Below are 56,975 nucleotides of genomic sequence, written 5' to 3'. Positions count from 1 at the left end.
TCGCGGCGGTCCTCGCGCTGGGCGGCCCCGCGATCACCTGGGCGGTCGTCGATGCCGGCCAAGTGGCCTCCGCCGCGCAGCAGTTCAGTGCCACCGACCCGGCCACCGGGGTGTCCGCCACGGTCGGCGTCGACCCCGCGCCCTGGGGCAGCCGGATCACCCTCGACCTGGGGCACGTCCCCGGCCCGCAGACCTGCGAACTGGTGGCCGTGGGCGCCGACGGCACCCGGCAGACCGTCACCACCTGGACCGTCCCGCCGACCGGCTACGGCGCCACCACCGGGCTGCGCACCGCGGGCGGCAGCGGGCTGGCCCCGGCCGCGATCGCCCGCTTCGAGGTCCGCGCCGGGACGTCGGTGCTGGTCACCGTCCCGGTCCACCCAGCCGACCGGGCCGGTGCGGCGCACTTCGCGGCACACTGGGAGTGAGGAGGCCACGCGGGCCCGGGAACTGCCCGCCGCGGGGCGCGTGGACAGCGGCCATGAACCAGATCCCCCTGCTCTGCCCGCGCTGCGGCCGACCGCAGCGGATCGTCCACCAGGAAGACCCGCACCACCCGGTGCGGGTGGTGCACACCGAGACCGGCCGCGAACCCTGCGACGGGCCCGCCGACGGACCTGCCGACCACCTCGTCGACGAGGACGACGGCGAGGTGGTCGGCGAACCGCCGACCGACCCCGAGCGGACCGGCCTCAGCCGCTGCTGACCCCGCCCCCGCCTGGCCGCCCCGGCCCGCCCGTCGCACCCTGGAAGGGGCCGGACCGGCCCCGACGACCCGAACACCCCGTACCCACCCGGGAGGTGGCGGCCATGATGAGGACCCTGGTCGGATGGCACATCGAGATGGAGTTCGAGGAGGACGGCGACCGCACCAAGGCGGCCGCGCTGGTCCGCCTCGCCGACGGCAGCGAACTGCGCGGCCACGGCTACTCCACCCGGCACCACGACGACAGCCCGCAGTTGCGGGTCGGCGAGGAGGTCGCCGGGGCCCGCGCGCTCAACGACCTCGCCATGCAACTGCTCACCAAGGCCCACGAGGAGGTCGCGCAGCCCACCGCCGACCCGACCGCCCCGCTGATGTGGCGCGACGTGACCTGACCGGGCCCGACCCGGCCCGGCCGGACCGCGCCCCCGGTCAGAGCTCGTCGAGCGGCACCGCCGGGTCGGCCAGCCGCTCCGGGTCCACGGCCCGCCCGGAGCGCACCAGTTCGCGGATCGGGTCGGTGACGTCCCAGACGTTGACGTTCATCCCGGCCAGCACCTTCCCGCCGGACAGCCAGAACGCGATGAACTCCCGCCCGGCGACGTCGCCCCGGAACACCACCCGGTCGTAGCCGCCCGGCTCCGCGTAGCCGGTGTACTCCATGCCCAGGTCGTACTGGTCGGTGAAGAAGTACGGGACGCGGTCGTACACGGCCGCCTTGCCGAGCATCGAAGCGGCCGCCACCGCGGGCTGGTTGAGCGCGTTCGCCCAGTGCTCGACCCGGATCGGCCTGCCGAACAGCGGGTGGAAGGCGTTCGCCACGTCGCCCGCCGCGAACACGTCGGGGTGCGAGGTGGCCAGGTGCTGGTCGGTGCGCACCCCGTTGTCGACGGTCAGGCCCGCGTTCTCGGCCAGCGCCGTGTTCGGGGAGATGCCGACGCCGACCAGCAGCACGTCCGCCGGGACGGTGCTGCCGTCGCCCAGCCGCACCCCGTCCGCCCGCAACTCCTCGACCTTCACGCCGAACCGCAGGTCGACGCCGTGCGCCCGGTGCAGGTCGGCGAAGACCTGCGCGGCCTCCCGGCCCAGCACCCGCAGCAGCGGCAGCTCGGCCGCCTCCAGCACCGTCACCTCCGCCCCGGCGGTGCGGGCCGCGGCGGCCGCCTCCAGCCCGATCCAGCCCGCGCCGACGACCACCACCCGGGCGCCGGGCCGGAACGCGGCCCGCAACTGCTCGCTGTCGCCGACCCGGCGCAGCGTCCGCACGAAGTCCCCGTCCCCGCCCGGCACCGGCAGCCGGCGCGGCGCCGAACCGGTGGCCAGCAGCAGCTTCGAGAACGGCAGCCGCTCCCCGCCCTCCAGCGTCACGGTGTGCCCGGCCGGGTCGATCGCGGTGGCCGCGGTGCCCAGCCGCAGCACCACCTCGTGCTGCTCGTACCAGTCGGCGGGGTGGACGTAGATCTTCTCCTTCTCGTCCTTGCCGAGCAGGTACCCCTTGGACAGCGGCGGCCGCTCGTACGGCCGCTCCGCCTCGTCGCCGACCAGGGTGACCGGCCCCCGGTAGCCCTCCGCGCGCAGTGCCTCGGCGGCCTTCGCCCCGGCCAGGCTCGCCCCGACGATCACGATCCCGGTGTCCATGTCCCACGTCCTTCCCACAGCGGCGTTCCCTCGTAGCCGTCCTGCCCGACCTTGGCACCGCCACACGCCCGACCGGGGGACCCGCGCCGGTCGTCGCCCCGTCGGCACCGGGATTCGCCCGCGAGGCGGACCACGTTCCGGCGGGGGCACGGACCTAGGCTGGGGCGGGTCCGGCCGACCGGCCGGCGGAGCGGCGAAGGGAGCCCGCGGGATGGTGGAGCGAACGGCCACGGTGCGCTGCGTGCCCGCGGTGCCGTGCTGGGTCGGCCTGACGGCACGTGACCTGTCGACCGCCCAGGATTTCTACGGGCCGCTGCTGGGCTGGGAGTTCGCCCCCGGACCGGACCGCTGGGGCCCGTACCTGCGCGCGGTGGTCGACGGCGTCGAGGTGGCCGGGCTGAGCGAACTCGGCACCGACTGGGAGCGCCCGGTCGCCTGGACCACCTACTTCGGCATCGAGAGCGCCGACCGGGCCGCCGACGGCGTCCGCGAGCGCGGCGGCACCCTCGCCGTCGGCCCGCTCGCCTTCGACGCCGGCCGGGTCGCGCTGGCCGCCGACCCGTTCGGCGCGACCTTCGGCATCTGGGAGGGCGAACCCGCCGACGCCGGCCCCGGCCCCGTCCCGTGGACCGCCGAGCCCGGCGCCCCCGCCTGGATCGAACTGCGCACCGCCGACCCGTTCGCCGCCGCGCTCTTCTACGGCGAGGTGTTCCGCTGGGACGACCGCGACCCGGCGCGGTTCGAGGTCCGCTACGAGCACGAACGGGTGGTGCTGCGCTCCGAGGACCGCAGCGTCGCCGCGCTGCGCGCCGCCAAGGACCTCGCCCCGCACTGGGAGGTCTTCTTCTCCGTCCCCGACACCGACGCCGCCGCCCGCCGCGCCACCGCCCTCGGCGGCCGCGTCCTGGACGGCCCGGCCGACTCCCCGTACGGCCGGGTGGCCCGGCTGGCGGACGCGGAGGGCGGCCACTTCTCGGTGCTCGGGCCGTGATCCGCGGCTAGAAGCCGGTCCGGGCGGGCAGGAAGAGCCGGTGCATGGCCTCCGGCAGGTCGTCGGGGCGGGTGACCGGGCGGTGGAAGTCGAAGCGGGCGTCCAGGGTGCCGGCGTCGCCGAGCAGGCGGATCCGCAGGCCGTGGCGGTCCAGGGCGACGGGGCGCACTTCGCGCAGGCGGCCCGGCGGGCCGTCGGGGCGTCCGGCCAGGGCGCCGGCGCCGAGCAGCAGGAGCTGGTCGGCGTGGGCGGCGGCCAGGTGCTGGAGGAGTCCGGCCTCCTCGGCGGCCACCGGGTCGGGGGCCGCGGTGGTGAGCGCGTCCGGGTCGAGGCAGCACTCGGAGCCCCAGAGGTCGTCCAGGGCCAGGTGGTCGGGGGTCAGCCGGAGCAGCACGCCGTCGCGGTGCGGGAACAGCGCGGTGGCGCTCTCGCCGGGGGAGCGGGTGAGCAGGCCCTGGACCCCGAGGCGGCCGCGGATCCGGTGCGGGACGGCGACGGGGGCGACGTCCACGCAGTCGAGTTCGGCGGTGAGCGGGCCGCGGGCCGGCGCGGTGATCCGGTGCAGGGCGGACTCGCGGCCGACCAGGACCGCCACCGAGCCGTCCGGCCGCAGCGCGCAGGCGACCTGCGGGGGCAGGCCGGGGCGGGCGGTGAGGTCGGCGCCGCGGACGTCCAGCACCGCCGAGGAGGCGAACTCCAGCAGGGTGCGGGCGCGTTCGGCGGGGGAGGGGCGGCGGGCGGGCTGGGGCAGCACGAGGAAGCCTCCTTGTGATTTAGGTAAGGCTAACCTAATCAACAAGGGGGTCGGCAGTCCAGCGCCGGGGCGCCGTCAGTCCCCGGTCCGCCCGGCCGGCGCGCCCAGCATCCGCAGCACCAGCTGCCCGTACCGGCGCCCCAGTTCCTCCGGGGACTCGCTGCTGCGCTCGGTGTACCAGCGCGAGACGTCGATGCCGAGCGAGGTGACCGCGCGGGCCGCGGTGCGCTGGTCCGGGACGTGGAACAGGCCCTGCGCCACCCCGTCCGCGATGATCCGCAGCACCGTCTCCTCGATCCGGATCCGCAGCTCGGCGACGGCCGCGAAGTCCTCCTCGGGCAGCGCGTGCAGCTCGTGGTTGACGATCCGGCCGACGGTGTGGCCGCGGGCGTGCCAGACGGTGAAGGACTCGGCCAGCGCCCGCATCCGCTCCACCGGGTCGGACCCGGCGGCCTCGGCCCGCTCCACCAGCTCCAGGGTGGCCCGGTGGCCGGTGCGGGAGATCTCGGCGAGCAGCGCGGCCTTGGACGGGTAGTGGATGTACAGCGCGGCCGGGCTCATCCCGGCGGCGGTGGCGATGTCCCGGGTGGTGGTGGCGTGGTAGCCGCGGCGGGCGAAGGAGTCCACGGCGGCCAGCAGCAGCCGCCGGGCGGCCTCGGTGCGCTCCCCGGGCCAGAGCGCGGCGGTCGCTGGGTCGGTCATGGGGTCAATCCTCCCAGACGGTTCGGCGCGGCCCGGCGGGCCGGGCTGTTGACAGTGTCGCCCGCCGCAAAGATGCTAAGCAAGCGCTTAGTCACATCCGATCCGAGAGGTACGAGGTACGACGATGGCAGTGTCGTTCGAGGGCAAGGTGGCCGTGGTCACCGGCGCGAGCCGGGGCATCGGGTTCGGCATCGCCGAGGAACTGGTCCGGCGCGGGGCGAAGGTCTGCCTCACCGCCCGCACCAAGGAGACCCTGGACGAGGCCGTCCAGGCGCTCGGCGGGCCCGGCCACGCGATCGCCGTCGCCGGGAAGTCCGACGACGCCGCGCACCAGGAGGAGGCCGTCGCCACCGTCCTGGAGACCTACGGCCGCCTCGACCTGCTGGTCAACAACACCGGCATCAACCCCGTCCACGGCCCCGTCCTGGACACCGACCCGGGCGTCGCGGCCAAGATCCTCGCCGTCAACGTGCTCGCCCCGCTGGCCTGGACCCGCCGCGCCCACGCCGCCTGGATGGGCGAGCACGGCGGCGCGGTCGTCAACGTCGCCTCCATCGCGGGCCTGCGCGCCTCCACCGGCATCGGCATGTACGGCGTCTCCAAGGCCGCGCTGATCCGCCTCACCACCGAGCTCGCCGCCGAACTCGGCCCGGACGTCCGGGTCAACGCGGTCGCCCCCGCCGTGGTCAAGACCAAGTTCGCCGAGGCGCTCTACGCGGGCCGCGAGGAGAAGGTCGCCCGCGCCTACCCGCTCGGCCGGCTCGGCCTGCCCGAGGACGTGGCCGGCGCGGTCTGCTTCCTGCTCTCCGCGGACGCCGGCTGGATCACCGGCCAGACCCTGGTCATCGACGGCGGCGTCACCCTCGGCGCCGGCCTGTGACCGGGCCCGCCGGCCGGGCCGACCAGGGGCGGCCCGAACTCCCCGACGCCGAGCGGCAGTTCGCCGGGATCGGGGCCGTCGTCACCGGCGCCGGGCACGGCATCGGCGCCGCCCTCGCCCGGGCCCTGGCCGCGGCCGGCGCCCGGGTGGTGGTCAACGACCTCGACGCCGGTGCGGCCCGCGCGGTGGCCGCCGAGATCGGCGGGCACGCCGCCGCCGGCGACGCCGCGAGCGAGGAGGGCGTCGCCGCCCTGGTCGACGCCGCCCGGGCCCGGCTCGGCGCGATCGACCTGTACTGCGCCAACGCGGGCGTCGCCACCACCGGCGGCCCCGACGCCACCCCCGAGGCGTGGGAACTGGCCTGGCAGGTCAACGTGCTCGGCCACGTCCGGGCCACCCGCCTGCTGCTGCCCGACTGGCTGGAGCGCGGCACCGGCCGCTTCCTGGCCACCGTCTCCGCCGCCGGACTGCTCACCATGCTCGGCTCCGCCCCGTACAGCGTCACCAAGCACGGCGCGCTGGCCTACGCCGAGTGGCTCGCCGCGACGTACCGGCACCGCGGCCTGCGGGTGCACGCGCTGTGCCCGCAGGGCGTGCGCACCCGGATGCTGGACGGCACCGGCCCGCACGGGCGGGTGCTGCTCGCGCCCACCGCGATCGACCCCGCCGACGCCGCCGCCGCGGCCCTGCGCGGCATGGCCGCGGACGAGTTCCTGATCCTCCCGCACCCCGAGACCGCCGGGCAGTACGCGGCCCGCGCCACCACCCCCGACCGCTGGCTGCACGGCATGAACCGGCTGCAGCAGCGGATCGAGACCCTCCCCACCGCCCCGGAGGCCCGATGAGAGCCTGGCAGATCACCGAACTCGGCGCGCCGCTGGACGTGATGAAGCTGGTCGAGGACGCCGACCGCCCGGTCCCCGGACCGGGACAGCTCCTGGTCAGGGTCCGGGCCGCGGCCGTCAACTTCCCCGACGCGCTGATGGCCGCCGGGCAGTACCAGGTCCGCCCGCCGCTGCCGTTCACCCCCGGCGTGGAACTCTGCGGCGAGGTCGCCGAGGGCCCGCGCACCGGCGAACGCCTGATCGGCACCGCCGAACTGCCCGCCGGGGCGTTCGCCGAGTACGCCCTGATGGACGCGGCCGGCGCGCTGCCCGCCCCCGGCCACCTGGACGACGCCGAGGCCGCCGCGTTCCACCTCGCCTACCAGACCGCCTGGTTCGCGCTGCACCGCCGGGCCCGGCTGGCCCCCGGCGAGACCCTGCTGGTGCACGCCGGGGCCGGCGGCGTCGGCAGCGCCGCCGTCCAACTCGGCAAGGCCGCCGGGGCGTTCGTCATCGCCGTGGTCGGCGGCCCGGAGAAGGCCCGGATCGCGGCCGACCTGGGCGCCGACCTGGTCGTCGACCGGCACGCCGAGGACTTCGCCGCCGCCGTCCGGGCCGCCACCGGCGGCCGCGGCGCCGACGTGGTCTTCGACCCGGTCGGCGGCCCCGCCTTCACCGGCTCCACCAAGTGCGTGGCCTTCGAGGGCCGGATCGTGCTGGTCGGCTTCGCCTCCGGGCAGATCCCGGCCCCGCCGCTCGGCCACGCCCTGGTCAAGAACTACTCGCTGCTCGGCCTGCACTGGGGCCTGTACACCACCCGCGACCCGGCCGCCGTCCGGGCCTGCCACGCCGCGCTGACCGCCCTCGCCCCCCGCCCGCTGGTCTCCGCCCGCCTCCCGCTGGAGTCCGCGGCCACCGCCGTCCACGACCTCGCCGCCGGCACCACCACCGGCCGCCTCACCCTGCTGCCCTGACCGCCCGTCGCCCGTGGGGCCCGGCGCACGGACGCCGGGCCCCACGGGCCCGCCCGCTCAGCGGTGCTTGCGCAGTTCGCGCCGGGCCAGCGAGCGCTTGTGGACCTCGTCGGGCCCGTCGGCCAGGCGGAGGGTGCGGTTGCCGGCCCAGAGCTGGGCCAGCGGGGTGTCCTGGCTGACGCCGGCCGCGCCGTGGGCCTGGACGGCCTTGTCGAGGATCCACTCGACGGCGGACGGCACGACGATCTTGATCGCCTGGATCTCGGTGTGGGCGCCCCGGTTGCCGACGGTGTCCATCAGCCAGGCGGTCTTCAGCACCAGCAGCCGGGCCTGCTCGATCCGGACCCGCGCCTCGGCGATCCAGTCCTGGACGACGCCCTGGTCGGCGAGCGGACGGCCGAACGCCACCCGGGAGTTGACCCGGCGGCAGGTCAGTTCCAGGGCGCGTTCGGCGATGCCGAGGGCGCGCATGCAGTGGTGGATCCGGCCGGGCCCGAGCCGGGCCTGGGCGATGGCGAAGCCGCCGCCCTCCTCGCCGATCAGGTTCGCGGCCGGGACCCGGACGTCCTCGAACAGGATCTCGGCGTGGCCGCCGTGGTCCTCGTCCGGGTAGCCGAACACCCGCATGCCGCGCAGGACCTGCACACCCGGGGTGTCGCGCGGGACCAGGACCATCGACTGCTGGCGGTGGGTCTCGGCGGCCGGGTCGGTCTTGCCCATCACGATGAAGACCTTGCAGTCCGGGTTCATCGCCCCGGTGATGTACCACTTGCGGCCGTTGACCACGTACTCGTCGCCGTCGCGCTCGATCCGGGTGGTGATGTTGGTGGCGTCGGAGGAGGCCACCTCGGGCTCGGTCATGGCGAAGGCGGAGCGGATCGTGCCGTCCAGCAGCGGCCGCAGCCAGCGCTCGCGCTGCTCGGGGGAGCCGAACTGGGCGAGCAGCTCCATGTTGCCGGTGTCGGGGGCCGCGCAGTTGAGCGCGGGCGGGGCCAACAGGACGGAACGGCCGGTGAGTTCGGCCAGCGGCGCGTACTGCAGGTTGGTCAGCCCGGCCCCGAGCTCCCCCGGCAAGAAGAGGTTCCACAGGCCGCGGGCCTTCGCGGCGGCCCGCAACTCACCGACCACCGGCGGAACCGACCACGGCGCGCGGGCCGGGTCGGCGAGCTGGGCGGCCAGCACCGGTTCGGCCGGATACACGAACTCGTCCATGAAGGCGCCGAGTTCGCCGAGCAGCTCGGTCGTCCTGGCGTCGTACCCGAAGTCCATTCCTCAGCCCTCCAGCGATTCGAGTCCGAACTCCACGAACAGCGGCACCAGTTCACCGACCCGGTCGAAGCCCGCGCCGACGGTGCCGCCCCGGGTGTAGCGGTAGTGGATGCCCTCCAGGACGACCGCCAGCTTGAAGGAGGCGAAGGCGACGTACCAGCCGAGCCCGGAGACGTCCCGGCCGGAGGCGTCCGCGTAGCGGCAGACCAGCTCGGCGGTGCCGGGGAAGCCGGGGGCGAGGGCCGCACCGGGCAGCAACCCGTCGAAGCGGCGGGCCAGTTCGGTGTACATCACCAGCAGGCCCAGGTCGGTGAGCGGGTCGCCGACGGTGGACATCTCCCAGTCCAGGACGGCGGTGATCCGGTCCCGGTCGTCCACCAGGACGTTGTCGAGCCGGTAGTCGCCGTGCACCAGGGTGGCGGCGGGCGAGGCGGGCAGGGTGTCGGCGAGGCGGCGGTGGAGCTCGTCCACGCCCGGTACCTCGCGGCTCCGGGAGGCGTCCAACTGCTTTCCCCAGCGCCGCAGTTGGCGCTCCAGGAAGCCCTCGGGGCGGCCGAAGCCGGCCAGGCCCACCGCGTCCGGGTCCAGCGCGTGCAGGGCGACCAGGGTCTCCACCAGGCGCACCCCCAGCGCGTGCACCCGGTCCTCGCCGAGCGCGGCCAGCACCTCGGCGTCCCGGTGCGCGGTGCCCGGCACGTACTCCATCAGGTAGAACGGCGCGCCGATCACCGCGGTGTCCTCGACCAGCAGCACCGGCCGGGGCACCGGCACGGCCGTCCCGGCCAGCGCGCCCAGCACCCGGTACTCGCGGCCCATGTCGTGCGCGGTGGCCAGCACGTGCCCGAGCGGCGGGCGGCGCAGCACCCACCGGGAGGCGCCGTCCTCGACCAGATAGGTCAGGTTGGAGCGGCCGCCCTCGAACATCCGCGCGGTGAGCGGTCCCGCGACGGGCGCCGGCAGGGCGGTGTCCAGGTGGGCGCGCAGCCTCTCCAGGTCCAGGCCGGGCGGAGCAGCGGTGGTCATCGGGGCACCTCGCAGGGGTCGGAACGTACTGACTAAGCGCTTGCTTAGGATCGGCCCGGCGGCGGCACTTGTCAACGAGCGGCAGCGCACCGCCCGCCCGGAACGGCGTCCCGGACGGGCGGTGCGCGCGGGGTACGTCAGCGGGCCACGGCAGCGGCGACCCGGTCGCCGAGGTCCCGGTCCACGTTGCGCCAGTACTGCAGGGCCCGCTCCAGCACCGGCGCCGAGACCCCGTCCTGCAGGTGCCCGGCGATGTTCGCCACCAGCCGGTCGCGCGCCGCGTCGTCCAGCACCTCCCGCACCAGCGTCCCGGCCTGCCCCCAGTCGTCGTCCTCCCGGTGCAGCGGGTACGCCTCGCGCACCATCCGCCCCGCCACGTCCCACCCGATCTCCCCGCCCCACAGCGACGGGTCCGCGGCCGGCCCGCCGTACGAGTTCGGCGCGTACGGCCGGGCGGTGCGCGCCGAGTCGAACCGCATCGGCCCGTCCTTGCTGTACGAGTGCACCGGCACGTGCGCCCGGTTCGGCGGCAGCTGGGCGTAGTTCGGCCCGATCCGGTACCGGTGGGTGTCCGGGTAGGAGAAGATCCGCCCCAGCAGCATCTTGTCCGGCGACACCCCGATGCCCGGCACCAGGTTGGACGGCTCGAACGCGGCCTGCTCGATGTGGACGAAGTGGTCCTCCGGGTTGCGGTTCAGGGTGAACCGGCCGACCTCGATCAGCGGGTAGTCGCCGTGCGGCCACACCTTCGTCAGGTCGAACGGGTTGAACCGGTAGTCCCACGCCTCGTCGAACGGCATCACCTGCACGTGCAGCGTCCAGGACGGGTGCTCGCCGCGCTCGATCGCCTCGAACAGGTCGCGCCGGTGGTAGTCGCCGTCCGCGCCCGCCAGCCGGTCCGCCTCCGCCTGGGGGAGGAACTCGATGCCCTGGTCCGTCTTGAAGTGGTACTTCACCCAGAACCGCTCCCCGTCCGCGTTCACCCACTGGTAGGTGTGCGAGGAGAAGCCGTCCATGTGCCGCCAGGTCCGCGGGATGCCCCGGTCGCCCATCAGCCAGGTCACCTGGTGCGCCGACTCCGGGGAGAGCGTCCAGAAGTCCCACTGCATGTCGTGGTCGCGCAGCCCGTTGTCCGGGCGCCGCTTCTGCGAGCGGATGAAGTCCTGGAACTTGATCGGGTCGCGGACGAAGAACACCGGCGTGTTGTTGCCGACCAGGTCGTAGTTGCCCTGCTCGGTGTAGAACTTCAGCGCGAAGCCGCGCGGGTCGCGCCAGGTGTCCGGCGACCCCATCTCACCCGCCACGGTGGAGAACCGGGCCAGCATCTCGCACTGCTTGCCCGGCTGGAACAGGTCCGCCACGGTGAACCGGCTGACGTCCTGCGTCACCTCGAAGGAACCGTACGCGCCACTGCCCTTGGCGTGCACGACCCGTTCGGGCACCCGCTCCCGGTTGAACTGGGCCATCTTCTCGATCAGGTAGTGGTCGTGCAGCAGGACCGGGCCGACCGGGCCCGCCGTCAGCGAGTGCTCGTCGCTCTCGACCGGGACACCCGCGTTGTTCGTGGTGAAGGGAACGTGCTGCGACATCGGGGGGAATCCTCCTCTGGCACCCCCGGCCGGGGCGCCGTGACCGCGCGGCGGCGAGGGTCGTCCACCGCGACTGCCCTCCACTCGAACACCGGCCCGCCCCGCCCACAACCGCAGCGCCCCGCCCGCCGGACCCTCAGAACCACGGCGTGGAGTACCCGTTCAGGAACCACAGCGCCGCCGCCCACCACAGCACCCCCACCGCGCAGAACAGCGCCCCGCCCGCCACCGGCAGCGCCCACCCGGGCAGCCCGCCGCGCCGCACCAGCAGCACCTTCGCCGCGAACGCCCCGTACAGGAAGCACCCCGCCGCCGAGTGCACGCCCACCCGGACGTCCGTGAACTGCACCCCGTACGCCAGCAGGCAGTGCTGGGCGATCGGCAGCGACAGCGCGAACGCCAGCCAGCCGCCCACCCGGTGCGCCCGCCGGACCGGACGCGCCGCCGGGCCCCGCCGGTACATCCCCAGCGCCAGCAGCACCTGCACCAGCGCCAGCCCGAGCAGCGCCGTCCCCAGCCACGACTTCAACCGCAGCGCGTCCTCGCCGGACGCCCCGAACAGGCTCCGCCCCGGATCCGGCACGTGCGCCCGCCCGAACCACAGCAGCCCCAGCGAGACCGCCAGCGGCGCGACCAGCGCCAGCACCGGCAGCACGGCCGACCCACCCCGGTCCGGACGGTGACGACCCGCCACCTCAGCCCTCCTGCGAACCGTCGTCACCGGCCGGGGCACCGCCACCGCCACTGCCGTCCGTTCCCGCTGCCGCGCCCGCGCCGTCGGCGGGGGGCTGGGCGGGAGCCTGCGTGGGGGTTTGGACGGCCGGGGCCTGGGCGGCGGGGGTCTGCGCCGGTGCCTGGGCCTGGGCCTGGGCGCCCGGGTCGGCCGGAGCGGCCGGGGCCGCGCTCGCGCTCGCCGCCGCATCCGGCTGGGCACTGGCACTGGCACCGGCACTGGCACTGGCACTGGCACCCGCGCTCGCGCTCGCGCCCGGGCTCGGCACCGCGCCGCCCGCACCGCGCAGCGTGGCGATGTCGACGCCGACCGGGTCGCCCAGCGAGGTGACCGCGTAGAAGGTGCCGCCGGGGCCCGCCACGGTGTGCCCGGCGGTCTCGCCCGGCCCGTGGTCGCCGGTGTAGCGGTACAGCGGGTGGCCCTTGTACAGCACCTGCGCGGTCCCGTCCGGCAGCGCCGCCGCGCCCAGCAGCCCGTCGTCCACGCCCGGGCCGGCCAGCGGGAAGCCCGGGGTGGTCACCGGCGGCCAGGACTTCGCGCACTCGTCCAGGCAGCTCGCGTGCACCGTGGTGTCCGCGCCGTACAGGTACAGGGTGCGGCCCTGCGCGTCCACCAGGATCGGGCCCAGGCTGCCCGCGCTGGCCAGCGAGACGCGGGTGCCCGCCGTGCTGGCGAACGCCGACACCGGCGGGCCGGAGTCGACGACCGGGACGGCGGCGGCCGAGGACTCGGCGGCGGGCGGGGCGCTCAGGTCCGGCGACGCCGCGCAGCCCGCGGCCGAGAGCGCGGACAGCGACAGCGCCGCCAGGACGGCGGCGGTTCGGCGGGTGCGGGACGGCGGGGCGGCGGCAGCACGGCGGGTGCGGGGCATCGGGGCTCCAGGGGACGGCGCGGCACTGGAGACCATCCACCCCCGCCACCCGCCGCCCGGCCACTCCAGAGCCGGGCCGCTCCGCACCAGGGGGTACCCCGTTGCCCCGGAAGGCCCACCCGCGCGCCGCCCCCGGGTCCGGCCCGCGCCCGCTTCGCCCCCCGTCCCGGCGGGCGGACACTGGAGTGGTACCACTCGCCCGAGGGGGCGCCCCATGACCACCCAGCCGGCCGGAACCGGCAGCGCGATCCGGGTCCAGGGGCTCGGCAAGCGCTTCAAGGACCTCGTCGCCCTGGACGGCGTCGACTTCACCGTCCCGCCCGGCACCGTGTTCGGCCTGCTCGGCCCGAACGGCGCGGGCAAGACCACCGCCATCCGGATCCTCACCACGATCATCCGGCCCACCGCGGGCCGCGCCGAGGTGCTCGGCACCGACGTGGTCGCGCACCCCGCCGCCGTCCGCCGGCTGATCGGGCTCGCCGGGCAGTACGCCGCCGTCGACCCCAACCTGACCGCCCGGGAGAACCTCCGGCTGATCGGCCGGCTCACCCAACTGCCCCGCCGCCGCCGCGACCCGCGCGCCGCCGACCTGCTGGCCCGCTTCGACCTGACGGCGGCCGCCGACCGGCCCGTGCGCACCTACTCCGGCGGCATGCGCCGCCGGCTCGACGTCGCCGCCGCGCTCGTCCCCGAACCGCCCGTGCTGTTCCTCGACGAGCCCACCACCGGCCTCGACCCGCAGAGCCGCACCGCGCTGTGGGAACTGATCCGCGAACTCGTCGCCGAGGGCACCACCGTGCTGCTCACCACCCAGTACCTGGAGGAGGCCGACCGGCTCGCCCAGCGGGTCGCCGTCCTCGCCGAGGGACGGGTGGTCGCCGACGACAGCCCGCACGCCCTCAAGGCCCGGCTCGGCACCACCGTCCTCGAACTCGGCATGGGCGAGGACCCGCGCGCCACCCGCGCCGCCGCCCTGCTCGCCGACCGCCTCCGGCACGCCCCCGAACGCGACGGCGCGGTGCTGCGCCTGCCCAGTGCGGACGGCTCGCTGCTGCTGATGGACGTCCTGCACGCGCTCGAGGCGGAACGGCTCGCCCCGCGCACCATTGCCGTCCGCGAGTCCAGCCTCGACGACGTCTACCTCGCCCTCACCGGCCACCGCACCGCCCCGCCGCCCGCCGCTGCCGCGTCTCCCCCCGCCGAGCCGCCCGCCCCGCCATCGGCTCCGCCGTCCGCCGGAGGAGGCCCGCCGTCATGACCGTCGCCGTCCCCCTGCACCCGCCGCTCGCCGATCGCCTGCTCGCCCCGGTCCGGGACGGGCTGGCCGTCGCCGGGCGCAACCTGATCGCGCTGCGCCGGGTGCCGCGGCTGCTGATCTTCTCCACCGTGCAGCCGATCGTCTTCGTGCTGATGTTCCGCTACGTCTTCGGCGGGGTGGTCGGCGCGGCCCTGCACGGCGTCTCGTACGTCGACTACCTGATGCCCGGCGTGTTCGTGCAGGTCGTCACGTTCGGCGCGGTCAACACCGCGATCGGCCTGGCCGGCGACCTGCAGACCGGGCTGATGGAGCGCTTCCGCTCGCTGCCGATGGCCCGCTCCGCGGTGCTCTCCGGGCGGACCACCGCCGACCTGGCCCGGAACGTGTTCGTGGTCGCGCTGATGACCGGCGTCGGCTTCCTGGTCGGCTTCCGGATCCACAACGGCGTCTGGGCGTTCCTCGGCGGCGCGCTGCTGGTGCTGGCCTTCGGGCTCGCCATGTCCTGGGTCTTCGCCGTGGTCGGCCTGGCCGTCGGCGACCCGGAGACCGCGACCGCCGCCGCCTTCCCCGTCCTCGCGCCGCTGGTCTTCGCCTCCTCGGCGTTCGTCCCGACCGCGACCATGCCCGGCTGGCTCCAGGTCTTCGCCAACCACCAGCCCGTCACCATCACCGCCGGGGCCGTCCGCGCCCTGATGATCGGCGGCCCGGTCGGCACCCAGGTCTGGCAGGCCCTGGCCTGGGACGCCGGCATCATCGCCGCGTTCGCCCCGCTCGGCGTCTGGCTCTACCGCCGCGCCGTCTAGCCCTTCGCCTGGTCCTCAACGTGTGCCCACACCGTGCGGTCGCCGCCCCGCCACGCCACCAGGTCCGGGTCGTCCAGGTCCGGCTCGGCGACGCCCGCGTGCCGGATCAGCTCCACCACGTCCGCCGGGCCGGTCGCCCGCCCCACCGTCCGCCCGTAGATCTCCACCCGCCGGTACGGCCGCTCCCCGCGGGTCGGCGGGCGGACCACGACCGGCGGGTGGAATATGTCTCCGGACTCGCTCATGACTCCAGTGTCCCGCGCCCGGCGCGCAACGGCCCGCCGGTGTCGCCCTCCGTGCCCGCGCCACCACGTATCGTGGTCGTCCGTGCGCACCGACCGACCCGTCACCGCCCCCGGCGGGGTGCCGCTGCTGGGGCACCTGCCCGCGCTGCTCTCGCGGCCGCTGGCCTTCCTCGACACGCTGCCCGGCTGCGGCGACCCGGTCCGGGTGCGGGTCGGGCCGCGCGAGATGTACGTGGTCAGCGCGCCGGAACTGGTGCAGCAGGTGCTGGCCGACCGGGCGGGGTACGACCGGACGGGGCCGCTGTACGCGAAGATCCGGGCGTTCCTCGGCAACGGGCTGGCCTCCTGCCCGCGCGCCGACCACCGCAGGCTGCGCCGGATCGTGCAGCCCGCCTTCCAGCACGCGCTGCTGCCGCACTACGCGGCGGCGATGACGGACGAGGCCGCGGCGCTCACCGCGGGGTGGCGGGCCGGGCAGGTCGTCGACGTCACCCACGAGGCGTTCCGGCTCACCACCGCCGTGGCCGTGCGCACCCTGTTCTCGGCCGGGCTGGAGCCGCGGGCCGCGGAGGCCCTGCGCGGGGCGCTGGACGTGCTGCTGCGCGGGATCTACCGGCGGGTGGTGCTGCCCGCGGCCGACCTGCTGCCCACTCCGGCGCGGCGCACCCACCGGCGGGCGCTGGCCACCTGGCACGCCGGAGTGGCGGCGATCATCGCCGACTACCGGGCCCGCGGGATCGACCGCGGCGACGTGCTCTCGCTGCTGCTGGCCGCCCGCGACGAGGACGGCCGGCCGCTCGGGGAGCGCGAACTCGCCGACCAGGTCGCCACCCTGGTGCTGGCCGGGGCCGAGACCACCTCCTCCGCGCTGGCCTGGTCGCTCCGGCTGGTGGCCGAACACCCGGACGTGGAACGGGCGTTGCACGCCGAGGTCGACGCCGGACCGGCCGGGGCGCCGGCCCGCTGGCAGGACCTCCCGCAACTCCCGTACACCGCACGGGTGATCAGCGAGACCCTGCGGCTCTACCCGCCCGCCTGGGCGATCAGCCGCACCACGACCCGGCCCACCGAGCTCGCCGGGGTCCGGCTGCCCGCCGGGGCCCTGGTGGTCTGCTGCCTGTACCTGCTGCAGCGCCGGCCCGAGCTCTTCCCGGACCCGGGGCGGTTCGACCCGGACCGGTTCGCGGGCGAGCTGCCCCGGGGCGCGTACCTGCCGTTCGGCTCCGGGGCGACGCGGTGCCCGGGTGACCGGTTCGGACTGACCGAGGCGACGCTGGCGCTGGCCACCGTCGCTGGCCGGTGGCGGCTGCGCCCCGCGGGGGCGGGCCCGGTGCGGCCGGTGCCCCGGCTGGTGCTGTCGCCCGGGCCGCAGCCGATGCTGCTGTCCGAGCGGGTCAGCGGGCCAGCAGGTTGACGGCGGCGCCGAAGGCCGGGGGGAGGGCGGCGGCCAGCGGGACGAGCCGCGGGCCGAGCCGGGGGTGGTGGCGGGCGGCCAGCAGGGCGGCGGTGAGCAGGCGGTAGGGGCGGGTGGCGCGGTGCCAGGCCCGCTCGTAGGCGGCGGGGCGGCCGGCGGCCAGGCAGCGGACGGCGGCCTCGGCGGAGGCCAGGGCCAGCGCGACGCCCTCGCCGGTGAGGGCGTCCAGGTAGCCGGCCGCGTCGCCGACCAGCAGCACCCGGCCGTGCACCCTGGCCGCGGCCCGCTGCCGCAGCGGGCCCGCGCCCCGTACCGGGCCGGCCGGGGGAGCGTCGCCGAGCCGCGCCAACAGGGCCGGGAAGGCGGCGAGTTGGCGGTCGAACGGGAGCCGCTCGCTGCCCAGCACGGCCACCCCGACCGTCCCGTCCGCGACCGGTGTCACGTACGCCTCCGCGTGCCGCGACCAGTACACCTCGACCAGTTCGCTCCACGGCCGGACCGCGAAGTGCCGCCGCTGCCCGTAGCGGGCCGGGAGCCGTCCGGGGACGGGGCGGTGCAGGCCGAGGGCGCGGCGGACGGGGGAGTGCAGGCCGTCCGCCGCGACCAGGTGGCGGGCGGTCAACTCGCCTACGCTGACGGCACTTTGGCCGAACCGCAGGCCGTCGGCGCGGAGCGCGAGGCGGTGGACGCCGAGGTGGTCGGCGCGGGCGGCGAGCGCGGCGTGCAGGGCGGTGCGGCGCATGCCCAGGCCGGGGCCGGTGCGGAAGCGGGCCTCGGCGGTGCGCGCGCCGTCCGCGGACAGGTAGCGGATGCCCGCGAACGGGCGGCCCTCGACCTCGACGCCCAGCCGCTCCAGGGCCCGCACCGCGCCCGGCATCAGGCCCTCGCCGCACGCCTTGTCGATCGGTGTCGCCCGCGGCTCCAGCACGGTCACGGACAGGCCCGCGCGGGCGGCGTGGATCGCGGTGGCCAGCCCCGCCGGGCCGCCGCCGACCACCAGCAGATCGATCACGCGGCCACCCGGCAGCGGGTCAGCGCGGCGTCCTCGCAGCGCAGCCGGGTGGCCAGCAGCCAGGCGTCCAGCAGCGTGAAGCAGAGCGCGGTGGCCCAGGCGGTGTGCACCAGCGGCAGCGCGAAGCCCTCCACCACCACCGCCAGGTAGTTCGGGTGCCGCAGCCACCGGTACGGGCCGCCCGCCACCAGCGGCAGGCCCGGCACCACGATCACCCGGGTGTTCCAGCGCGGCCCCAGCGTCCGGATGCACCACCAGCGCAGCCCCTGCGCGCCCAGCGCCAGCGCGAGCATCGGCCAGCCCAGCGCCGGGACGAACGGCCTTGCCGCGAAGTGGACTTCGAGCAGGCAGCCGGCCAGCAGCGCGGTGTGCAGCGCCACCATCGCCGGGTAGTGTCCGCGCCCGTACTCGACGCCGCCCCGGGCCAGGCTCCAGGCGGCGTTGCGGCGGGCGACCAGCAGCTCGGCCAGCCGCTCCACGGCGACCAGCGCGATCAGGACGGTGTAGAGGAGCATGGGCAACTACCAGCGCAGGAGGACGAGTTCGGAGGCGAAACCGGGCCCGAGGGCCAGCATCAGCCCGTACGAGCCGGGCGGCGGCGGGGGGTCGGCCTGCAGCACGTCCCGCAGGATGTGCAGCACCGAGGCCGAGGAGAGGTTGCCGCAGCGCGCCAGCGAGGCCCGGCTCGGGGCCAACGCGGCCTCCGGCAGGCCGAGTTCCTGCTCCAGCGCGTCCAGCACCCGGGGGCCGCCCGGGTGGCAGACCCAGGCCGTCACGTCCCCCGGCTTGAGGTCGTGCGCGGCCAGGAAGGACGACACCTCCTCGCCCACGAACAGCCGCACCAGCTCCGGGAGTTCGGCCCCCAGCAGGATCCGGAAGCCGTCGTCGCCGACCTCCCAGCCGAGCAGCCGCTCGGTGCCCGGATACAGCCGGCTGCGGGTCGCCACCACCTCCGGGCCCGCGCAGTCGACGCCGTCCCCGACCGCGACCAGCGCGCCCGCGCCGTCCCCGAACAGCGCCGTGGCCAGCAGGTTCGCCGCCGAGACGTCGGCCCGCTGCAACGTCAACGAGCACAGCTCGGTCGCCAGCAGCAGCGCCACCCCGTCCGGCCGACCCGCCAGCAGCCCGTCCACCGCCGCCACCCCCGCCGCGCCGCCCGCGCAGCCCAGGCCGAACAGCGGCAGCCGCCGCACGTCCGCCCGCAGCCCCAACCGGGGCGCCAGCCGGGCCTCCAGGGACGGGACGGCGATGCCCGTGACCGTGGTCGAGACGACGAAGTCCACTTGGTAGGAAGGGAGTTGCGCCTCGGCCAGGGCCGCGCCGCCCGCCCGCTCGGCCAGTTCGACCGCGGCCGCCAGCCAGGCGTCATTGGCCCGGCCGAAACCCGCCAGCTCCGGATACCGCTCCAGCGGGAACGCCAAGTGCCGGAACTCCACCCCCGCCCCCGCGAAGAACCGCGCCGCGAGCGCCCGCCCCTCCCCACCGTCCGGGCGCAGCGCCGCCACCGCCCCGGCCAACTCCCGCTGCCCGTAGCGGTGAGCCGGAAGCACCCCGTGCACAGCCGCGATCCGCGTCACCGCCCCAGGATAGGGAGCACTCTGCCCGAAACCGACAATTCGTCCTTCCGGGCGCGTCCCGGGTGGTGATGGCGGGTCAGGGGGCTCTGGGCGGTGCCGCGGTCAGTGCGGGTCGGCGGGCCGCGCCGGGGCGGTCAATTGCCTTGACGTGAAAGGAGCTTGGCGATTCATTCGTGGCTTCGGGGGAGAACCGGCGTCCACCGCCTAGCCTGGCCGGTGTGAGCAGCACGACGGTGACCAGCAGGGTGGCCCGGACCGGGGTCCTGTTGCGCGCCTGCCATCCCGCCCCGGCCGCTGCCGTGACCGCGCTGGCTGGGGCGATGGCCCTCGCGGCCGGGCGCGGCGGCCTCGGTACGGCGCTGACCACCGGTGCGGTCGCCGCCGGGCAGCTCTCGATCGGCTGGAGCAACGACCTGCTCGACCGGCGGCGGGACGCGGACGCCGGGCGCGCCGACAAGCCGCTCGCCGGGCGGGAGGTGTCGCCGGGGCGGGTCGCCGGGGCCACCCGGTGGGCGGTGGCCGGCTGCGTGCTGCTCTCCGCCGCCTGCGGGCCCGCCGCGGCGACCGTGCACCTGGTGGCGGTGGCCGCCGGCTGGGCCTACAACCTGCGGCTCAAGGCCACCGCCTGGTCCTGGCTGCCCTACGCGGTGGCGTTCGCGCTGCTGCCCGCGTTCGTGACGCTCGCCCCGCCCGGCGGGCGCTGGCCCGCCCCCGCGGTGCTCGGCGCGGGCGCGCTGCTCGGGGTCTCCGCGCACTTCGCCAACGTCCTGCCCGACCTGGCCGCGGACCGCGCGGCGGGCGTCCGGGGCCTCCCGCAGCGCCTCGGCCGCCGCGTCTCGGCCACCGTCGCCGTCCTCGCCGCGACCGCCGCCGCGCTGCTCCTCGCCCCCGGCTGGCCCACCCTCGCGGTCACCGCCCCGCCCGCCCTCACCGTCCTGCTCGCCCCGCCGCGCAGCCGCGCGCCCTTCCTGGCGGTGATCGCCGCCGCGGCGGTCGCGCTGGCCGTCCTGCTGTTCGGGCGGGGGCCGGGGCTGTAGCCCGGGGCGGCGGGTCGGCGCGGGCCGGTCAGGCGGAGAAGCCGCCGTCCGCGGCGATCACCGCGCCCGTGACGTAGCCGGCTTCGGGGCCGGCCAGGTGGGCGACGACGGCGGCGATCTCGGCGGGGTCGGCGTAGCGGCCGAGTGCCGTGATCCCGCTGATCGCGGGGGCGTTCGGGCCGTCGGCGGGGTTGGCGTCGGTGTCGGTCGGGCCGGGGTGGACCAGGTTGACGGTGATGCCGCGCGGGCCCAGCTCGCGGGCCAGGCCCTTGGTGAGGCCGACCAGTGCGGTCTTGGTCATCGCGTACAGGGCGAGGCCCGGGAACGGGACGCGGTCGGCGATGTTGCTGCCGATGCCGATGATCCGCCCGCCCTCCGGCAGGTGCGCCGCGGCGGCCCGGGCCAGCACGAACGGGGCCCGGACGTTGACGGCCAGGACGCGGTCCAGCTCCGCGGTGCCGACGTCCGCCAGCGGCCCGGACGGGAAGAGCGCCGCGTTGTTGACCAGGACGTCCAGCCGGCCGAGGGTGCCGACCGTGCGCTCCACCGCGCCGGTCAGCGCCGCCTCGTCCGCGCCGTCCGCCGGGACCGCCAGCGCCCGGCGGCCCGTCCCTTCGATCTTCCGGGCCACCTGCCGGGCCTGCTCGGCGTTCTGGCGGTAGGTCAGGGCGACGTCGGCGCCCTGCTCGGCGAGCCGCAGTGCGACGGCCGCGCCGATGCCCCGGCTGCCGCCGGTCACCAGGGCCACGCGTCCTTCGATTCGGTTGCTGTTCATGGCGTCGAGCTTCGTCCGGGCGCGGGCCCGCCGCTGGCGGCTATCGGTCGGTGCGTTCCGGCCCCGGACGGGCGGTCAGCGGGGCTGGAACTGCGGGGCGCGGAGCAGGGTTTCGGCGTCCTGGTCGAGCAGCAGGGCGGCCACGGCGCGGCCGAGCTTCTCGGGTTCGGCGGAGGTGCCGGAGAGCCGGGCCTCGATCTGCCGGGTGCCGCGGGGGGTGGTGAGCTGGCCGTGCAGGGTGAGGATGCCGTCGGCGGTGGTGGCGTGGGCGCCGATCGGGACGGAGCAGCCGCCGTGGAGTTCGGCGAGCATGGCGCGTTCGGCCCGGACCTCGGCGTCGGTGACGGGGTCGCCGGTGCCGGCGAGGAGTTCGCGGGCCCTGGCGTCGTCGGCGCGGACCTGGATGCCGAGGGCGCCCTGGCCGGGGCTGGGCGGGAAGCGGTCGAGCGGGAGGTACTCGGCGATCTCCCCGGCGCGGCCGAGGCGGTGCAGGCCGGCGGCGGCGAGGACGACCGCGTCCAGGGTGCGCAGCCGGGTGAGCCGGGTGGGGACGTTGCCGCGGATCCGCTCGGGCGCCAGATCGGGCCGGACATACAGGAGTTGGGCGATCCGGCGGGCGGCGGAGGTGCCGACCCGGGCGCCGGTGGGGAGCTCGGCGAGGGCGGCCCCGCAGAGGGCGTCGCGGACGTCGGCGCGGGGCGGGGAGGGGAGCAGCAGCAGGCCGTCGGGGTCGGCGGTGGGGAGGTCCTTGAGGGAGTGGACGACCACGTCGACCTCGCCGTCGAGCAGGGCGGCGGCCTGCCGGCCGGCGAACGCGGCGCCGCCGCCGCGTTCGGAGACCTCGCGCAGGTCGGACTTCCGGTCGAGGTCGCCGTCCTCGAGGATCACCCGGTGGCGGAAGGCGACGTCCGGGAACCGGGCGCGCAGCGGGGCGAGGAACTCCTTGACCTGGGCCCGGGCCAGTTGGCTGGCGCGCGACCCCACCACCAGTTCGACCATCGTCAACTCCCCTTCGAACAGCTTGTGCTGACGGAATGTTAGCGCTGTGCGAGCGGTCCGGTTTCCGACCGAATGTCGGGAACCGCGGGGCTCGGGCGTTCGAGCCGGAGCAGGCCGGGGACGGCGGCCAGCGAGGCGGCGAGCAGGAACAGCCAGGGCCAGGACGGGCCGTGGGCGAACAGCAGGGTCAGCAGGCCGGGGCAGAGCGCCTGGCCGAGGTTCCAGGAGAGCTGGTTGACCGCCAGGTACCGGCCGCGCCGGGCCGGGTGGGCGAGCGCCACGCTCAACTCCTCGCGCCCGGGCGTGGCGACGGTCTCCGCCAGGTTGTACACCAGCATGGCTACGACCAGCCCGGGCAGCACCAGCCAGCGCGGACCGTCGCCGGGCAGCACGGCGAACAGCGCGAACGCCGCCGCGTTCAGCACCGCCCCGGCGGCGGCCGTCCGGGTCGCGCGGTGGCCCTCCAGCAGCCGGGAGACCGGGTTCTGGGTGAGCACCACCTGCACGCCGTTGAGCACCAGCAGCGCGCCGGCCAGCGGGGCGCCCAGGTGCAGGGCGGCCGTCACGTGCACGGCCAGCAGCACGCTCAGCACCATCGAGGCCAGCACGAAGGACAGGTTCACCAGCACCATCAGCAGGTAGCGGCGGTCGGCCAGCACCGCGCGGTAGCCGCCGCGCTCGTGCACCGCCGCGGGCGGTGCGGGCTGCGCGGGTGCCGTTGAGGGTGGTGCGGGCTGCGCGGGTGCCGCTGTGGTCGGTGAGGGCTGCTCGTGCACCGTCGCGGGCGCCGGGGGCTCTGTGGGCACCGCGGGGCGCCAGCGGGCCAGCAGTAGCGCCGCCACCAGGTAGGACGCCGCGTTCAGGGCGACCAGCAGCCGCAGGCCGCCCGCCCCGCCGTCGCCGACCAGCAGTGCGCCGGCCGCGCCGCCCAGGCCGAGTCCGGCGTTGCGCAGCGTCTGCACCAGGGCGAACCAGCGGGTGCGCCCGCCGTCCGGGGCGGCCAGCACGACCAGGCCGGTGCTGGCGGTCCAGTACCCGGCCTGGCCGGCCTGGGCGAGCAGGCAGACCAGCACGATCAGCCAGCTGCGGTCGGCGAGCAGGAAGGCGGCGTGGGCGAGCGCGGAGAGTGCGTTGGCCCAGGCGGCGACCTTCCGGGCGCCGTACCGGTCGATCAGCGGGCCGACGGCGGGCGCGGCGGGCAGGGCGAGCAGCCGGGCGGCGGAGACGGCCGCGCCGACGGTGGTGAGCGGGAGGTCGGTGGTGCGGGTGAAGAACACCAGGGTGAAGGCGAGCACCAGGCCGGTGCCGAGGCTGTCGATCAGGTGGGCGCCGATCAGCGGGCGGTGGCGGCCGGCCCCGGCGGGCAGCCCGAGCCGGTCCAGGAGCGGACGGTGCGGGCGCTGCTGGCGGGGCGGACGAGGCCGGTGCTGCGGGTGCTGCGGGTGCTGCGGGGTGGGGGGTGCGCTGGTCATGGTCCGAGGCTGCCTGCGATGATCGGGGCCGCCCACGGATTCGACTCTGCTCGAATCCTGCCGGCCGCGATGACGAGGGGGAGCGGTGCTGACCTGGGAGTTCTCCGCGCAGGACCTGGCCCGCACCAGGTTCGCGCGCTCGCCGCTGTGCGAGCTGACCACCAGTGTCGAGGTGCTCAAGGACCCGGGGCGGCGGGCCGTCCATCTGCCCTGGGTGCGCCGGGCCCGGCGCGAACTCGCGGGCGTGCAGTGGGAGTTGCTCTCCCAGCTGGTGCGGCTGCCGACGGTCTACGTGCCGGACTTCCTCACCCCGGTGCCCGCCGGCAGCAGCCCGGCCCTGGCCGACCAGCTGGCCGAGCTGACCGCGCTCGACCCGGCCGCCGTGCGCCGTGACCTGGACCGGATCGGCGGTGAACTCCCGCCGCTGGTCGCCGAGTTGTACGCAGACCCGGCGGCCGGGACGCGCCGGCTGGCGGCCGAGGCGCGGGCCTACTGGCAGGCCGCGATCGCCCCGCACTGGGGACGGATCGAACGGCTCGCCGAGGGCGAGATCCTGCGCCGGGCCCGGCAGTTGGCGGCCTCCGGCCCGGCCGGGCTGTTCGCGGACCTGCACCCCTCGGTCGGCTGGGAGCACGACCTGCTGCGGATCGGCCACCGGCATCTGGAGGAGCACCGGCGGCTGGACGGCGCGCGCGGACTCGTCCTGGTGCCCACCGTGTTCGCCTGGCCCGGGGTGTTCTCCCAGCTCAACCCGCCCTGGCAGCCCGGCCTGGTCTACCCGCCGCGCGGTGTCGCCACGCTCTGGGAGTCCGCCGCGCCCGCCCCCGACGGCCTGGCCCGGGTGCTCGGCCGGGCCCGGGCCCGGCTGCTCGCCGAACTCGACGCGCCCGCCAGCACCACCGAACTCGCGGCCCGCACCGGCCTGTCCGCGCCCACCGTCTCGCACCACCTGTCCGCGCTGCACGACGCGGGCCTCGCCGCCCGCCACCGCACCGGCCGCACCGTGCTCTACCTGCGCACGGAAGCGGCCGAACTGCTCTGCGGCGCGGGCGAGTCGGGCTGATCAAGGGGCGGCGGCCTCACTCACTCGGCGGCCTCACGCGTTCGGCGGCCTCAGCGGGCGAAGACGCCGTACGAGAAGCCCTCCGCGCGCAGCACCGAGTGCGTCAGCGACACGCCCCGCCCGTGCAACAGGCGCCCCGGCAGGTCCCGTTCCACCGGCAGGCAGGCGGGCGTCCGGCGCGGGTTGACCACCACCAGGTAGCGCTCGCCCCGCAGGTACGCCAACGGGTAGCCGGTGTGCAGCAGTTCGACCGGCCCGTCCGGGCCCAGGCCGGGGTGCGCGCGGCGCAGCGCGATCAACTCCCGTACCTGGTGCAGCAGCGAGGACTCGTCGGCGCGCTGGGAGGCCACGTCGGGGCGGTCGGGGGAGGGGTCCAGCGGCAGGTAGAAGCGGTCGGCGGCGGCGGAGGAGAACCCGGCGTCCGCGGTCGCGTCCCACTGCATCGGCGTGCGCGAACCGGCCCGGTTGTAGCGCGGGCCCAGCACGCTGCCCTCGGTGTCCGGCAGGCCCGGCACGAAGCGCATGCCGATCTCGTCTCCGTAGTAGATCGTCGGGACGGTCGGCCAGGTCAGCTGGAAGGCGAACGCCGCCGCCAGCTGCTCGCGGGTGCGCGGGCCGCAGGCCAGCCGGGAGAAGTCGTGGTTGGTGGTGGGCAGCGAGGCGAAGCCCCGGCCGTCCATCGCCTTCGCGGCGCGCTCCCACTCGGCGAGGAACGGCCGCATCGAGCCGCGGCCCTCCGGGTCGAAGTAGCAGGGCTGCTCGGGCCACTCCTCGTGCACGGTGCCCGTGCCGTTGTCCCACAGCGAGCGCAGCGCGGCGCCCTCGGTGGGGCCGCCGAACTGGAGGAAGAAGTCGCCGTGGAAGCCCATCGGCACCGAGCGGGCCGGGTCGCCCCACTCGGCGAGGATCACGTTGTCGGGGTGCTCGGCGTCCATCCAGGCCCGGGTTTCGCGCCACAGCCGGCCGGTCTCGACGAACCCGGGGTCGTCCTTGACCAGCGAGGACGCCATGTCCACCCGGAACCCGGAGACGCCCAGCGCGAACCAGTGCGCCATGATCTCGCGCAGCGCCGCCCGGTTGGCCCGCGGGCCCTCGGCGTCCACCGGCTGCCGCCACGGCTCGGCCGGGTCGGTGCGGGCGTGGCCGAAGTTCAGCGCGGGCTGGAAGTCGAAGAAGTTCGGCTTGTACCAGCCCGGCCGGCTGCCCGGCGAGGCCACGTACCCGGGCGCCGGGCGGTCCGCCCACACGTAGCGGTGGTCGTCCGGGTCGGCGGCCGAGCGGACGAACCACGGGTGCCGGTCCGAGGTGTGGCCCGCGACCAGGTCCAGCAGCACCCGGATGCCGCCGCGGCGGGCCTCCTCGGTGAACTTCGCCAGGTCCTCCGGCGTCCCGTAGCGGGGCGCGGTGGTCAGGAAGTCCGCCACGTCGTAGCCCGCGTCGCCGAACGGGGAGGCGAAGCACGGGTTCAGCCACACCGCGTCCACCCCCAGCCAGCGCAGGTACTCCAGCCGCTCCGTCAGCCCCGCGAAGTCGCCGACGCCGTCCCCGTTCCCGTCCGCGAAACTCTGCGGGTAGATCTGGTACAGCACCGCACCCCGCGCCCACTCCGTACCCACCACGGCCCCTCTCGTCCCGAACCGCCCCGCCCTGCACACGGGTCGTCTCCCCCCAAGCCATGCCCCGCTCCGGCCCCGTGGAACCAACCGGCCCGGACCACGGGCGTCCGGGGCGGGGTGGCATCATCGCCGGGTCACGGAGTGCGCGCAGGTGGGAGTGGTGGCGGTGGGCTGGTGGTGGTCGCGCGGGAAGCGACGCGAGCAGCAGGACACGGTGGAGGTGCGGCTGGTGGAGGGGGCGTCCTACCGGCCGCCGGACGGCGAACTGGTCGAGATGCTGGCCGCCGCCGAGGCCGGGGACGACGTCGTGATGGGCAACCTGGGGGCGGTGTTCTACTCGAACGGCGAGTCGGCTGCCGCGCTGCACTGGTGGGAACGCTCCTGGGCGGCCGGGAACACCATGGCCGGGTACAACCTGGGCATGTACCACTCGGCGGCCGGGGACGACAACCGGGCCCAGGTGATCTGGGAGCAGGTCGCCGCCCTCGGTGACGCCGACGCCATGCTGGGCCTGGTCAAGCAGGGCCTGGAACGCGGCGACAGCGCCACGGTGGACCGCTGGGCGCCCGGCATCCTCGCCCAGGACCAGGCGTTCCCGATCACCGCACTCGGTGTCGCCTTCCGCGACAACGGCGACCTCGACCGGGCCGTGCACGCCTTCCGCTGCGCCGAGGAACTGGGCGACGCCTACGCCATGGAGTACCGGGCCCGCCTGCTCACCGCCCAAGGCCGCACCGCCGAGGCCGAGGCCCTGCTGGCGAAGGCCGCGACCGCGCAGCGAATGCTCTGACCCTTCCCGGGCCGGGATGTCCGGATCGCTCGCTAGGGTGCCGCCAGGTGGCCGGCCGGTTCGTGGTCGGCCGGTCGGGGTTGGAGGGGCGAAGTGCAGCAGTGGGAGCCGGTCGGCGGCGGTTCGGCGGAGTGCCGGGAGGCCGACGTGTCCGCCCCGGTCGCCGGGTTCCCGGGCGAGGACGTGTTCGTGCTGCCCGAGGCGTGGCGCGAACACGTGCTGCCGCGCCGCCGGGGCGGGGTGCCGGTGCCGCTGCCCGAGTGGTGGCCGGTGGTGGACGCGGCGGCGGTGGCCGAGGCGGAGGACCTCCACATGACCGGGCCGCACCGGGCGATCGAGCAGGTGCTGACCGCCCCGGGGTCCGACCCCGGAGTGGTGGCCGCCGTCCGGGCGTACCGGGCCGGTGCGCCGGACCCGGTGGGGCTGGCGGTGGTCACCGCGATGGTCCGGGAGTGGGGGGTCTCCGACCAGGCGGAGCGGGAGTTCGCGGGCTGGACGGCGCGCTTCGGCCTGAGCCTCGCGGTGCGGGCCGCCCTGATGACCCTGGAGGTGGACACCTCACAGCTGCAGGTGTCCTACGGGCAGCGGGCCAGGGTGACCCTTCGCGACCTGGACTCCATACAGCATTCCGGTACGGAGTTCGACCTCCGGGTGCTGGCGGCCGCCCGCCGGGCGCTGGCCGCCGCGCCGGAGCCCGAGTACGCCGCCGTGGTGGCGGAGTTGGCGGGGATGCGGGGCACCCTGGCGAGCCGGGCGGCCACCGCGTTCCTGGTGCCGGAGCGGGCGGAGTGGGTGGACGAGTGCCTGGCCGAGATGTTCGGGCACTCGCGCGCGATGAGCGGCCTGCTGCGCGCGCTGCTGCTGCCCGCACTCGGCAGCGCCGAGCAGGCGCAGCGGTTCGGCGCGGAGGATCGCGGGGCGTGGACGTACTGGACGCCCCAGGTGGTGGCCACCCTCACCGACGGGGTGGGGCCGGCCGCGGCGCCGCTGGTGGCGGGGGCGCTGGAGCAGAATGCCTGGGACGACGACTGGGCGCGCGGGTGCGCCGAGTACGTGGCGGAGTTCCCGACCGACGAGGCGATGGTCGAGCTGGTAGACCGGATCGCCGGCAAGACCTTCCGGCTGGTGCTGCTGGCGATGGTGGAGCGCTTCCCGGTGCGCTCGGTGCGGGTGCTGTCGGCGGCGGCGCGGCGCGGTGGCGTTGAGGCGGCGGCGGTTCGGCACCTGCTCAACCGGCAGGTGGCGTTGCTGCGTTCGCGGCTGCCGGAGATCCTGCCGACCCTGGACGAGGAGAGCGCCGCGTACGTGCGGGGCCTGGAGGGGGCGCGGGAGCCGCTGCCCGAGGCGGTGCCGGAACGGCTGCCCGCGCTGCTGGTCGACCCGCCGTGGGCGCGGCGGCGCGCCGTCCGCAAGCCGCGGGTGCTGACCGGCCTGGTGGCCGACCAGGAGGTCCAACTGCTCTGGCAGGAGGGCGAGTCGGCGGCGTTCGCGGCCACCCCCTACCGCTCCTGGGAGTACACGGCGAACATCGGCTGGGCGGAGAAGGTGCGCAAATCCGAGGAGAACGGCTGGACCGGCCAGTGCTGTCGGCTGCTGGCCATCGCTCCGGCGGAGTTGATGGCGCCGTACCTGGAGTCCTGGGAACCGCGCGAACTCGCCTCCTGCGGCGAGCAGTTGGCACCGGTACTGGCCAGGTTCGGCCCGGCCGCGCTGCGGCTGGTGCTCGGTGCGGCAGTGGCCCGGCCGGCCCAGGTCGCGCCGGTGCTGCTGCCGGTGCGGGGCGCGGTCGCGGCGGAGGTGATGGCGGACGCCCTGCTGCGGCTCAAGTCCGTTCAGCCGGTGGCCCGTTCGTGGTTCGCCCGGCACGGGGTGGCCGGGGTGCTGCTGCTGGTCCCGGCGGCGGTCGGCAAGGCCGGGAAGGCCCGGCTGGCGGCGGAGAACGCGCTGCGGCTGGTGGCCGCCCAGCAGGGGGCGGAGGTGCTGACGGCGGCGGTGGCCGAGCGGTACGGCGAGCAGGCCGCCGCGGTGGTCGCGGACGCGCTGGAATCCGACCCGCTGGAGACCGCGCTGCCCACCAAGCTGCCCGAACTCCCGTCCTGGCTGCGGCCGGAGGCGCTGCCACAGGTGCAACTGGCCGACGGTGGCGGGGCGTTGCCGCTCCATGCGGTGCGCCACCTGCTGACGCTGCTGCAGTTGGGGAAGCTGCGCGACCCGTACCCGGGCCTGGCGGTGGTCGCACCGGCGCTGCGGGCCGACACGGTGCGGGCGTTCTGCTGGGCGCTGCTGGAGGAGTGGCGGCAGGCCGGGATGCCGGGGCCGGGCAGTTGGACGCTGTACGCGCTCGGCGAGTTCGGCGACGACGACACCGCCCGGCAGCTGGCGCCGCTGCTGCGCGAGTGGCCGGGACAGAACGCCCACCAGCGGGCGGTGGAGGGCCTGGACGTGCTGGCCGCGATCGGCACCGACGCCGCCCTGCTGCAACTCCAGAACATCGCGCAGCGGGTGAAGTTCAAGGCGCTCAAGGTCCGCGCCCAGGAGAAGGTCGCCGAGATCGCCGAGGTACTGGGCCTGACGGGCGAGCAGTTGGCCGACCGTCTGGTGCCGGACCTGGGCCTGTCCCCGGACGGCACCACGGTCATCGACTACGGCAGCCGGACGTTCACCGTCGGCTTCGACGAGCAACTGCGCCCGTACGTGCTGGACTCCGACGGCAAACGGCGCAAGGACCTGCCCGCCCCCGGCACCCGCGACGACCAGGAACTCGCCCCCGCCGAGCGCAAGCGCTTCGCCGCCCTGAAGAAGGAAGCCCGCACCCTGGCCGCCGACCAGACCGCCCGCCTGGAAGCCGCCATGGTCGCCGAACGGACCTGGAGCGCGGGCGAGTTCACCGACTTGCTGGTCACCCAGCCCCTACTCGGCCACCTGGTGCGCCGCCTGGTCTGGACGGCCGACCACACCGCTTTCCGGGTCGCCGAGGACCGCACCTTCACCGACGTCCACGACGAGCCCTTCGCGCTGCCCCGGGACGCCACCGTCCGGCTCGTCCACCCGCTGCACCTGGCACCCGCCGACCTCGGCGCCTGGGCGGAGCTGTTCGCGGACTACGAGATCGTCCAGCCGTTCCGCCAACTGGGCCGCCCGACAGCCGCGTTGACCGAGGAGGAGGCCGCCGGTCACCGGCTGCACCGGTTCGAGAAGCACACCGTCCCGACGAGTCGGCTGCTCGCCCTGACCAAGCGCGGCTGGCGGCGCGGCGAACCGCACGACGCGGGGCTGGAGTTCTGGTTCCACAAGCCGCTGTCGAACGGCCGCCACCTGGTGATCGAGATCCAGCCGGGCATCGTGGTCACCCTCCCCAACGAGTACGACGAGCAGACTTTCGAGGCGGTGTGGCTGGGCGCCTCACCGGAGGGCTACTGGCCGAACGGCCGCGAGTACCGTGACCGGCTCGGCGACCTGGACGCCGTTTCCGTCTCCGAACTCCTCGCCGACCTCCAGGAGTTGACCGCCGACTGACGAAGGACGGCCGATCGGCCGAGCCGGTGCGTCCGTCCGAGGAGTGAGAAAGGGGCAGCGCGGTGCGGGACGCGGCCGCTAGGGTGCCTGGCATGACCCTGTTGGTGAGCCGCCGCCATGTCGACCATGGCCGTGCCACCACGACGGGCTGTCGCCGCGTCGGCTGACGCGGCCCGCACCCCTTCCCTCCCGTCGAGGGCCGCTCACGCACTCCGCCGAGCGGCCCCGCGCTTGCCCCGTCCCCGGTGCCGGGTGCCGTTCGGCGTCCCTTCCTTCCGCTCCCGGCGGAAGGGCCACGACTTCCCGAACAGGACCCCGCCATGCGCCCACGTCTGCTGCTGCCCGCCCTCGCCCTGGCCGCCGCGCTCGCCGCCACCGCCTTCGGGCCGCTGCCCCCGCAGAACCCGGCGACCGCCCCGAACGGCAACGCCGGCATGCACGGCGACTCCGCGTCCAGCGACACCACCCCGTACGCCGGGCCCGGCACCGGGGCCGTCGACTGGAGCCGCACCGCGCTCGCCTCGGCCTGCCCCACCGTCACGGTCGGGCAGGACGGCTACCCGGTCGCGCTGTGCACCACGATCTTCGGCCGGACCCCGACCGTGCACCTGCTCGACCCGGCGAACGGCGACGACCTGGCCTCGCTGGAGCTCCCCAAGGGCGCCCTGTTCGGCGGCGTGTACGCCTACCTGGACCAGAACGACGCCCTGGTCGCCGTCGACGGCAACGACGACCTGCTCCGGATCGGGCACCACCGCACCGGCAGCGGATGGCAGTTGACGGTCGACCAGCGCACCCCGCTGGCCGCCGCGGTACCGTCCGGCGACAACATCGTCGGCCTCAGCCCCGGCTGGGACGGCAAGGTGTGGTTCGCCACCGACCACGGCGTGATCGGCACCGCCGACACCGCCACCGGCGCGGTCCGCACCCTGGCCACCGGCGAGGGCGTCGCCAACAGCATCTCCACCGTCCCCGGCCACACCGCCGTCGCCACCGACCACGCCCTGTACCTGCTCGGCCAGGCCGCCGACGGCACCCCCGTCGTGCAGTGGCGCGCCCCGTACGACCGCGGCCCCGGCCGCAAGCCCGGCCAGCTCAGCTGGGGCACCGGCGCCACGCCCAGCTTCTTCGGGCCCGGCGACGGCACCGAGTACGTCACCCTCACCGACAACGCCGCCCCGCACGAGAACCTGCTGGTCTACAAGGTCGACGCCGGGCCGGTACCGGTCTGCACCACGCCCGCGCTCACCAAGTGGGCGGCCAGCGGCACCGAGGACGCGGTGATCGCCTCCGGCCGCAGCGTGTTCGTCACCAACACCTACGGCTACCCGTACCCGGCGCTGCCCGACGGCGCGCCCGCCAGCGTCCCCGCCTCGGCCTCCTACCAGGGCGGCATGGCCCGGATCGACCTGAACGCCGACGGCACCGGCTGCGCCACCGTCTGGGAGAGCGACGTCAAGTCGGCCGCGCTGCCCCGGCTCTCGCTCGGGGACGGCCTGATCTACACCGCCACCGTCAGCGGCCCCACCGACTCGGTCGGCGCCCAGACCTTCGCCACCTACGCGCACGCGGTGATCGACCCGGCCACCGGCGCCAAGGTCGCCGGGAGCACCTTCGGCATCGGCCTGCTGTACAACCCGCTGCAGATGACCGGCACCACCGCCCCCGACGGCACCCTCTACCAGGGCACCGAGACCGGGGTGCTGCGGATCACCCGGAAGTAGCGGCCGCACGGCAGAACGGGCCCCGGGGGCGGGCCGGACCGGTTCCGGCGATCCCGGGGCCCTTCGCGTGCCCGTCCGGAATTTCCCCCACGGCCGGGAAACCCGCCCTACCCGCCGGGAATCCGGGATTCCTAGATTCCTCCTCGAACCAACCGGCCAACCGACCGACCGGTCAACCGACCGATCGACCGGTCAACCGGCCCTGGACGAAACCGAGTTCACGAGGGGGAAAGTGTGGCTGACCTAGAGGTGGGCGTACTGGCGATCGGCGCCGGCCCGGCGAACCTGGCCCTCGCCGCCGCGATCGAGGAGAGCGGCTCCGCCGAACTGGCCCGGAACACCCTGCTGTTGGAGCAGGCCCCGGACATCAAGTGGCAGCGCGACCTGCTGATGCCCTGGGCCCGCAGCCAGGTGTCCTTCCTGAAGGACCTGGTGACGCTGCGCGACCCGCGCAGCCGCTTCTCGTTCCTCAACTTCCTGCACCAGCACGACCGTTTGGACCAGTTCATCAACCTGGGCACCTTCCACCCGCACCGCTGGGAGTTCTCCGACTACCTCCAGTGGGTGGCCCGCTCGCTGGAGCAGGTGCGGATCCGCTACGACGCCAAGGCCACCGCCACCGAGCCGCGCCACGACGCCGACGGCAAGCTGATCGGCTGGCAGGTCACCCTCGCCGACGGCGACACCATCCGCTGCCGCGACCTGGTCGTCGGCGCCGGCCGCGACATGCACATCCCCGCGGTCTTCGCCGACCTGCCCGCCGAGAAGGTCATCCACAGCGCCCGCTTCCGCAGCCGGATCAACGCCGTCGACAAGGACGCCCCGCTGCGCACCGTGGTGGTCGGCGGCGCGCAGAGCGCCGCCGAGATGTTCATGGCGCTGTACGAGAACCTGCCGAACTCCACCGTCACCATGCTGGTCCGCTCGATCGGCCTGCAGAACTACCAGACCAGCAAGTTCGTCAACGAGCTGTTCTACCCGTCCTTCGTCGACGAGTTCTTCGACGCCCCGGCCGACACCCGCGCCCAACTCCTGGACGAGATGCGGTTCACCAACTACGCCGCGCTCGCCCCGCCGTTCCTGGACGAGCTGTACATGCTGCTGTACCGGGAGAAGATGATCGGCACCGGCCGGGCCGAGGTCCGGGCGATGACCGAGGTCGCCGCCGCCCGCGAGGAGGACGGCGAGGTGGTCCTCGACCTGCGCGACCGGCGCACCGGCAAGGTCACCGAGCTCCGCTGCGACCTGGTCCTGCTCGGCACCGGCTACGACAGCCGGATGCCGTCCCTGGTGCGGGAGTTGACCGGCAAGACCGGACTGTCCGAGGTCTCCGTCAGCCGCGACTACCGGGTCGACCTGGGCACCGGCACCGACGCCGCGCTCTACCTCCAGGGCGTCAACGAGGCCACCCACGGCATCGCGGACTCGCTGATCAGCGTGCTCGCCCACCGGGCCCGCGACATCACCGGCGACCTGCTGGAGCGCCACGGCCTCACCCCGGCCGGTGCCCGCTGATGGCCGCGCTGCTGGTGATCGCCCCCGGCCCCACCGCCAACGGGGACCTGCACCTGGGCCACCTGGCCGGCCCGTTCCTGTCCGCCGACGTGTGCGCCCGCTACGCCCGCGCCACCGGCCGTGACAGCCTGTTCGGCACCGGCGTCCACTTCACCCAGAACTACATCGTCACCACCGCCCGCCGGCTCGGCGAGGCCCCCGAGGAACTGCGGCTGCGCGCCGCCGAGCAGGTCGAGGCCACCCTGGCCGCGGCCGGCATCGTCCCCGACGGCTTCGTCCGGTTCGACGAGCGCTACCTCAAGACCGTCCGCACCTTCTTCGAACGGCTGCACGGCGAAGGCCACCTGCGCCTGCGCAAGGTGCGCTTCCCGTACCTGCCGGACACCGGCGAGTACCTCACCGACGCCTACGTCCGCGGCGGCTGCCCGGTCTGCCTCGCCGAGGGCTGCGCCGGGCTGTGCGAGAACTGCGGCCACTGGATCGCCTCCGGCGACCTGCTCGACCCGCGCTCCACCCGGCACCCCGAACTCCCGGTCGAACTCCGGGAGAAGGAGGTCCTGGTGCTGCCGCTGGAGGAGCACCGCACCGCGCTCGCCAGCCACTTCGCCCGGCTCGCCCCCACCATGCGGCCCCGGCTCGCCCAGCTGGTCGAGGAGCTGATGGCCCGCCGGCTGCCCGACTACCCGATCACCCTGCCGATCGACTGGGGCATCCCCGCCCCGTTCGCCGAGACCCCCGGCCAGGTGCTGTACTCCGACACCGAGACCGTCGCCTGGAGCCTGCACGCCATCGCGCTGGCCGCCGAGTCCCGCGGCGAGGTGCCCGGCGACGAGGAACGGCACTGGGCACTGGAGGCCGGGCCCGAAGTGGCCTACTTCTTCGGCTCCGACGCCAGCTTCGCCTTCGCGCTGGCCGGCACCGCCATGCTGCTCGCCCTCGGCGGCCTCGCGCTGCCCGCGCACTTCGTCACCAACGAGTTCTACGAACTCGACAGCGACAAGTTCTCCACCAGCCGCGGCCACGTCGTCACCGGCCGCCAGCTCACCGCCGAAGTCCCGCGCGACCTCGCCCGCTACTACCTGGCCGCCACCGGCCCCGACTTCCAGCGCACCAACTTCACCCGCGCCGCCATGGACCGGGTCTGCGGCCAGCGCCTGGTCGAACCGTGGAACCGGGTCGCCGCCAAGGCCGAGGCGTACCTCGACCGCGGCCCGCTGCCGGTCAGCGCCCGCTCCCGGCACGCCGCCGCCCTGATCGCCGAACGCTTCGCGGCCGCCCTGCGCCCGCGCCGCTTCAGCCTCAGCGCCGCCGCCTTCACCCTCACCGAACAGCTCGGCCGGCTCGACCGCTGGGAGGTCACCGACGCCGACGCCGGCGACTTCTGGCACGAACTCGACCTGTTCCTGCGCTGCGCCGCCCCGCTGCTGGTCGACCTCGGCGCCGAGGGTCTGCCCGACCCCGCCATCCCCGCCGAACCCACCGCCACCACCGTCCGGCCCCGCGCCCTGCCCCGGCTGGCGACCGGCCTGCGCGGCGGTGCGCGCGGCGGTCCGCGCGGCGGTGCGCGCGGCGGCGGACGGTGAGCACCGCCGCGCACGTGGTGGTGGTCGGCGCGGGCGTCACCGGCCTGCTCACCGCCGTCGCCTGCGCCCGGGCCGGGCACCGGGTCACCGTGCTGGAACGCGGCCCGCTGCCCAACCCCGACGCCACCTCGCACGACCAGCACCGCGCCCTGCGCACCCTGCTGCCCGGCGACCCCGACGGCACCGCCCGCCGGATCGCCGCGCACCGCCACTGGGAAGACCTGGAAACCCTGTTCGGCACCCCGCTGCACCGCCGGGTCGGCACGCTCACCGCCCACCCCGCGGAACGGGTCGACGAACTGCTCGCCGAGGCCGGCGAGGCCGGCGTCCCGGTCGACCTGCCGGCGCCGGACGCCCTCCCGCCGCTCGGCCTGCCGCCCGGCACCGTCGGGGTGCGCGAGCGCACCGGCGGCGTGCTGCTCGCCGACCGGGTGCTGCGGGCCGCCGCCCGCTGGCTGACCGCCCGGCCCGGGGTGGCGCTGCGCCCGCACAGCACCGTCCGCTCGGTGTTCACCGGCTCCGGCCGGATCGTGCTGGACACCGGCGAGGTGCTCCGCGGCGACCTCGCCCTGCTGGCCGGCGGCCCGTGGACCCGCCGGCTGGCCGACAGCCCGGTCACGCTGTACCGGCAGACCATGCTCTACCTGGGGCGGCCGGACGGTGCCGTGACCAGTGGCGACGAGGGCCCCGGCGGCGACCGCTGGGACGACGCCCCCGCCGCGGGCGGCCTCGGCCGGGCGGGCCGCGGCTGGGTGCTGCCGCCCGGCGCCGGCACCCTGCTCAAGCTCAGCTCCGACACCGTGTGCCGCCCCGTCGCGGACACCGACAGCCGCGGCGAGGACCAGCAGCCGTACCTGGACCGGCTCGCCGCCGAGGGCGTCCTGCCCGACCTGGAGCGCTACCCCGTGGCCGGCGTCCGGGTCTGCCACTACACCGCGGACACCGCCACCGGCGGCCCGCTGCTCACCCGGGTCTCCCCGGGCCTGTGGACCCGCGCCGCGTGCGGCGGCAGCGGGTTCTCCACCGCTCCGCTGGTCGCGGAACGCATCGCCGAGGCAGTGAAGGAGGAGGCGTGACCGACGACGACAAGCCACCGATCGGCGTCCTCGACACGCTCAGAGCCACCCCGACCACCGTCCGCTACCTGCTCGGCGGCGTCCTGGTCAACCAGCTCGGCGCGTTCGTCCAGACCTTCCTGGTGCTGTACCTGACGCACCGGGGGATGTCCGGCGGCACCGCGGGCCTGGCGCTCGCCGCGTACAGCCTGGGCACCGTGTTCGGCACCGTGCTCGGCGGGGAGATCACCCACCGGCTCGGGGCGCGCACCACCATCGTCGCGGCGATGGCCGGCTCCGCGCCGCTGGTCGCGGTGCTGCCGCTGCTGGCCCGGCCCGGGCGGGTCCCGGTGCTGCTGGCGGCGATCGCGCTGGCCGGCCTGTTCGCCCAGGCGTACCGGCCCGCCGCCTCGGTGCTGCTCAGCGACCTGATGCCGGAGCGCTACCAGGTGATGGCGTTCTCCATGATGCGGATCGCCCTGAACACCGGCGCCGCGCTCGCCCCGCTGATCGCCGCCGGGGTGATCCTGCTCGACTGGGACCTGCTGTTCTGGCTGGACGGCGCCACCACCCTGGTCTACGCGCTGCTCGCGTACCGGCTGCTGCCCCGGCACGCGGCGCCCGAACCGGCGTCCGAACCGGCGTCCGAGCAGGCGACCGAACCGGCGGCCGCCCCCCGGACGAGGGCCGAGCGCCGCTCCGGCGGCCGGGCCGCGTACGGGCTGATGCTCCGGGACCGGGCCTACCTCGCCTACCTGGCGGCGGTGGTGCTCGGGACGGTCGCCTACGTGCAGTCCTCGATCTCGCTGCCGCTGGAGATCGTCCACGACGGCTACCCGACCTGGCTGTACAGCGCGGTGCTGACCGCCTCCTCGCTGGTGCTGATCACCTGCGAGCTGAAGATCACCGCGTACATCACCCGGATCCCCACCCACCTCGCGGTCGGCGTCGGCCACCTGGTCAACTCGGTCGGGCTGGCCGCCTACGGGCTGGCCGTGCACTCCGGGGCGTTCGTGCTGTTCGGCGCGGTGCTCGCGGTCAGCGGCCTGATGATCGCCGGGCCCAGCATGTTCGCCCACCCGGCCACCTTCCCGGCCGGGTCGAAGGCCCGCTACCTGGCCACCATGCAGGCCGCGGCCGGCCTGGCCTCGGCGGTCGGACCGCTGTTCGGCGTCTGGGCCTGGACGCACCTGCACGCCGGGTTCTGGGTGCTGATGGCCCTGGTCAACGGCCTGGCCGGGGTGCTCGCCCTGCTCGGCACCAAGCACCGGGCGGACCGGACGGACCGGACGGACACCGCCCGGCCGGACACCGCCCCGGAACCCGTGGGGGAGACCGCATGAACGCGCCCGACCGGCCGCGGCCGGTGCTGATCGTCGGCTACGTGGCCTTCGCGGTGCCCGCCGTCGCCGCCTTCCAGGGCCCCGACTCGGTGGTGTACGTCGAGGAACCGGACGTCGCCCGCAAGCGGCACCTCGCCGAGGCCGTCCAACACATCGACTACGCCCGCGAGTTGATCGAATGGGAGTACCACCTGCCGGGCCGGGCGGACGCCTTCTTCGCCGCCCGCCCCGAACTCGACCCGGTCGCGGTGATCCCGGCCGTCGAGTACGCGGTGCCGTTCGCGGCCCGGCTGGCGGAGCGCTACGGGCTGCCCGGCGCGGGCCTCGGCGCGGCCCAACTGCTGCGCGACAAGCACCAGTTGAGGGTGGTCGCGGCAGCCGCCGGGATCGCCGGACCGGCCAGCGAACCGGTCGCCGACGCCGCCGCCCTGGCCGGCTTCCTGGCCCGGCACCCCGGCCCGGCGGTGCTCAAGCCCGCCAACCGGCAGGCGTCGGTCGGCACCCTGGTGGTCCACGGCCCCGAGGAGGTCGAGGCGGCCTGGGCGTTCGGACAGGCCCAGGACGAGGGCGCGTTCGTCCCGGACCGGCCGATCGCCCCCGTCATGCTGGCCGAACAGTACGTCCGCGGGCCGGAGTTCAGCGTCGAGATGCTGGTCGAGGGCGGCCGCCCGCTGTTCGCCAACACCACCGGCAAGCTGCTCTACCCCGGCCGGTACCCGATCGAGGCCGGACACACCGTCCCGGCCGAACTCCCGGTCGAAACCCACGAGTTGCTGGCTGCCGAGACCGAACGGCTGGCCGCCGCGGTCGGCTTCGGCACCGGCGTGCTGCACTGCGAGTGGATCCTGGCCGACGGCGTCCCGGTGCTGGTCGAGTGCGCCGGACGGCTGCCCGGCGACTCGATCACCGACCTGATCGAGGCCGCCTACCCCGTCGAGCTGACCCGCGCCTACTTCGCCCTGATGCGCGGCGAGGACCCCGGCCCGCTGCCCGCCAAGGCCGAACGCGCCACCGCCGCCGCCTTCCTGGCCCCCGACCGGCCCGGCACCGTCACCGCCGTGCACGGCCTGGACGCGGCCGCCGCCGCCGCGGGCGTGCAGCTCGCCGCGGTCGGCATCGCCCCCGGCCACCGCGCCGCCGGCCTGCGCAGCTCCTGGGACCGGGTCGGCATCGTCACCACCCTCGCCGACACCCCCGCCGAGGCCCGCCGGCTGGCCGACGAGGCCGCCGCACTGGTCCGGTTCGACATCGACCCCCTCGCGGAGGAGGAATCATGACGGAACATCAGCAAACGTCGCCGGACACCCTGCTGGTGATCGGCAGCGGACTCAAGGAGTACCGCGAGTACCTGGTCGGCCCGATGAGCCGCCGGGCCCGCGCCGCCGGCCTGGAACTGCTGCTGGTCAACAACCTGCGGCCGACCTGGCAGCGCGAGTACTTCGACGAGATCGTGGTCGCCGACGTCTTCGACACCGCCACCATGAACGCCACCGTCCGGGAGATCGCCGCCCGCAGGCACGTCGTCGGCCTGCTCTGCTGGGACGAGCCGCTGGTGCTGGACGCCGGCCTGCTGGCCGCCGAACTCGGCGTCCCCGGCCTGTCCGAGCGCGGCGTGCGCGGCGTGCGCGACAAGGAGCGCACCCGCACCGTGCTCACCGCCGCCGGCCTGCGCCAGCCCGGTTTCGCGCTCACCACGAGCCCGGCCGAGGCCCGGGCCGCCGCCGCCCGGATCGGCTACCCGGTGGTGCTCAAGCCGCGCGCCATGGGCGCCAGCATCGGCGTGGTGTTCGCCGCCGACGAGCAGGAACTCGACGAGGCGTTCCGCACCGCGCTGTCCGCCAGCGAGGTCGACCCCGGGCCGTACCGGGCCAGCGTGATCGTCGAGGAGTACGCGGGCGGCCCGGAGATCAGCGTCGACGGCGCCGTCCACAAGGGCGAGTACCTGCCGCTGTTCCTGGCCCGCAAGTACAGCAGCGACGAGCCGTACTTCGAGGAGGTCGGCCACATCGTCGACGCCGCCGACCCGCTGCTCGCCGACCCCGCGCTGCTGGCCCACCTGGCCGACGCGCACCGGGCGCTCGGCGTCGAGGACGGCATCACCCACACCGAGCTGCGGCTCACCCCGCGCGGCCCGCTGATCGTCGAGGTCAACGGCCGGCTCGGCGGCGACCTGATCCCGCTGCTGGGCCGGATCGCCACCGGCATCGAGCCCGGCGAGGTGCTGTTCGACGTCGCCGTGGGCCGCCGCCCGGAGACCGCGCCGAGCCGCACCGCGGTGGCCGGCATCCGCTTCGGCTGCCCCGAACAGGACTGCCGCCTCGAAGAGCTGACCCTCCCCGAGCCCGGCGACGCGCCCGGCCTGCGGCACGCCGCACCGATGGCCCCGCCCGGCACCGTGCTGCGGCTGCCCCCCGGCGGCTACCTGGCCCGGCACTCCTTCGTGATCTGCGAGGCCGACAGCCTCCCCGCCTGCGAACAGCGCCTGGCCGACGCCGCCGCCCTGGTCGAGGCGCGGGTCTCCGCGGTCGGCCCGGCCGACCCGCAGGCCCCGTTCGCCATGCCCGCCGGGCTGCTGGACGTGGACCGGTGAGCGCCGCCGCGGCCCTGGACGCCGCCGAGATCCTGCGCCGGGCCCGGGAGTTGGCGCCGGTGCTGCGGGAGAAGGCCGCGGAGATCGAGGCCAACCGCACGCTGCCCGCCGAGGTGGTCGAACTGCTGCGCGCCACCGGCGTGTTCCGGATGTGCTTCGCCCGCTCCTGGGGCGGCCCCGAACTCACCTCGCTGGAGCAGCTGGAGGTGGTGGAGGCGCTCGCGCACGGCGACGCCTCGGCCGCCTGGTGCGCCGTGATCGGCGCCAACAGCGGCCTGCTGGCCAACTTCCTGCACCAGTCCGTGGTCAGGGACGTCTACCCCGACCTGGACCTGATCACCGCGGGCGTGCTCGCCCCCGCCGGCCGGGCCGAGCGCGTCCCCGGCGGCTTCAAGCTCAGCGGCCGCTGGTCGTTCGGCTCCGGCATCGCGCACAGCGACTGGGTCACCTCCGGCGCCTTCCTGTTCCAGGACGGCGAGCCCTGGGCCGAGCCCGGCAGCCCGCACGCGCACGACTCCCGGCAGTTCCTGGTGCCCCGCTCCGCCGTCGAACTCGTCCCGAACTGGGACACCACCGGCCTGCGCGGGACCGGCAGTTGCGACTACACGATGGACGGCGTGTTCGTCCCCGAGGAGCACACCTTCACCTTCTGGGAGGTCCGCGGCGCCCCGAGCCCGCTCGCCCAGCCGGACTCCTTCATGCGCGCCCTGTGCGGCGTCCCGCTCGGGGTGGCCCGGGCCGCGCTCGACCACGTCCGCGAGGTCGCCACCGCCCGCTACGACCGGATGGCCGGCCGCGGCTGGGCCGACAGCTGGCGGGTGCAGACCGAACTCGCCCGCTGCGAGGCCGAGTTCAACGCCGCCCGGGAGGGCGCCCGGGCCGCCGCCCGGCGCCAGTGGGAGGTGCTGGCGGCCGGCGGCACCCTGGACGACCTCACCCCGGACGAGCGGGCCGCCTCCCCGCTCGCCTGGCTGCACGCCTTCCGGGCCTCCCGGGCCGTCGTCGTCCGGCTCTACGACCTGCTGCAGACCTGGTCGATCAACCGCACCTCGCCGATGGACCGCTGGCTGCGCGACACCGCCGTGATGTGCCAGAACCTCACCGCCCAGGACGCGGTGCTGGAGTCGGTCGGCGCCTACCTGCTCGGCCGGCCGCCGCTGTTCCGGATCAGCCTCGGCCTCTCCACCTGAACGACTCCAGCCGAACGACGACTGCCCACCGCAGAAGGAGAAACGACCCGATGACATCGGAAATCCTGCGCCGCGCCCAGGAGTTGGCGCCGGTGCTGCGGGAGAAGGCCCCGGCGATCGAGGCCAACCGCACGCTGCCCGCCGAGGTGGTCGAACTGCTGCGCGCCACCGGCGTGTTCGGCATGTGCTACGGCCCCGAGTGGGGCGGCCCCGGCCTCACCTCGATGCAGCAGACCGAGGTGGTGGAGGCGCTCGCGTACGGCGACGCCTCGGCCGCCTGGTGCGCCGTGATCGGCGCCAACACCGGCATCTACGCCAACTTCCTGGACCAGACCGTCGCCAAGGAGGTCTTCCCGCGCCTGGACCTGGTGGTGGCCGGCCTGCTCCAGCCCTCGGGCCGGGCCGAGCGCGTCCCCGGCGGCTTCAAGCTCAGCGGCCGCTGGTCGTTCGGCTCCGGCATCAAGCACGCCGACTGGGTCACCTCCGGCGCCTTCCTGTTCCAGGACGGCGAGCCCTGGGCCGAGCCCGGCAGCAAGCACGCGCACGACTCCCGGCAGTTCCTGGTCCGCCGCGAACAGGTCGAGGTGATCGACAACTGGGACACCACCGGCCTGTGCGGCAGCGGCAGTTGCGACTACACGATGACCGACGTGTTCGTCCCCGAGGAGCACACCTACACCTTCGCCACCCCGCAGGGCCGCCCCGGCCCGCTCGCCCAGCCGGACTCCTTCACCCGGGCGATGTGCGGCGTCCCGCTCGGCGTGGCCCGCGCCGCCCTCGACCACGCCCGCGAGGTCGCCACCACCCGCTACGACCGGATGGCCGGCCGCAGCTGGGCCGACAGCTGGCGGGTGCAGACCGAACTCGCCCGGCTGGAAGCCGAGTTCAACGCCGCCCGGGCGGGCGTGTACGGCTCGATGCACCGCCAGTGGGAGGTGCTGGCGGCGGGCGGCACCCTGGACGACCTCACCCCCACCGAGCGGGCCGCCTCCCCGCTGTCCTGGCTGCACGCCTTCCGCAGCTCCCGGGACATCGTGGCCCGGCTCTACGACCTGCTGCAGACCTGGTCGATCAACCGCACCTCGCCGATGGACCGCTGGCTGCGCGACACCGCCGTCCTCGCCCAGCACCTGGTCGCCCAGGACCGCATCCTGCAGTCCGCCGGCGCCTACCTGCTGGGCGCCGAGCCCGAGTTCGGCATCAGCCTCGGCCTGGTCTGACCCCGCGAACCCCAACCCACGAGGGAGGCAACCCCGATGAGCAGACTCGTCCTGCTGGTCAACCCGAACAAGGTGCATCCGCCGATCGCCCCCTACGCCCTCGACGTGCTCACCACCGCGCTGGAGGACGACGGCTTCGAAGTGGAGGTGCTCGACCTGACCTTCCGCCGCGACGACTGGAAGACCTGCCTGCACGAGTACTTCGCCGAACGCTCCCCGATGCTGGTCGGGGTGACCGTCCGCAACACCGACACCGTGTACGCCTTCGAGCAGCGCCCGTTCGTCGGCGAGCACCGGGAGATCATCACCGAGATCCGCCGGCTCACCGACGCGCCCGTGGTCGGCGGCGGGATCGGCTTCTCCACCATGCCGTTCGCGCTGGTCGAGTACTTCGGCATCGACTACGGGGTGAAGGGCCCCGGCGAGAAGATCCTCTGCGAACTGGCCGCCGCCGTCGCCGAGGGACGCGACACCGCCGGCATCCCCGGCCTGATCCGCAACACCGCCCGCGGCGCCGTCCGGGTCCCGCCCGCGGTGCTCACCGTCCGCCACGGCCAGACCCAACTGGCCGAGTCCACAGGCCAGTTCGAGCCCCGGGTGTGGCAGGTTGACCGGCTCTCGGTGTACCGGCGGCGCTCCGGCGTCCCGCGCCGGGTCGACAACCTGGAGTACTACCGGCGCGGTGGCCTCGGCTCCATCCTGACCAAGAACGGCTGCGCCTACCGCTGCTCGCACTGCGTCGAGCCCGACGCCAAGGGCACCCGCTACGGGCAGCGCGAACTCGCCTCCGTGGTCGACGAGATGGAGTCGCTGGCCGCGCAGGGCATCCTGGACCAGCACACCACCGACAGCGAGTTCAACCTCTCGATCGCGCACGCCAAGAACCTGCTGCGGGAGATCGTCCGCCGCCGGCACGCCGACCCGGACAACCCGCTGAACGGCCTGCGGCTCTGGGTCTACTGCCAACCCAGCCCGTTCGACGAGGAGTTCGCCGACCTGCTGGCCGAGGCCGGCTGCCGCGGCGTCAACGTCGGCAGCGACCACATCCGCCCCGAGGTGCTCAGCGGCTGGAAGGTCACCGAGAAGGGCGGCACCTACTACACCTTCGCCGACACCGAGCGGCTGGTCCGGCTGTGCCACGAGCGCGGCATCCTCACCATGGTCGAGGCGCTGTTCGGCATGCCGGGGGAGACCCCCGAGACGGTCCGCGCCTGCGTGGACGCCTTCATGGCGCTGGACGCCACCGTCACCGGCTTCTCGCTCGGCCTGCGGCTGTTCCCGTACACCCCGATGGGCATCGACATCGCCGAACGCTGCGCGGGCGTGCGCACCGTCCCCGGCCTGCAGTCCAACACCGCCGACGGCCCGATCGTGCTCAAGCCGCTGCGGATGTGCGGCTCCCCGGCCGAGTACGAGCGGCAGTTCATGTTCGACGAGCACGGCAACTTCCGGCTGGTCTGCTACTTCTCGCCCGACCTGCTGCCCGACCCGGCCCGCGCCGCCGACCCCGCCGAACGCTGGCACGGCGCGGTCGCCGACCTGTGGGCGCTGATCGACCCGGCCGACCACCACCGGGTCATGCTCCCCACCGTCGAGGGCATGAGCGAGCACGACAACAACTACGCCGACAACCCCTTCCTCACCAGCCTCGGCGGCCTCGGCTACACCGGCGCGTTCTGGTCGCACTGGCGCGGCCGCGAGGAGATCATGCGCAAGGCCCGGGAAGTCGCCGTCCAATCCTCACATCTGCCAACTCCTGCGTGACATTGTGCACTTGAGGCACCGAATTGATCAGATCATGATGATGTAACGGAATCATCACTACCGGTGATCAACTCCGGGACCGCACCGCACCACCGCCGCACCACCACACGCCGCGAGGGGACGATGAACCAGCACGGGACCACCACGCCGCTGACCGTGCTGCTCGCCGACGCCCAGCCCGCCGTCCGCCGGGGCGTCCGCTCCATGGTCGAGGCCGGCGGCGGCGCGGCCGTGGTCGACGAGGCCGGCACCACCGGCGAGGTGCTCGCCGCCACCGCCCGGCACCGCCCCGACGTCCTGGTCCTCGACCCGCAGATGGACGACGGCACCGGCATGCGGATGATCAGCCAGGTCCTGCGCCTCACCCCGGAGACCGGCGTCCTGGTGTTCAGCCCCTTCGACGACGACAAGGCCGTCGCCGCCGCCTTCCACGCCGGCGCCCGCGGCTACCTGGTCAAACGCGCCACCGCCGACCAGATCGTCCGCGGCATCCACGCCGTCGGCGCCGGCGAGGCCATCCTCGACCGGGTCATCGCCGCCCGCCTCGGCACCCTGATCGGCACCGGCCAGCGCCCGCGCAGCTACCCGTTCCCGCAGCTCAGCGACCGCGAACGGGACGTCCTCGAACACCTCGCCGCCGGCCGCTCCAACACCTTCATCGCCCGCGAACTCGCCCTCGCCTCCAAGACCGTCAGCAACCGGATCTCCGGCATCCTCGGCAAACTCGGCGTCGCCGACCGCGCCCAGGCCCTGGTCCTCGCCCGCGACGCCGGCCTCGGCCACGCCCCCGCCCGCTGACCCGGTCCGCCCACCTCCCGAACCCGAACCCGAGCCTTCGAACGGAGCCCCGCCATGCCCGAAACCGTGGTGATCCGGCGCCAGGAACCCGACCACCTCGAACGCGCCCACGGCCTCGACCTCCGCCTCCTCCACCCCTGGGGCGACCTCACCGCCCCCTTCCACGGCGCCTGGTGCGTCCTGCGCCCCGGCGACCTCACCGACACCCACCAGCACACCGAACGCGAACTCTTCGTCTGCATCAGCGGAAGCGGCGAGATCCGCACCGCCGACACCAGCCACCCCGTCACCGCCGGCGACCTCGTCCTGCTCCCCGCCGACACCGACCACGCCGTCGCCAACCCGCACGACACCGACTTCGCCTACTACGCCATCTGGTGGCAGGCATGAACCCGCCGCCCCCCGACCGCCTCGACTACGAAGGCCGCCGCTTCCACGCCCCCGACGGCGACCGCCGCACCACCGCCCTCTACCACCAGCAGGACGACCTGGTCTGGGCCGAGATCACCGGCGGCACCGTCCAACGCGGCTGGACCGCCGGCACCCGCCAACCCGACGGCACCCTCGCCATGGGCTACACCTTCGTCCTCACCGACGGCCAGGTCGTCTGCGGCCGTACCCACAACACCCCCACCCTCACCCCCGACGGCCGCATCCGCCTCCACGAGACCTGGGAACGCTACGGCCCCCACCCCACCACCGGCACCTCCACCATCGAAGAGATCGCCCCGTGACCCCCGTCGACTGGACGCTGCTCGACAAGCACACCACCGGCCCCCTGCTGCGCCCCGGGGACGCGGCCTTCCAGGAGTCCTCCGCCGCGTTCAACGAGCGCTGGGCGCACCGCGCGCCCGTCGCCGTGCTGCGGGCCGCCGACGCCGCGGACGTGCTGCGGGCGATCGACTGGGCCCGGGACCACGGGGTGCCGATCGTCCCGCGCGGGGGCGGCCACTCGTACGCCGGGCACTCGGTGAACTCCGGCCTGGTGGTGGACCTGCGGGCGCTGGACGCGATCGCCGTCGACCCCGCCACCGGCAGGGTCACCGTCGGCGGCGGCGTCCTGACCGGCGCGCTGTACGCCGCGCTGCGCCCGCACGGGCTGGCGCTGCCGCTCGGCAACGGCGCGGGCGTCGGCATCGCCGGCCTGGCGCTCGGCGGCGGCTCGGCCGCGACCTCCCGCCGGTTCGGGCTGACGGCCGACACGCTGCGCGCCACCACCCTGGCCACCGCCGCCGGCACCGTCCTGACCTGCGACGCCGAGCAGCACGAGGACCTGTACTGGGCCTGCCGGGGCGGTGGCGGCGGCAACTTCGGGATCAACCTGGACCTGACCTTCCAGGCCGTCGAGGCCCCCGCCGCCGCCACCTGCCTGCTGCTCTGGGAGGCCGCCCACGCCGCCGAAGTCCTGTTCGCCGTCCAGCAGTTGATGCTCACCGCCCCCGAGGAGACCTCGCTGCGCCTGGGCGTCGCCCGCTCCGGCGGCCGCACGGTGGTCTCCGCCGTCGGCCTGCACCTGGGCCCGGCCGCCGAGCTGCGCGAACTGCTCGCCCCGGCGTTCGCGGCCGCCCCGCCGCTGCGCGCGGAGCTCGCCGACCGGCCGTTCTGGGACGCGATGGACTACCTGAAGCACGAGACCAGCGGCGGGGCGTTCGCGGTCCGCACCCACTTCGCCGCCCGCCCGCTGCCGCCGGAGGCCCTGACGGCCGCGCTGGCCCACCTGGCGGCCGCGCCGCCGAGCGGCAACGCCGACGGCTGCGGGTTCGCCCTGTTCGGCTGGGGCGGCGCGATCAACCGGGTCGACCCGGCGGCCACCGCGTTCGTCCACCGCGACGCCCGGTACCTGGTCAGCCTGGACACCTCCTGGCTGCCCGGCGAGGACCCGGCCCCGCACCTCGCCCACCTCGCCGGACTCGATCACCTGATCGCCCCGCACGCGACCGGCGGCGCCTACCTGAACTTCACCGACCCGGACCTGCGGGACTGGCGCGCGGCCTACTACGGTGCGAACTACCCGAGGCTGGTCGCCACCAAGCGCCGCCACGACCCGGACGGGCTGTTCGCCTTCCCGCAGTCCATCGGCAGCTGAAGACCCCAAGTGCCCTCGTGCGCAATGAAACTGACTGACCGTCAGGCGCTGCGCCATGCCCGGAAGGAGACACCACCGTGTCGCCGCGTACCGCCACCCCGCGCCACTACCTGATGTGCCGGCCCGCGCACTTCACCGTCGACTACTCGATCAACCCGTGGATGGACCCGGCCAAGCCGACCGACACCGGCACCGCCCTCGCCCAGTGGGACCAGCTGCACGCGCTGTTCCAACGCCTGGGCCACACCGTGGAGTTGATCGAACCGCTGCCCGGCCTGCCGGACATGGTGTTCGCCGCCAACGGCGCCACCACCCTGGACGGCAGGGTGCTCGGCGCCCGCTTCCGCCACCCCGAGCGGGCCGCCGAGGGCCCCGCGTACGCCGACTGGTTCCGCGAGCGCGGCTGGCGGGTCAAGGACGCCGAGCGGGTCAACGAGGGCGAGGGCGACCTGCTGGTGGCGGGCGACCGGATCCTGGCCGGCACGGGCTTCCGCACCGAGGCCGCCGCGCACGCCGAGGCGGCGGAGTTCCTCGGCCGCGAGGTGGTGACCCTGCGGCTGGTCGACCCGCGCCACTACCACCTGGACACCGCGCTCGCCGTGCTCAGCGACACCGAGGTCATGTACTACCCGCCGGCCTTCGACGCCGCCTCCCGCGCCGTCCTGGAGTGCCTCTACCCGGACGCGCTGCTGGCCGGCGCCGACGACGCCCGGGTGTTCGGCCTGAACGCGGTCTCCGACGGCGCCAACGTGGTCCTCCCGGAGGCCGCCGTCGGCCTCGCCGAGCAACTGCGCGAACGCGGCTTCACCCCGATCGGCGTCGACCTGACCGAGCTGCTCCGGGCCGGCGGCGCCGTCAAGTGCTGCACCCTGGAACTGCGCCACTGACCCCGCGGAACGGCGGGGCCCGGACCGCACCAGCGGCCCGGGCCCCGCCCGCTTCACTGCCTCACGCTTACACCAGGTCGAAGCGGTCCAGCTCCATCACCTTGGTCCAGGCGGCGGCGAAGTCCTTGACGAACTTCTCCTTGGCGTCGTCCGAGGCGTACACCTCGGCCAGCGCCCGCAGCTCCGAGTTGGAGCCGAACACCAGGTCGGCCCGGGTGCCGGTCCACTTGACCGCGCCGGAGGCGTCGCGGCCCTCGTACACCGTGTTGTCCGAGGCGACCGCGGACCAGGTGACGCCCAGGTCCAGCAGGTTGGTGAAGAAGTCGTTCGACAGGGTGCCCGGCCGGTCGGTGAACACGCCGTGCTGCGAGCCGCCGGTGTTGGCGCCCAGCACCCGCAGGCCGCCGACCAGCACGGTCAGCTCGGGGGCGGACAGGTTCAGCAGGTTGGCCTTGTCCACCAGCAGGTACTCGGCCGGGAGCCGGGTGCCCTTGCCCTGGTAGTTGCGGAACCCGTCGGCCTGCGGCTCCAGCGCGGCGAACGACTCGACGTCGGTCTTCTCCTGGGTGGCGTCCACCCGGCCGGGGCGGAAGCCCACCTCGACCTCGACGCCGCCCTCCTTCGCGGCCCGCTCGACCGCCGCGGTGCCGCCGAGCACGATCAGGTCGGCCAGCGAGACCTGCTTGCCGCCCTGCGCGTTGAACTCCTGCTGCACGCCCTCCAGCACCCGCAGCACCTGCGCCAGCTGCTCCGGGTCGTTGGCCTCCCAGCCGCGCTGCGGCTCCAGCCGGATCCGGGCGCCGTTGGCGCCGCCGCGCTTGTCACTGCCGCGGAAGGACGCCGCCGCGGCCCACGCGGTGGACACCAGCTGGGCGGTGGTCAGCCCGGAGTCCAGCAGCTTCGCCTTGAGCGCCGCCACGTCCGCCGCGTCGATCGGCTCGCCCTGGGCGGCCGGCAGCGGGTCCTGCCAGAGCAGCTCCTCGGACGGCACCTCCGGGCCGAGGTAGCGGACGACCGGGCCCATGTCGCGGTGGGTCAGCTTGTACCAGGCGCGGGCGAAGGCGTCCGCGAACGCGGCCGGGTCGTTCAGGAAGCGGCGGGAGATCTGCTCGTACACCGGGTCGAAGCGCAGCGACAGGTCGGTGGTGAGCATCTGCGGGGCGTGCTTCTTCGCCGGGTCGAAGGCGTCCGGCACGGTGCCCTCGCCCGCGCCGCCCTTCGGCTTCCACTGGTGCGCCCCGGCGGGCGACTTCGTCAGCTCCCACTCGTAGCCGAACAGGATCTCGAAGAAGGAGTTGTCCCAGGTGGTCGGGGTGTTGGTCCAGGTCACCTCCAGGCCGGAGGTGATCGCGTCGGCGCCCTTGCCGGAGCCGTAGCCGCTCTTCCAGCCGAGGCCCTGCTCCTCCAGCCCCGCGCCCTCGGGGGCCTCGCCGACGTTGTCCGCCGGGCCCGCGCCGTGGGTCTTGCCGAAGGTGTGGCCGCCGGCGATCAGCGCGACGGTCTCCTCGTCGTTCATCGCCATCCGGCGGAAGGTCTCGCGGATGTCGCGGGCCGCCGCGATCGGGTCCGGGTTGCCGTTGGGGCCCTCCGGGTTGACGTAGATCAGGCCCATCTGGACGGCGCCCAGCGGCTCCTCCAGCTGGCGGTCGCCGGTGTAGCGCTCGTCGCCCAGCCAGGTGGTCTCCGGGCCCCAGTACACGTCCTCGTCGGCCTCCCAGACGTCCGCCCGGCCGCCGCCGAAGCCGAAGGTCTCGAAGCCCATCGACTCCAGCGCCACGTTGCCCGACAGGATCAGCAGGTCGGCCCAGGACAGCGCCTGGCCGTACTTCTGCTTGACCGGCCAGAGCAGGCGGCGGGCCTTGTCCAGGTTGGCGTTGTCCGGCCAGGAGTTGAGCGGGGCGAAGCGCTGCTGGCCGGCGCCCGCGCCGCCGCGGCCGTCGGAGATCCGGTAGGTGCCGGCGCTGTGCCAGGCCATCCGGATGATCAGCGGGCCGTAGTGGCCGAAGTCGGCCGGCCACCAGTCCTGCGAGGTGGTGAGCACGGTCGCGATGTCGCGCTTGACGGCCGCCAGGTCGAGCGCGGAGAAGGCCGCCGGGTAGTCGAAGTCCGCGCCCAGCGGGTTCGCCACGGCCGGGTTCTTCGCCAGGATCTTCAGGTTCAGCCGGTGCGGCCACCACTGCTGGTTGCCGCCGCCCTGGGTCGGATGGGCGGCCCGGCCGTGCGCGACCGGGCAGCCGCCCGCACCCTCGGACTTGGGGTCGGTGACGATGGCGTCGTCGTTCTCGGGCATGGGGAAGTCCCTCCGGGTCGGGCGGATCACGTTCTGCGACGGGCACCTTGGCTGTTTGCCGGAACCGATCCTAAGATAGACCCAGTCTAAGTCAAGAAGAGGGTCAATCGGGTGGTGATCCGCTCGAATCGGGTGTCCGGCGAGGCCCGCTGTACAGTTCGGGCGAATGTTGAGCTGATTGGGTGAACAAGATGAGTGACCTGCTGGAACGGCTGCGGTCCCGCGGCTGGCGGCTGACCTCGCAGCGACGGGTGGTCGCCGAGGTGCTCGACGGCGACCACGTCCATCTGACCGCGGACGAGGTGCACGCGCGCGCCGCCGACCGCCTCCCCGAGATCTCCCGCGCCACCGTCTACAACACCCTCGGTGAACTCGTCACCCTCGGTGAGGTCCTGGAGGTCGCCACCGACGGCCGCGCCAAGCGCTACGACCCCAACGCCCACCGGCCGCACCAGCACCTGGTCTGCTCCGCCTGCGGCACCATCCGGGACGTCCACCCCACCGGCGACCCGCTCGCCGCCCTCCCCGCCGCCGAGCGCTTCGGCTTCGCCGTCGCCACCGCCGAGGTCACCTACCGCGGACTCTGCCCCGACTGCGCCTGACCCGTTCCCCGCACCACCCCGGCCCGATCGGCCGCCGCCGCCCGATCGCCGGCCCCGGCCGGACCGGCCGCCACCGCCCGATCGGCCACCACCTGGTCAGCCGCCACCCGGCCGGCCGTCGGACGCCCGCCCGGCCGCACCGCGCCCAGCAGCGCGATCAGCACCCCCGCCGCCACCAGCAGCCACCACACCCCGCGCGCCGCCGAAGTGAACGCCGCGCCGCCCGCCGCCACCCCCGGCGCCAGCAGGCTGCCCGCCACCGCCACGCCCACCGCCGAGCCGGTCTGCCGGGCCGTCGAGGCCAGCGCGGCCGCCACCGAGGCCATCGACCCCGGCATCCCCGACACCGCCGTGTTGCTGATCGGCGGGTTCACCGCCCCCTGGAACACCCCCACCAGCGCGAACACCGCCAGCAGCACCGGCACCGGCGTCCCCGGGCCCACCGGCAGCAGCAACAGCCCGGCCAGCGCCAGCGACACGCCCGCCACCAGCAGCGGCCCGCGCGGCCCGGACCGGCCCACCGCCCGGCCGGTGCGCGGCGACAGCACCAGGATCAGCACCCCCACCGGCGCCAGGCACAGCCCCGCCCGCAGCGCCGGCATCCCGCGCTCCTCCTGCAGGTACAGCGTCACCGCGAACAGGAACGCCCCGAACGCGCACAGCGCCGCGAACGCCATCGCCAGCGCCGCCACCAGCGGGCCGCGGCGCAGCAGCCGCACCTCCAGCAGCGGGTCCGTCCGCCGCGCCTCGTACCACCCCAGCACCGGGACGGCCGCCGCCGCGACCGCCAGCGGCCCCCACACCGTCGGCGCGGACCAGCCGGACCGGCCCGCCGAGATCAGCCCGAACACCGTCCCGCCCAGCAGCGCCACCACCAGCAGCTGCCCCACCGGGTCGAACCGGCGGGCCCGCGCCGCCCGGGACTCCGGCACCCAGCGCAGCGCGCCCGCCACGCCCGCCGCCACCACCGGCAGGTTCACCCAGAACACCGCCCGCCAGCCCCAGCCGTCCACCAGCGCCCCGCCCAGCACCGGGCCCAGCACCAGCCCCAGCCCGGACACCGACCCGAACACCCCGATCGCCCGGGCCCGTTCGGCCGGCTCCGGGAACGCGGTGGCCACGATCGCCATCGCCACCGGGTTCAGCATCGTCCCGCCCACCGCCTGCACCGCCCGCGCCGCCACCAGCCAGCCCGTCCCCGGCGCCAGCGCGCACAGCGCCGACCCCAGCCCGAACACCAGCAGCCCCAGCACGAACACCCGCCGCCGCCCCCACCGGTCCGCCGCCGCCCCCGCCGGCAGCAGGAACGCCGCCAGCACCAGCGTGTACGCGTCCACCGTCCACTGCAGGGCCGGCACCGGCGCCCCCCACTCCCGCCGCACGGCGGGCAGCGCCACGTTCACCACGGTGATGTCCAGCACCACCAGCAGCATGCTCAGGCAGCACACCGCGAGCACCAACCACCTTCGCCGGTCGTCCGGTCCTGGCACCGGTCAGCCTCCGTCCGCCGCCGGCACGGGTGTTGACCGCACGTCAACGGGGCCCCGACCGGCCGGCGGCACCGACGCTACGATTTCGAGCGTGCTCGAGATCAAGCCCGAAACCGTGCTCCCCGCCGAGGGCGTGACGATCGCCGAGGCCGCCGAACGCACCGGCGTCAGCGTCCACACCCTGCGCTACTACGAACGCGCCGGCCTGGTCGTCACCCCGATCGACCGCACCCCCGGCGGCCGCCGCCGCTACCACCACCGCGACCTCCGCTGGATCGACATCTGCACCCGGCTGCGCGCCACCGGCATGCCGATCCGCAGCATCCGCCGCTACGCCGAACTCGTCATGGCGGGCGACGGCAACGAGGCCGAACGGCTGGCCCTGCTGGAGGCCCACCAGGCCGAGACCGCCGCCCGCCTCGCCGAACTCCGCACCCACCTCGACCGCATCGACCACAAGGTCGCCACCTACCGCGCCCGGCTCGCCGAGGGCCGCGCCGAGGGCCTCTGGACCCCGAACCCTTGACCAGGATTTGACCCCCCTGGACAAAGCTTTACCCCAGGTCGGACGCCCTCCCGCCGCCCTCCCCGGCCCGCCGCGCGCTGCGCTACAGTCTGGCCGCCCGACCCGGTGGCGCACCCGCCGGGCCCGATCGACTGCACGGGGGACGCACAGTGGCGGTTGACGACCTGCCGGCACCGGTGGTGACGTTCCTCAACGTCATCGGGGTGCCCTGGCCGTACATCAACGAGGACGAGGTCCGCGAGTTCGCCGCCATGGTGCGGAAGTTCGGCCAGGCCGTGGAGCGGACCCACGCCGAGGCGACCCGGGCGATGGACGGCTTCGCCCGGGCGTACCAGGGCGCCGCCACCCGGCGGATGCAGTCCGGCTGGTCCGAGCTCTCCGAACGGCACACCCGGGAACTGGTGCTGGGCTGCACGCTGCTCGCCGAGGCGCTGGAGGTCGGCGCCGAGGTGATCGTCGCGCAGAAGGCCGAGGCCCTGGTCGAACTGGGCGTCATGGCCGCCGCCTTCATCGCCGACCAGGCCGCCGCGGTGGCCACCCTCGGACTGGCCGAGGCCGCCGTGCCGGTGATCGTGGAGGCCGGGAAGAAGCTGCTGGAGACGCTCAAGCAGCAGATCATCCAGTACGTCATCGGCGAGATCATCGAGGCCGCGGCCAAACCGCTCTTCGCCAAGATCGAGCACGCCATGTCCGGCCTGGACTGGGGGCAGACCTCGGGCGGAGCCGGCGCCGCGGACGGCTTCAGCCTCGACGCCGACCTGGCCGACCGGCACCTGAGCACGATGCGCGCCCACACCGAGGCGTTCCGCGGCCACGCGCAGGAACTGCGCGGCGGACTCGAGAGGCTGGCGTTCTGATGGGGGCCGGAGGAGAGGAGCAGGCGGTCTTCCGGGCGCTCAAGAACGACGCCCTGGACTCGCTGCCGAAGATCGCCGAGAAGCACGCCTCGGTCGTCGAGGAGGCCGCCGAGAAGGGCACCCGGAACCTCGCCGCCCACGCCGCCACCGAGGCGAAGATCGCCGAGGACCTCAGGGCGGTGGCCCCGAAGGACCTCAAGGCGGCCGGCCCCCGCCCGGCGGGCGGGGCGCACGGGCCGGCCGGCGGGGCGCACGGGCCGGCCGGCGGGGCCGGGACGGTCCCGCCCCCGCGCACCGGCCCCGGCCACGGCCCGCTCGAACCCGAGCACTACGGCAACGGCGCGCTCCGCGACGGCCCCGGCTACCAGCAGGAGATCGACCGCGAGCTGGCCCCCCGCGGCCTCGACCGCGCCGAGCACGACCGCCTCCGCCTCACCCCCACCAACGACCTGGACGAGCAGCAGCTCCGCCAGGTCGTCCAGGTCCGCGACGCGATCAAGCTGGACGAGGGCCGGATGGTCACCAAGATCGTCAAGCCCGACGTCGCGGAGGCGTACCTGGAGAACAGCGCCTCGCTCGGCGGCCGGACCTTCAACCCCGGCGAGTTCCGCGGCTCCATCGCGCGCGGCTCCGACACCGCCGACCTGCGCAGCATGGACGACCTGCGCAACGGCCTCGCCCTCGACGACGGCGGCGCCGGCTGGACCCCGGTCCCGCCCGGCGCCACCGAGGCGTACCAGCTGCGCTTCCCCGCCCCGCACGGCATGCAGGCCGACCCGACCCTCGGCGCGGTCGGCGACCAGGCCCTGGCCGACCGGGTCGCGGGCCTGGCCGGGAAGAATGCGGGCAGGGCCTGGGACGAACCGTTCCTGGGCACCGGCTACACCGGCGGCGGCGTCCCGGAGTGGGACGCCAGGCCCACCGGCTTCCCGCACGGTGCGGAGATCTGGCGGATGAACGCCGACGGGACCGAAGAGGCCGTCGGCCACTTCGACAAGGACGATGGGCTGTGGAAGTACTATGACAACTGACCCGACGGGCCGTCACCAGCCGGTCAGGGGCGAGTTCGCGGCCTTCCGCGGCGTGCTGTACCCGGCCCGCGCCGCCGCCGGCCGCTGGCCGTGCGTCGAACTGCTCCCCGCCCCCGGCACCCCCGCCCCGGAGGGCGTCGCCCCCCGGCTCGCCGCCGACGGCTCGGTGGCCGGCTACCCGCTGCCGCCCGAACTGCTCGACGCCTGGTACACCGCGCACTGGACCTTCCGCTGGCGCGGCGAGCCCTTCGAGTGCACCGACCGGGTCGGCGACACCGTCTCCGGCAGCTACCTCGGCAGCGACCGGGAGTTCGCCGCGCAGCACCTGAAGCGCCGGATCACCGGCCACCGGGGCACCTTCCCGCTCGCCGAGGTCACCGAGCCCGAGGAGCACCGCGAGGACCTGCTCGGTCCGCGCCTCGAACTGGCCCGGCGGCTGGCCGAGGCCGACCACTTCCGGCCCGGCGGCCGCGCCGTCCTCGCCGGCACCACCCACCGGGCCGCCACCAGCACCGACGCCCGGGGCCTGGTCGTCCTCGACGGGGTCGGCGCCGTCTCCCCGGAGCAGCTCGACGCCTGGTACCGCACCCACTGGACGTTCCGCTGGCAGGACGGCCCGTTCGACGCCGTCGGCACCGTGGAGGGCCGGATCAAGGGCGTCTACACCGGCGGCAGTTGGGGCTTCGCCGACGGCCACCAGCTGGACGAGGAGACCGCCCCCGACGGGACGCACACCCGGTACACCGTGGAGGCGGACCTGGACAGCGTCACCGACCTCACCCCGCACCGCACCGACCTGCTGCCCCCGCGCCACTGACCCCCGGCCCCCCGGACCCGGCGGCCCCACGGCCGCCGGGCCGCACACCGGAGCCCGACCCGACCCGACCCGACTCGACCCGGCCCGGCCCGGCCCGGAAAAGCAGAAAGACCCCAGATCAACTGGGGTCTCACTCTGGTGTCCGAGGGGGGACTTGAACCCCCACGCCCGATAAAGGGCACTAGCACCTCAAGCTAGCGCGTCTGCCATTCCGCCACCCGGACCGGGTGTTCACCTCGGGGCTTCCTCTCGGCTGCCCCCTGGCGACAGAGAGAACACTACCAGGCCCGGGGAGTGCTTCTCACCTGCGTTTTCGGTGCCCCGGGCGGCCCCGGCCCGGGGATCGGGGCAGAACCGGACAAGCCGGGCGGCGGCCCGGCCGCCGGGAGGGCGATTGCGCTGGTGGGCGGGGGCGGAAGCGATTTCGGACGGGCGTTCTGGGGGCAACAGTGGGCCCGCGGCGCGACGCGACCGGCCAGGACGGCGCAGAACACGTACCGAATCGGTCGGGAACCTTCACGACACGCGTAGTTCCAGTCCCGGTGCGGGTCATCGGGGGGTGCTCTCCTAGCCTCTGTGGACCAGGGAGCCTTGAGCGGAACGCCCGATTCCCGACAGCCGCCGCCGGTCGGACCCCGGCGCGGGAGCCTCCCGTCCCCGCGTGAAGGGCGGCATGCAGTGGAACAGACGGACAAGGCGGTCCCCGACGCCGCGAGCTGGTGGCCCGGCCGCGAGCGGGGGCCGGGCCCCGACCCGGGGGTGTGGCGGTTCTCGGCGGTCTCCCACGAGGCGTCGGTGCCGCGCACCCGGCACGCGGTGCGCGACCGGCTGCTGGCCCAGGGGATGGCGGGGGAGCGCTACCAGGAACTGGTGGACGACCTGCTGCTGATCGTCTCCGAGCTGGTGTCCAACGCCGTCACGCACGCGGCGGTGCTCTCGCCCGAGGTGGTGTGCGAGCTCGCCGTCACCGCCGACCGGGTCCGGATCTCGGTGGTCGACGGCCACCCGTACCGGCCCAAGGCGCAGGAGAACGACCCGGCCCGGCCGGGCGGGCGCGGGCTGCTGCTGGTCAAGAGCAT

General features: G+C 75.1%; 53 protein-coding genes and 1 tRNA gene (2 of these 54 running past the window's edge). 35 read left to right on the top strand and 19 right to left on the bottom strand.

The genetic code is table 11. From position 1 onward, the window contains the following. The 3 genes from OU787_RS06210 to OU787_RS06200 form a co-directional block, all read left to right on the top strand. Positions 1-428, top strand: the 3' portion of a protein-coding gene (locus OU787_RS06210; protein ID WP_268658782.1) for an anti-sigma factor family protein. Its footprint begins 289 nt before the window's first position; the window shows 428 of its 717 coding nt (coding positions 290-717); its start codon lies off the left edge, out of view; its stop codon occupies positions 426-428. 53 nt (positions 429-481) lie between these two features. After that, complete coding sequence (locus OU787_RS06205) at positions 482-706, top strand: hypothetical protein (protein WP_268658781.1); 225 nt, start codon at positions 482-484, stop codon at positions 704-706. Between the two features lie 104 nt (positions 707-810). Then, positions 811-1,098, top strand: coding sequence for a DUF1876 domain-containing protein (locus OU787_RS06200; RefSeq protein ID WP_030460468.1), 288 nt, complete (start codon positions 811-813; stop codon positions 1,096-1,098). A 37-nt stretch (positions 1,099-1,135) separates the two neighbouring features. Here the strand turns inward: OU787_RS06200 and OU787_RS06195 are convergent, their stop codons facing one another. Beyond that, positions 1,136-2,341 (bottom strand): NAD(P)/FAD-dependent oxidoreductase, encoded by a 1,206-nt coding sequence (locus OU787_RS06195; RefSeq protein WP_030460467.1) that lies wholly within the window; start codon positions 2,339-2,341, stop codon positions 1,136-1,138. 211 nt (positions 2,342-2,552) lie between these two features. Between OU787_RS06195 and OU787_RS06190 the strand changes: the two genes are divergently transcribed. Then, a complete protein-coding gene (locus OU787_RS06190) occupies positions 2,553-3,332 on the top strand; it encodes a VOC family protein (protein ID WP_268658780.1) in 780 nt (259 codons plus the stop codon). Positions 3,333-3,339: 7 nt separating this feature from the next. On the opposite strand, the gene OU787_RS06185 is transcribed toward OU787_RS06190, so the two are convergent. Further along, positions 3,340-4,086: a DUF2470 domain-containing protein gene (locus tag OU787_RS06185; protein WP_051817001.1), complete on the bottom strand. Its 747-nt coding sequence runs from the start codon at positions 4,084-4,086 to the stop codon at positions 3,340-3,342. 75 nt (positions 4,087-4,161) lie between these two features. Then, positions 4,162-4,788, bottom strand: a complete 627-nt coding sequence (locus OU787_RS06180; RefSeq protein WP_030460464.1) for a TetR/AcrR family transcriptional regulator — start codon at positions 4,786-4,788, stop codon at positions 4,162-4,164. Positions 4,789-4,912: 124 nt separating this feature from the next. On the opposite strand from OU787_RS06180, the gene OU787_RS06175 reads away from it, so the two are divergent. From OU787_RS06175 to OU787_RS06165, 3 genes are all read left to right on the top strand, one after another. Next, positions 4,913-5,668 carry an SDR family oxidoreductase gene (locus OU787_RS06175; RefSeq protein ID WP_030460463.1) on the top strand — a complete coding sequence of 252 codons (756 nt, stop codon included), beginning with the start codon at positions 4,913-4,915 and terminating at the stop codon, positions 5,666-5,668. A gap of 68 nt (positions 5,669-5,736) precedes the next feature. Beyond that, a complete protein-coding gene (locus OU787_RS06170; RefSeq protein ID WP_030460462.1) occupies positions 5,737-6,513 on the top strand; it encodes an SDR family oxidoreductase in 777 nt (258 codons plus the stop codon). Then, positions 6,510-7,466 carry an NADPH:quinone oxidoreductase family protein gene (locus OU787_RS06165; RefSeq protein ID WP_268658779.1) on the top strand — a complete coding sequence of 319 codons (957 nt, stop codon included), beginning with the start codon at positions 6,510-6,512 and terminating at the stop codon, positions 7,464-7,466. The genes OU787_RS06170 and OU787_RS06165 overlap by 4 nt, the downstream gene beginning before the upstream one ends. Positions 7,467-7,523: 57 nt before the next feature. Here OU787_RS06165 and OU787_RS06160 read toward each other — a convergent pair whose 3' ends face one another. From OU787_RS06160 to OU787_RS06140, 5 genes are all read right to left on the bottom strand, one after another. Continuing rightward, the gene (locus OU787_RS06160; protein ID WP_268658778.1) at positions 7,524-8,735 is read right to left on the bottom strand and encodes an acyl-CoA dehydrogenase family protein; all 1,212 of its coding nucleotides are present in this window, start codon (positions 8,733-8,735) and stop codon (positions 7,524-7,526) included. A gap of 3 nt (positions 8,736-8,738) precedes the next feature. Next, positions 8,739-9,758: a phosphotransferase family protein gene (locus OU787_RS06155; RefSeq protein ID WP_268658777.1), complete on the bottom strand. Its 1,020-nt coding sequence runs from the start codon at positions 9,756-9,758 to the stop codon at positions 8,739-8,741. A 137-nt stretch (positions 9,759-9,895) separates the two neighbouring features. Beyond that, a complete protein-coding gene (locus OU787_RS06150; RefSeq protein WP_030460458.1) occupies positions 9,896-11,347 on the bottom strand; it encodes a catalase in 1,452 nt (483 codons plus the stop codon). A 136-nt stretch (positions 11,348-11,483) separates the two neighbouring features. Then, complete coding sequence (locus OU787_RS06145) at positions 11,484-12,041, bottom strand: DUF6529 family protein (protein ID WP_232794976.1); 558 nt, start codon at positions 12,039-12,041, stop codon at positions 11,484-11,486. Position 12,042: 1 nt separating this feature from the next. Next, positions 12,043-12,951: a COG4315 family predicted lipoprotein gene (locus tag OU787_RS06140; protein WP_268658776.1), complete on the bottom strand. Its 909-nt coding sequence runs from the start codon at positions 12,949-12,951 to the stop codon at positions 12,043-12,045. A gap of 214 nt (positions 12,952-13,165) precedes the next feature. Between OU787_RS06140 and OU787_RS06135 the strand changes: the two genes are divergently transcribed. Together OU787_RS06135 and OU787_RS06130 are read left to right on the top strand one after the other, a co-directional pair. After that, positions 13,166-14,209, top strand: a complete 1,044-nt coding sequence (locus OU787_RS06135) for an ATP-binding cassette domain-containing protein (RefSeq protein ID WP_268658775.1) — start codon at positions 13,166-13,168, stop codon at positions 14,207-14,209. Beyond that, the gene (locus OU787_RS06130; protein ID WP_030460454.1) at positions 14,206-15,012 is read left to right on the top strand and encodes an ABC transporter permease; all 807 of its coding nucleotides are present in this window, start codon (positions 14,206-14,208) and stop codon (positions 15,010-15,012) included. Before OU787_RS06135 ends, OU787_RS06130 begins: the two co-directional genes overlap by 4 nt. On the opposite strand, the gene OU787_RS06125 is transcribed toward OU787_RS06130, so the two are convergent. Next, positions 15,009-15,257, bottom strand: a complete 249-nt coding sequence (locus OU787_RS06125) for a hypothetical protein (protein WP_268658774.1) — start codon at positions 15,255-15,257, stop codon at positions 15,009-15,011. The genes OU787_RS06130 and OU787_RS06125 overlap by 4 nt on opposite strands. Positions 15,258-15,339: 82 nt before the next feature. Here OU787_RS06125 and OU787_RS06120 point away from each other — a divergent pair, with 82 nt between their 5' ends. Next, a complete protein-coding gene (locus tag OU787_RS06120; RefSeq protein WP_268658773.1) occupies positions 15,340-16,671 on the top strand; it encodes a cytochrome P450 in 1,332 nt (443 codons plus the stop codon). On the opposite strand, the gene OU787_RS06115 is transcribed toward OU787_RS06120, so the two are convergent. From OU787_RS06115 to OU787_RS06105, 3 genes are read right to left on the bottom strand one after another with little or no spacing between them, the layout of a single operon-like run. Continuing rightward, positions 16,652-17,683 carry an NAD(P)/FAD-dependent oxidoreductase gene (locus OU787_RS06115; protein ID WP_268658772.1) on the bottom strand — a complete coding sequence of 344 codons (1,032 nt, stop codon included), beginning with the start codon at positions 17,681-17,683 and terminating at the stop codon, positions 16,652-16,654. The genes OU787_RS06120 and OU787_RS06115 overlap by 20 nt on opposite strands. After that, positions 17,680-18,198 (bottom strand): isoprenylcysteine carboxyl methyltransferase family protein, encoded by a 519-nt coding sequence (locus OU787_RS06110; protein ID WP_268658771.1) that lies wholly within the window; start codon positions 18,196-18,198, stop codon positions 17,680-17,682. The genes OU787_RS06115 and OU787_RS06110 overlap by 4 nt, the downstream gene beginning before the upstream one ends. Positions 18,199-18,204: 6 nt before the next feature. After that, positions 18,205-19,260 (bottom strand): type III polyketide synthase, encoded by a 1,056-nt coding sequence (locus tag OU787_RS06105; RefSeq protein ID WP_268658770.1) that lies wholly within the window; start codon positions 19,258-19,260, stop codon positions 18,205-18,207. A gap of 218 nt (positions 19,261-19,478) precedes the next feature. On the opposite strand from OU787_RS06105, the gene OU787_RS06100 reads away from it, so the two are divergent. Further along, positions 19,479-20,297, top strand: coding sequence for a UbiA family prenyltransferase (locus OU787_RS06100; protein ID WP_268658769.1), 819 nt, complete (start codon positions 19,479-19,481; stop codon positions 20,295-20,297). A gap of 28 nt (positions 20,298-20,325) precedes the next feature. Here OU787_RS06100 and OU787_RS06095 read toward each other — a convergent pair whose 3' ends face one another. The 3 genes from OU787_RS06095 to OU787_RS06085 all read right to left on the bottom strand — a co-directional run bounded on the left by OU787_RS06095 (position 20,326) and on the right by OU787_RS06085 (position 23,543). After that, the gene (locus OU787_RS06095; protein WP_268658768.1) at positions 20,326-21,072 is read right to left on the bottom strand and encodes an SDR family NAD(P)-dependent oxidoreductase; all 747 of its coding nucleotides are present in this window, start codon (positions 21,070-21,072) and stop codon (positions 20,326-20,328) included. Positions 21,073-21,147: 75 nt separating this feature from the next. Next, positions 21,148-22,071: a hydroxymethylbilane synthase gene (gene hemC, locus OU787_RS06090; RefSeq protein WP_268658767.1), complete on the bottom strand. Its 924-nt coding sequence runs from the start codon at positions 22,069-22,071 to the stop codon at positions 21,148-21,150. A 38-nt stretch (positions 22,072-22,109) separates the two neighbouring features. Continuing rightward, positions 22,110-23,543, bottom strand: a complete 1,434-nt coding sequence (locus OU787_RS06085; protein WP_268658766.1) for an MFS transporter — start codon at positions 23,541-23,543, stop codon at positions 22,110-22,112. A gap of 85 nt (positions 23,544-23,628) precedes the next feature. On the opposite strand from OU787_RS06085, the gene OU787_RS06080 reads away from it, so the two are divergent. After that, positions 23,629-24,606 (top strand): ArsR/SmtB family transcription factor, encoded by a 978-nt coding sequence (locus OU787_RS06080; RefSeq protein WP_268658765.1) that lies wholly within the window; start codon positions 23,629-23,631, stop codon positions 24,604-24,606. A gap of 50 nt (positions 24,607-24,656) precedes the next feature. Here the strand turns inward: OU787_RS06080 and OU787_RS06075 are convergent, their stop codons facing one another. Continuing rightward, complete coding sequence (locus OU787_RS06075) at positions 24,657-26,225, bottom strand: alpha-amylase family glycosyl hydrolase (protein ID WP_268658764.1); 1,569 nt, start codon at positions 26,223-26,225, stop codon at positions 24,657-24,659. A 148-nt stretch (positions 26,226-26,373) separates the two neighbouring features. On the opposite strand from OU787_RS06075, the gene OU787_RS06070 reads away from it, so the two are divergent. The 17 genes from OU787_RS06070 (at position 26,374) to ddaH (ending at position 48,283) form a co-directional block, all read left to right on the top strand. Then, positions 26,374-27,012 carry a hypothetical protein gene (locus OU787_RS06070; RefSeq protein WP_157852352.1) on the top strand — a complete coding sequence of 213 codons (639 nt, stop codon included), beginning with the start codon at positions 26,374-26,376 and terminating at the stop codon, positions 27,010-27,012. Between the two features lie 93 nt (positions 27,013-27,105). Further along, positions 27,106-30,528, top strand: a complete 3,423-nt coding sequence (locus OU787_RS06065; protein WP_268658763.1) for a DUF4132 domain-containing protein — start codon at positions 27,106-27,108, stop codon at positions 30,526-30,528. A gap of 320 nt (positions 30,529-30,848) precedes the next feature. Further along, positions 30,849-32,252 (top strand): hypothetical protein, encoded by a 1,404-nt coding sequence (locus OU787_RS06060; RefSeq protein WP_030460440.1) that lies wholly within the window; start codon positions 30,849-30,851, stop codon positions 32,250-32,252. Between the two features lie 234 nt (positions 32,253-32,486). Next, the gene (locus tag OU787_RS06055; RefSeq protein ID WP_030460439.1) at positions 32,487-33,767 is read left to right on the top strand and encodes a SidA/IucD/PvdA family monooxygenase; all 1,281 of its coding nucleotides are present in this window, start codon (positions 32,487-32,489) and stop codon (positions 33,765-33,767) included. After that, positions 33,767-35,350, top strand: coding sequence for a class I tRNA ligase family protein (locus OU787_RS06050; protein WP_051816996.1), 1,584 nt, complete (start codon positions 33,767-33,769; stop codon positions 35,348-35,350). The genes OU787_RS06055 and OU787_RS06050 overlap by 1 nt, the downstream gene beginning before the upstream one ends. After that, positions 35,347-36,426, top strand: a complete 1,080-nt coding sequence (locus tag OU787_RS06045; RefSeq protein WP_030460437.1) for an NAD(P)/FAD-dependent oxidoreductase — start codon at positions 35,347-35,349, stop codon at positions 36,424-36,426. The genes OU787_RS06050 and OU787_RS06045 overlap by 4 nt, the downstream gene beginning before the upstream one ends. Further along, positions 36,423-37,748, top strand: coding sequence for an MFS transporter (locus OU787_RS06040; protein ID WP_268658762.1), 1,326 nt, complete (start codon positions 36,423-36,425; stop codon positions 37,746-37,748). Before OU787_RS06045 ends, OU787_RS06040 begins: the two co-directional genes overlap by 4 nt. Beyond that, complete coding sequence (locus tag OU787_RS06035; RefSeq protein WP_268658761.1) at positions 37,745-39,025, top strand: ATP-grasp domain-containing protein; 1,281 nt, start codon at positions 37,745-37,747, stop codon at positions 39,023-39,025. Before OU787_RS06040 ends, OU787_RS06035 begins: the two co-directional genes overlap by 4 nt. Continuing rightward, positions 39,022-40,338 carry an ATP-grasp domain-containing protein gene (locus OU787_RS06030; protein ID WP_030460434.1) on the top strand — a complete coding sequence of 439 codons (1,317 nt, stop codon included), beginning with the start codon at positions 39,022-39,024 and terminating at the stop codon, positions 40,336-40,338. Before OU787_RS06035 ends, OU787_RS06030 begins: the two co-directional genes overlap by 4 nt. Further along, complete coding sequence (locus OU787_RS06025) at positions 40,335-41,528, top strand: acyl-CoA dehydrogenase family protein (protein ID WP_268658760.1); 1,194 nt, start codon at positions 40,335-40,337, stop codon at positions 41,526-41,528. Before OU787_RS06030 ends, OU787_RS06025 begins: the two co-directional genes overlap by 4 nt. 50 nt (positions 41,529-41,578) lie before the next feature. After that, the gene (locus OU787_RS06020; RefSeq protein ID WP_030460432.1) at positions 41,579-42,748 is read left to right on the top strand and encodes an acyl-CoA dehydrogenase family protein; all 1,170 of its coding nucleotides are present in this window, start codon (positions 41,579-41,581) and stop codon (positions 42,746-42,748) included. A gap of 36 nt (positions 42,749-42,784) precedes the next feature. Next, entirely contained in the window at positions 42,785-44,512 is a 1,728-nt protein-coding gene (tsrT, locus tag OU787_RS06015; protein ID WP_268658759.1) for a tryptophan 2-C-methyltransferase, read from the top strand. 63 nt (positions 44,513-44,575) lie between these two features. Continuing rightward, positions 44,576-45,310: a response regulator gene (locus OU787_RS06010; RefSeq protein WP_232794975.1), complete on the top strand. Its 735-nt coding sequence runs from the start codon at positions 44,576-44,578 to the stop codon at positions 45,308-45,310. 54 nt (positions 45,311-45,364) lie between these two features. Beyond that, complete coding sequence (locus OU787_RS06005; protein ID WP_051816995.1) at positions 45,365-45,700, top strand: cupin domain-containing protein; 336 nt, start codon at positions 45,365-45,367, stop codon at positions 45,698-45,700. Further along, entirely contained in the window at positions 45,697-46,044 is a 348-nt protein-coding gene (locus OU787_RS06000) for a hypothetical protein (protein ID WP_030460428.1), read from the top strand. The genes OU787_RS06005 and OU787_RS06000 overlap by 4 nt, the downstream gene beginning before the upstream one ends. Next, on the top strand, positions 46,041-47,396 hold the full coding sequence (locus tag OU787_RS05995) for an FAD-binding oxidoreductase (RefSeq protein ID WP_268658758.1): 1,356 nt from the start codon (positions 46,041-46,043) through the stop codon (positions 47,394-47,396). Before OU787_RS06000 ends, OU787_RS05995 begins: the two co-directional genes overlap by 4 nt. A 77-nt stretch (positions 47,397-47,473) precedes the next feature. Further along, positions 47,474-48,283, top strand: coding sequence for a dimethylargininase (ddaH, locus tag OU787_RS05990; protein WP_268658757.1), 810 nt, complete (start codon positions 47,474-47,476; stop codon positions 48,281-48,283). A 67-nt stretch (positions 48,284-48,350) separates the two neighbouring features. On the opposite strand, the gene katG is transcribed toward ddaH, so the two are convergent. Further along, positions 48,351-50,573: a catalase/peroxidase HPI gene (gene katG, locus OU787_RS05985; RefSeq protein WP_030460425.1), complete on the bottom strand. Its 2,223-nt coding sequence runs from the start codon at positions 50,571-50,573 to the stop codon at positions 48,351-48,353. A gap of 191 nt (positions 50,574-50,764) precedes the next feature. Here katG and OU787_RS05980 point away from each other — a divergent pair, with 191 nt between their 5' ends. After that, positions 50,765-51,175, top strand: coding sequence for a Fur family transcriptional regulator (locus OU787_RS05980; protein WP_030460424.1), 411 nt, complete (start codon positions 50,765-50,767; stop codon positions 51,173-51,175). Here OU787_RS05980 and OU787_RS05975 read toward each other — a convergent pair. After that, positions 51,145-52,632, bottom strand: a complete 1,488-nt coding sequence (locus OU787_RS05975) for an MFS transporter (protein ID WP_268661816.1) — start codon at positions 52,630-52,632, stop codon at positions 51,145-51,147. The genes OU787_RS05980 and OU787_RS05975 overlap by 31 nt on opposite strands. Positions 52,633-52,756: 124 nt before the next feature. Between OU787_RS05975 and OU787_RS05970 the strand changes: the two genes are divergently transcribed. The 4 genes from OU787_RS05970 to OU787_RS05955 all read left to right on the top strand — a co-directional run bounded on the left by OU787_RS05970 (position 52,757) and on the right by OU787_RS05955 (position 55,896). Next, positions 52,757-53,191, top strand: coding sequence for a MerR family transcriptional regulator (locus OU787_RS05970; protein ID WP_030460422.1), 435 nt, complete (start codon positions 52,757-52,759; stop codon positions 53,189-53,191). A 149-nt stretch (positions 53,192-53,340) separates the two neighbouring features. Next, positions 53,341-54,048 carry a WXG100-like domain-containing protein gene (locus tag OU787_RS05965; RefSeq protein WP_268658756.1) on the top strand — a complete coding sequence of 236 codons (708 nt, stop codon included), beginning with the start codon at positions 53,341-53,343 and terminating at the stop codon, positions 54,046-54,048. After that, the gene (locus tag OU787_RS05960) at positions 54,048-55,079 is read left to right on the top strand and encodes a hypothetical protein (RefSeq protein WP_268658755.1); all 1,032 of its coding nucleotides are present in this window, start codon (positions 54,048-54,050) and stop codon (positions 55,077-55,079) included. The genes OU787_RS05965 and OU787_RS05960 overlap by 1 nt, the downstream gene beginning before the upstream one ends. Continuing rightward, on the top strand, positions 55,069-55,896 hold the full coding sequence (locus OU787_RS05955; protein WP_268658754.1) for a hypothetical protein: 828 nt from the start codon (positions 55,069-55,071) through the stop codon (positions 55,894-55,896). The genes OU787_RS05960 and OU787_RS05955 overlap by 11 nt, the downstream gene beginning before the upstream one ends. A 136-nt stretch (positions 55,897-56,032) precedes the next feature. Here the strand turns inward: OU787_RS05955 and OU787_RS05950 are convergent. After that, a tRNA-Leu gene (locus tag OU787_RS05950) sits at positions 56,033-56,120 on the bottom strand. A gap of 454 nt (positions 56,121-56,574) precedes the next feature. Between OU787_RS05950 and OU787_RS05945 the strand changes: the two genes are divergently transcribed. Beyond that, positions 56,575-56,975, top strand: partial view of an ATP-binding protein gene (locus OU787_RS05945; RefSeq protein WP_380371640.1) — the 5' portion only. It continues 130 nt past the right edge of the window; 401 of the gene's 531 nt are visible here — the first part of the coding sequence; its start codon is at positions 56,575-56,577; its stop codon lies beyond the right edge, outside the window.

Source organism: Kitasatospora sp. YST-16, assembly GCF_026802215.1.
GTDB classification, from domain to species: Bacteria; Actinomycetota; Actinomycetes; order Streptomycetales; family Streptomycetaceae; genus Kitasatospora; species Kitasatospora cineracea.
Note: the sequence above shows the minus strand (reverse complement) of the source record. Positions and strands in the feature narration are given on the sequence as shown.

Bases quoted from the DNA above. Each gene is read 5' to 3' on its own strand.
- OU787_RS06205 (WP_268658781.1), top strand. From the start codon at position 482: ATGAACCAGATCCCCCTGCTCTGCCCGCGCTGCGGCCGACCGCAGCGG.
- OU787_RS06200 (WP_030460468.1), top strand. From the start codon at position 811: ATGATGAGGACCCTGGTCGGATGGCACATCGAGATGGAGTTCGAGGAG.
- OU787_RS06195 (WP_030460467.1), bottom strand. From the start codon at position 2,341: ATGGACACCGGGATCGTGATCGTCGGGGCGAGCCTGGCCGGGGCGAAG.
- OU787_RS06190 (WP_268658780.1), top strand. From the start codon at position 2,553: ATGGTGGAGCGAACGGCCACGGTGCGCTGCGTGCCCGCGGTGCCGTGC.
- OU787_RS06180 (WP_030460464.1), bottom strand. From the start codon at position 4,788: ATGACCGACCCAGCGACCGCCGCGCTCTGGCCCGGGGAGCGCACCGAG.
- OU787_RS06175 (WP_030460463.1), top strand. From the start codon at position 4,913: ATGGCAGTGTCGTTCGAGGGCAAGGTGGCCGTGGTCACCGGCGCGAGC.
- OU787_RS06165 (WP_268658779.1), top strand. From the start codon at position 6,510: ATGAGAGCCTGGCAGATCACCGAACTCGGCGCGCCGCTGGACGTGATG.
- OU787_RS06160 (WP_268658778.1), bottom strand. From the start codon at position 8,735: ATGGACTTCGGGTACGACGCCAGGACGACCGAGCTGCTCGGCGAACTC.
- OU787_RS06155 (WP_268658777.1), bottom strand. From the start codon at position 9,758: ATGACCACCGCTGCTCCGCCCGGCCTGGACCTGGAGAGGCTGCGCGCC.
- OU787_RS06150 (WP_030460458.1), bottom strand. From the start codon at position 11,347: ATGTCGCAGCACGTTCCCTTCACCACGAACAACGCGGGTGTCCCGGTC.
- OU787_RS06140 (WP_268658776.1), bottom strand. From the start codon at position 12,951: ATGCCCCGCACCCGCCGTGCTGCCGCCGCCCCGCCGTCCCGCACCCGC.
- OU787_RS06135 (WP_268658775.1), top strand. From the start codon at position 13,166: ATGACCACCCAGCCGGCCGGAACCGGCAGCGCGATCCGGGTCCAGGGG.
- OU787_RS06130 (WP_030460454.1), top strand. From the start codon at position 14,206: ATGACCGTCGCCGTCCCCCTGCACCCGCCGCTCGCCGATCGCCTGCTC.
- OU787_RS06125 (WP_268658774.1), bottom strand. From the start codon at position 15,257: ATGAGCGAGTCCGGAGACATATTCCACCCGCCGGTCGTGGTCCGCCCG.
- OU787_RS06110 (WP_268658771.1), bottom strand. From the start codon at position 18,198: ATGCTCCTCTACACCGTCCTGATCGCGCTGGTCGCCGTGGAGCGGCTG.
- OU787_RS06095 (WP_268658768.1), bottom strand. From the start codon at position 21,072: ATGAACAGCAACCGAATCGAAGGACGCGTGGCCCTGGTGACCGGCGGC.
- hemC (WP_268658767.1), bottom strand. From the start codon at position 22,071: ATGGTCGAACTGGTGGTGGGGTCGCGCGCCAGCCAACTGGCCCGGGCC.
- OU787_RS06085 (WP_268658766.1), bottom strand. From the start codon at position 23,543: ATGACCAGCGCACCCCCCACCCCGCAGCACCCGCAGCACCCGCAGCAC.
- OU787_RS06060 (WP_030460440.1), top strand. From the start codon at position 30,849: ATGCGCCCACGTCTGCTGCTGCCCGCCCTCGCCCTGGCCGCCGCGCTC.
- OU787_RS06050 (WP_051816996.1), top strand. From the start codon at position 33,767: ATGGCCGCGCTGCTGGTGATCGCCCCCGGCCCCACCGCCAACGGGGAC.
- OU787_RS06035 (WP_268658761.1), top strand. From the start codon at position 37,745: ATGAACGCGCCCGACCGGCCGCGGCCGGTGCTGATCGTCGGCTACGTG.
- OU787_RS06030 (WP_030460434.1), top strand. From the start codon at position 39,022: ATGACGGAACATCAGCAAACGTCGCCGGACACCCTGCTGGTGATCGGC.
- OU787_RS06020 (WP_030460432.1), top strand. From the start codon at position 41,579: ATGACATCGGAAATCCTGCGCCGCGCCCAGGAGTTGGCGCCGGTGCTG.
- tsrT (WP_268658759.1), top strand. From the start codon at position 42,785: ATGAGCAGACTCGTCCTGCTGGTCAACCCGAACAAGGTGCATCCGCCG.
- OU787_RS06005 (WP_051816995.1), top strand. From the start codon at position 45,365: ATGCCCGAAACCGTGGTGATCCGGCGCCAGGAACCCGACCACCTCGAA.
- OU787_RS06000 (WP_030460428.1), top strand. From the start codon at position 45,697: ATGAACCCGCCGCCCCCCGACCGCCTCGACTACGAAGGCCGCCGCTTC.
- katG (WP_030460425.1), bottom strand. From the start codon at position 50,573: ATGCCCGAGAACGACGACGCCATCGTCACCGACCCCAAGTCCGAGGGT.
- OU787_RS05980 (WP_030460424.1), top strand. From the start codon at position 50,765: ATGAGTGACCTGCTGGAACGGCTGCGGTCCCGCGGCTGGCGGCTGACC.
- OU787_RS05960 (WP_268658755.1), top strand. From the start codon at position 54,048: ATGGGGGCCGGAGGAGAGGAGCAGGCGGTCTTCCGGGCGCTCAAGAAC.
- OU787_RS05955 (WP_268658754.1), top strand. From the start codon at position 55,069: ATGACAACTGACCCGACGGGCCGTCACCAGCCGGTCAGGGGCGAGTTC.